This is a genomic window from Streptomyces sennicomposti (genome assembly GCF_019890635.1).
Classification (GTDB): domain Bacteria; phylum Actinomycetota; class Actinomycetes; order Streptomycetales; family Streptomycetaceae; genus Streptomyces; species Streptomyces sennicomposti.
The window spans coordinates 1-57,671 of the sequence record NZ_JAIOAB010000041.1 but is presented as its reverse complement, the minus strand read 5'-3'; the positions used below and the strand labels follow the sequence as shown (position 1 = coordinate 57,671).

General features: G+C 72.1%; 48 protein-coding genes, 1 pseudogene and 1 riboswitch (1 of these 50 running past the window's edge). Of the genes and pseudogenes, 23 read left to right on the top strand and 26 right to left on the bottom strand.

Annotation, left to right across the window (positions count from 1 at the left end; translation table 11 throughout):
* From K7787_RS21725 to K7787_RS21715, 3 genes are all read right to left on the bottom strand, one after another.
* On the bottom strand, positions 1-123 hold the 5' portion of the coding sequence (locus tag K7787_RS21725) for a C40 family peptidase (protein WP_009188161.1). Its footprint begins 930 nt before the window's first position; 123 of the gene's 1,053 nt are visible here — the first part of the coding sequence; its start codon is at positions 121-123; its stop codon lies beyond the left edge, outside the window.
* Between the two features lie 325 nt (positions 124-448).
* Entirely contained in the window at positions 449-1,798 is a 1,350-nt protein-coding gene (locus tag K7787_RS21720) for an NYN domain-containing protein (RefSeq protein WP_164392155.1), read from the bottom strand.
* 61 nt (positions 1,799-1,859) lie between these two features.
* On the bottom strand, positions 1,860-2,099 hold the full coding sequence (locus K7787_RS21715; protein WP_009188163.1) for a hypothetical protein: 240 nt from the start codon (positions 2,097-2,099) through the stop codon (positions 1,860-1,862).
* A 154-nt stretch (positions 2,100-2,253) separates the two neighbouring features.
* Here K7787_RS21715 and K7787_RS21710 point away from each other — a divergent pair, with 154 nt between their 5' ends.
* Complete coding sequence (locus K7787_RS21710) at positions 2,254-3,039, top strand: rhomboid family intramembrane serine protease (RefSeq protein WP_223002621.1); 786 nt, start codon at positions 2,254-2,256, stop codon at positions 3,037-3,039.
* A gap of 256 nt (positions 3,040-3,295) precedes the next feature.
* On the opposite strand, the gene K7787_RS21705 is transcribed toward K7787_RS21710, so the two are convergent.
* The gene (locus K7787_RS21705) at positions 3,296-4,447 is read right to left on the bottom strand and encodes an acyl-CoA dehydrogenase family protein (protein ID WP_223002627.1); all 1,152 of its coding nucleotides are present in this window, start codon (positions 4,445-4,447) and stop codon (positions 3,296-3,298) included.
* A 522-nt stretch (positions 4,448-4,969) separates the two neighbouring features.
* Here K7787_RS21705 and K7787_RS21700 point away from each other — a divergent pair.
* From K7787_RS21700 to K7787_RS21680, 5 genes are all read left to right on the top strand, one after another.
* Positions 4,970-5,923, top strand: a complete 954-nt coding sequence (locus K7787_RS21700) for a cytochrome P450 (RefSeq protein WP_223002620.1) — start codon at positions 4,970-4,972, stop codon at positions 5,921-5,923.
* A gap of 226 nt (positions 5,924-6,149) precedes the next feature.
* A complete protein-coding gene (locus tag K7787_RS21695) occupies positions 6,150-7,217 on the top strand; it encodes a polyprenyl synthetase family protein (RefSeq protein ID WP_223002619.1) in 1,068 nt (355 codons plus the stop codon).
* A complete protein-coding gene (locus K7787_RS21690; RefSeq protein ID WP_223002618.1) occupies positions 7,214-8,131 on the top strand; it encodes a terpene synthase family protein in 918 nt (305 codons plus the stop codon). Before K7787_RS21695 ends, K7787_RS21690 begins: the two co-directional genes overlap by 4 nt.
* 12 nt (positions 8,132-8,143) lie before the next feature.
* Positions 8,144-9,502: a cytochrome P450 gene (locus K7787_RS21685; RefSeq protein WP_009188169.1), complete on the top strand. Its 1,359-nt coding sequence runs from the start codon at positions 8,144-8,146 to the stop codon at positions 9,500-9,502.
* A gap of 59 nt (positions 9,503-9,561) precedes the next feature.
* Positions 9,562-10,914 carry a cytochrome P450 gene (locus K7787_RS21680; protein WP_223002617.1) on the top strand — a complete coding sequence of 451 codons (1,353 nt, stop codon included), beginning with the start codon at positions 9,562-9,564 and terminating at the stop codon, positions 10,912-10,914.
* A 45-nt stretch (positions 10,915-10,959) separates the two neighbouring features.
* Here K7787_RS21680 and K7787_RS21675 read toward each other — a convergent pair whose 3' ends face one another.
* The gene (locus tag K7787_RS21675; protein ID WP_009188171.1) at positions 10,960-12,177 is read right to left on the bottom strand and encodes a cytochrome P450 family protein; all 1,218 of its coding nucleotides are present in this window, start codon (positions 12,175-12,177) and stop codon (positions 10,960-10,962) included.
* A gap of 343 nt (positions 12,178-12,520) precedes the next feature.
* Here K7787_RS21675 and K7787_RS21670 point away from each other — a divergent pair, with 343 nt between their 5' ends.
* Both K7787_RS21670 and K7787_RS21665 read left to right on the top strand, forming a co-directional pair.
* The gene (locus K7787_RS21670) at positions 12,521-13,804 is read left to right on the top strand and encodes a phthiocerol/phthiodiolone dimycocerosyl transferase family protein (protein WP_223002616.1); all 1,284 of its coding nucleotides are present in this window, start codon (positions 12,521-12,523) and stop codon (positions 13,802-13,804) included.
* 100 nt (positions 13,805-13,904) lie between these two features.
* Entirely contained in the window at positions 13,905-14,186 is a 282-nt protein-coding gene (locus K7787_RS21665) for an Lrp/AsnC family transcriptional regulator (RefSeq protein WP_009188173.1), read from the top strand.
* Positions 14,187-14,221: 35 nt separating this feature from the next.
* Here the strand turns inward: K7787_RS21665 and K7787_RS21660 are convergent, their stop codons facing one another.
* From K7787_RS21660 to ctaE, 6 genes are all read right to left on the bottom strand, one after another.
* Positions 14,222-15,583: an aminotransferase class V-fold PLP-dependent enzyme gene (locus K7787_RS21660; protein WP_223002615.1), complete on the bottom strand. Its 1,362-nt coding sequence runs from the start codon at positions 15,581-15,583 to the stop codon at positions 14,222-14,224.
* 201 nt (positions 15,584-15,784) lie between these two features.
* Positions 15,785-15,901: riboswitch (SAM riboswitch) on the bottom strand.
* 102 nt (positions 15,902-16,003) lie between these two features.
* Complete coding sequence (trpD, locus tag K7787_RS21655) at positions 16,004-17,068, bottom strand: anthranilate phosphoribosyltransferase (protein WP_164392149.1); 1,065 nt, start codon at positions 17,066-17,068, stop codon at positions 16,004-16,006.
* Between the two features lie 148 nt (positions 17,069-17,216).
* Positions 17,217-18,854: a cytochrome bc1 complex cytochrome b subunit gene (gene qcrB, locus K7787_RS21650; protein WP_223002614.1), complete on the bottom strand. Its 1,638-nt coding sequence runs from the start codon at positions 18,852-18,854 to the stop codon at positions 17,217-17,219.
* Entirely contained in the window at positions 18,851-19,909 is a 1,059-nt protein-coding gene (gene qcrA / locus K7787_RS21645) for a cytochrome bc1 complex Rieske iron-sulfur subunit (RefSeq protein WP_009188178.1), read from the bottom strand. The genes qcrB and qcrA overlap by 4 nt, the downstream gene beginning before the upstream one ends.
* On the bottom strand, positions 19,906-20,715 hold the full coding sequence (gene qcrC, locus K7787_RS21640; protein ID WP_009188179.1) for a cytochrome bc1 complex diheme cytochrome c subunit: 810 nt from the start codon (positions 20,713-20,715) through the stop codon (positions 19,906-19,908). Before qcrC ends, qcrA begins: the two co-directional genes overlap by 4 nt.
* Positions 20,716-20,777: 62 nt before the next feature.
* Positions 20,778-21,398: an aa3-type cytochrome oxidase subunit III gene (gene ctaE, locus K7787_RS21635; protein ID WP_009188180.1), complete on the bottom strand. Its 621-nt coding sequence runs from the start codon at positions 21,396-21,398 to the stop codon at positions 20,778-20,780.
* Positions 21,399-21,601: 203 nt separating this feature from the next.
* Here ctaE and K7787_RS21630 point away from each other — a divergent pair, with 203 nt between their 5' ends.
* Entirely contained in the window at positions 21,602-22,003 is a 402-nt protein-coding gene (locus tag K7787_RS21630; RefSeq protein ID WP_009188181.1) for a response regulator, read from the top strand.
* 153 nt (positions 22,004-22,156) lie between these two features.
* Here the strand turns inward: K7787_RS21630 and K7787_RS21625 are convergent, their stop codons facing one another.
* From K7787_RS21625 to ctaC, 4 genes are all read right to left on the bottom strand, one after another.
* A complete protein-coding gene (locus tag K7787_RS21625) occupies positions 22,157-23,419 on the bottom strand; it encodes a L,D-transpeptidase (protein WP_164392145.1) in 1,263 nt (420 codons plus the stop codon).
* A gap of 222 nt (positions 23,420-23,641) precedes the next feature.
* Positions 23,642-24,040, bottom strand: a complete 399-nt coding sequence (locus K7787_RS21620) for a cytochrome c oxidase subunit 4 (RefSeq protein WP_009188183.1) — start codon at positions 24,038-24,040, stop codon at positions 23,642-23,644.
* Positions 24,037-25,776 carry an aa3-type cytochrome oxidase subunit I gene (ctaD, locus tag K7787_RS21615; protein ID WP_009188184.1) on the bottom strand — a complete coding sequence of 580 codons (1,740 nt, stop codon included), beginning with the start codon at positions 25,774-25,776 and terminating at the stop codon, positions 24,037-24,039. Before ctaD ends, K7787_RS21620 begins: the two co-directional genes overlap by 4 nt.
* Complete coding sequence (gene ctaC, locus K7787_RS21610) at positions 25,773-26,732, bottom strand: aa3-type cytochrome oxidase subunit II (RefSeq protein ID WP_009188185.1); 960 nt, start codon at positions 26,730-26,732, stop codon at positions 25,773-25,775. The genes ctaD and ctaC overlap by 4 nt, the downstream gene beginning before the upstream one ends.
* A gap of 321 nt (positions 26,733-27,053) precedes the next feature.
* Between ctaC and K7787_RS21605 the strand changes: the two genes are divergently transcribed.
* The gene (locus tag K7787_RS21605; RefSeq protein WP_223002613.1) at positions 27,054-28,439 is read left to right on the top strand and encodes a cysteine desulfurase/sulfurtransferase TusA family protein; all 1,386 of its coding nucleotides are present in this window, start codon (positions 27,054-27,056) and stop codon (positions 28,437-28,439) included.
* Between the two features lie 860 nt (positions 28,440-29,299).
* Here K7787_RS21605 and K7787_RS21600 read toward each other — a convergent pair.
* The gene (locus K7787_RS21600; RefSeq protein WP_009188187.1) at positions 29,300-30,274 is read right to left on the bottom strand and encodes a carbohydrate kinase family protein; all 975 of its coding nucleotides are present in this window, start codon (positions 30,272-30,274) and stop codon (positions 29,300-29,302) included.
* Positions 30,275-30,404: 130 nt separating this feature from the next.
* Between K7787_RS21600 and K7787_RS21595 the strand changes: the two genes are divergently transcribed.
* Together K7787_RS21595 and K7787_RS21590 are read left to right on the top strand one after the other, a co-directional pair.
* Complete coding sequence (locus K7787_RS21595) at positions 30,405-30,617, top strand: hypothetical protein (protein ID WP_019984470.1); 213 nt, start codon at positions 30,405-30,407, stop codon at positions 30,615-30,617.
* Between the two features lie 261 nt (positions 30,618-30,878).
* The gene (locus K7787_RS21590) at positions 30,879-32,546 is read left to right on the top strand and encodes a hypothetical protein (protein ID WP_223002612.1); all 1,668 of its coding nucleotides are present in this window, start codon (positions 30,879-30,881) and stop codon (positions 32,544-32,546) included.
* A 166-nt stretch (positions 32,547-32,712) separates the two neighbouring features.
* Here the strand turns inward: K7787_RS21590 and erpA are convergent, their stop codons facing one another.
* Positions 32,713-33,069 (bottom strand): iron-sulfur cluster insertion protein ErpA, encoded by a 357-nt coding sequence (gene erpA / locus K7787_RS21585; protein WP_019522019.1) that lies wholly within the window; start codon positions 33,067-33,069, stop codon positions 32,713-32,715.
* A gap of 317 nt (positions 33,070-33,386) precedes the next feature.
* Here erpA and nadA point away from each other — a divergent pair, with 317 nt between their 5' ends.
* Entirely contained in the window at positions 33,387-34,571 is a 1,185-nt protein-coding gene (gene nadA / locus K7787_RS21580; protein ID WP_223002611.1) for a quinolinate synthase NadA, read from the top strand.
* A 77-nt stretch (positions 34,572-34,648) separates the two neighbouring features.
* Here nadA and K7787_RS21575 read toward each other — a convergent pair whose 3' ends face one another.
* The 5 genes from K7787_RS21575 to K7787_RS21555 form a co-directional block, all read right to left on the bottom strand.
* Positions 34,649-37,753, bottom strand: coding sequence for an efflux RND transporter permease subunit (locus K7787_RS21575; protein WP_223002610.1), 3,105 nt, complete (start codon positions 37,751-37,753; stop codon positions 34,649-34,651).
* A gap of 203 nt (positions 37,754-37,956) precedes the next feature.
* Complete coding sequence (locus tag K7787_RS21570) at positions 37,957-38,637, bottom strand: response regulator (RefSeq protein WP_009188193.1); 681 nt, start codon at positions 38,635-38,637, stop codon at positions 37,957-37,959.
* A complete protein-coding gene (locus K7787_RS21565) occupies positions 38,634-39,992 on the bottom strand; it encodes a sensor histidine kinase (RefSeq protein ID WP_223002609.1) in 1,359 nt (452 codons plus the stop codon). The genes K7787_RS21570 and K7787_RS21565 overlap by 4 nt, the downstream gene beginning before the upstream one ends.
* Positions 39,993-40,189: 197 nt before the next feature.
* Entirely contained in the window at positions 40,190-40,468 is a 279-nt protein-coding gene (pspAA, locus tag K7787_RS21560; RefSeq protein ID WP_009188195.1) for a PspA-associated protein PspAA, read from the bottom strand.
* A gap of 67 nt (positions 40,469-40,535) precedes the next feature.
* A complete protein-coding gene (locus K7787_RS21555; protein ID WP_009188196.1) occupies positions 40,536-41,327 on the bottom strand; it encodes a PspA/IM30 family protein in 792 nt (263 codons plus the stop codon).
* A 253-nt stretch (positions 41,328-41,580) separates the two neighbouring features.
* Between K7787_RS21555 and K7787_RS21550 the strand changes: the two genes are divergently transcribed.
* The 3 genes from K7787_RS21550 (at position 41,581) to K7787_RS21540 (ending at position 44,374) form a co-directional block, all read left to right on the top strand.
* Positions 41,581-42,210 (top strand): DUF3043 domain-containing protein, encoded by a 630-nt coding sequence (locus K7787_RS21550; RefSeq protein WP_197073753.1) that lies wholly within the window; start codon positions 41,581-41,583, stop codon positions 42,208-42,210.
* An 80-nt stretch (positions 42,211-42,290) separates the two neighbouring features.
* Positions 42,291-43,031, top strand: coding sequence for a class I SAM-dependent methyltransferase (locus K7787_RS21545; protein ID WP_223002626.1), 741 nt, complete (start codon positions 42,291-42,293; stop codon positions 43,029-43,031).
* 221 nt (positions 43,032-43,252) lie between these two features.
* Positions 43,253-44,374, top strand: coding sequence for a S1C family serine protease (locus K7787_RS21540; protein ID WP_043260713.1), 1,122 nt, complete (start codon positions 43,253-43,255; stop codon positions 44,372-44,374).
* A gap of 240 nt (positions 44,375-44,614) precedes the next feature.
* On the opposite strand, the gene K7787_RS21535 is transcribed toward K7787_RS21540, so the two are convergent.
* Positions 44,615-44,833: a hypothetical protein gene (locus K7787_RS21535; protein WP_019984479.1), complete on the bottom strand. Its 219-nt coding sequence runs from the start codon at positions 44,831-44,833 to the stop codon at positions 44,615-44,617.
* Between the two features lie 114 nt (positions 44,834-44,947).
* Here K7787_RS21535 and K7787_RS21530 point away from each other — a divergent pair, with 114 nt between their 5' ends.
* Positions 44,948-46,150 (top strand): bifunctional adenosylcobinamide kinase/adenosylcobinamide-phosphate guanylyltransferase, encoded by a 1,203-nt coding sequence (locus tag K7787_RS21530; protein WP_223002608.1) that lies wholly within the window; start codon positions 44,948-44,950, stop codon positions 46,148-46,150.
* Positions 46,151-46,442: 292 nt separating this feature from the next.
* On the opposite strand, the gene K7787_RS21525 is transcribed toward K7787_RS21530, so the two are convergent.
* Entirely contained in the window at positions 46,443-47,525 is a 1,083-nt protein-coding gene (locus tag K7787_RS21525) for a class I SAM-dependent methyltransferase (RefSeq protein ID WP_199292807.1), read from the bottom strand.
* 214 nt (positions 47,526-47,739) lie between these two features.
* Between K7787_RS21525 and cobT the strand changes: the two genes are divergently transcribed.
* Entirely contained in the window at positions 47,740-48,852 is a 1,113-nt protein-coding gene (gene cobT / locus K7787_RS21520) for a nicotinate-nucleotide--dimethylbenzimidazole phosphoribosyltransferase (RefSeq protein WP_169435342.1), read from the top strand.
* 1,178 nt (positions 48,853-50,030) lie between these two features.
* Here cobT and K7787_RS21515 read toward each other — a convergent pair.
* A pseudogene (locus K7787_RS21515) lies at positions 50,031-50,765 on the bottom strand (hypothetical protein); the annotation flags it as partial.
* Between the two features lie 79 nt (positions 50,766-50,844).
* On the opposite strand from K7787_RS21515, the gene K7787_RS21510 reads away from it, so the two are divergent.
* Both K7787_RS21510 and K7787_RS21505 read left to right on the top strand, forming a co-directional pair.
* A complete protein-coding gene (locus K7787_RS21510; protein ID WP_223002607.1) occupies positions 50,845-51,648 on the top strand; it encodes an adenosylcobinamide-GDP ribazoletransferase in 804 nt (267 codons plus the stop codon).
* Positions 51,649-51,805: 157 nt separating this feature from the next.
* Positions 51,806-52,624, top strand: a complete 819-nt coding sequence (locus tag K7787_RS21505) for an RDD family protein (protein WP_223002606.1) — start codon at positions 51,806-51,808, stop codon at positions 52,622-52,624.
* Here the strand turns inward: K7787_RS21505 and K7787_RS21500 are convergent.
* Entirely contained in the window at positions 52,584-53,516 is a 933-nt protein-coding gene (locus K7787_RS21500) for an endo alpha-1,4 polygalactosaminidase (RefSeq protein WP_223002605.1), read from the bottom strand. The two genes, K7787_RS21505 and K7787_RS21500, sit on opposite strands and share 41 nt — an antisense overlap.
* Positions 53,517-53,793: 277 nt before the next feature.
* On the opposite strand from K7787_RS21500, the gene K7787_RS21495 reads away from it, so the two are divergent.
* The 3 genes from K7787_RS21495 to K7787_RS21485 form a co-directional block, all read left to right on the top strand.
* Positions 53,794-55,320 (top strand): leucyl aminopeptidase, encoded by a 1,527-nt coding sequence (locus tag K7787_RS21495; RefSeq protein WP_164388592.1) that lies wholly within the window; start codon positions 53,794-53,796, stop codon positions 55,318-55,320.
* A 353-nt stretch (positions 55,321-55,673) separates the two neighbouring features.
* Complete coding sequence (gene lpdA / locus K7787_RS21490; RefSeq protein ID WP_019984488.1) at positions 55,674-57,062, top strand: dihydrolipoyl dehydrogenase; 1,389 nt, start codon at positions 55,674-55,676, stop codon at positions 57,060-57,062.
* Positions 57,063-57,123: 61 nt separating this feature from the next.
* Positions 57,124-57,671, top strand: a 548-nt coding sequence (locus tag K7787_RS21485; protein ID WP_308036422.1) for a biotin/lipoyl-containing protein, incomplete at its 3' end; no start/stop codon positions are given.

The window sequence follows — 57,671 nt, the reverse complement described above, 5'->3', positions numbered from 1 at the left end:
CGGCTTCGCGCTGGGCGCCGCGTTGGCCGCCTGGGCGCTGATCGCGACGGCGGCCGCTGCGGTGGCGGTGAGCACGGTCACACGTGCGCGGCTGGGCTGTTTGGGTCGACGGTGGGACGCCACGGAAGCGATCTCCTTCTTTTGGGTGATCACCCGCTTGGAGGTTCGAAGGCAGACCCTAGTGACCTCATCGTGATGAATTCAAATCCCACAGCAGAAAATACCGCCCCTCGAGAGGTTTCTTTGCACTCAACTCACGAGAAGTGAACCCAGGTTGACGCAGGGTCGCGCGGCGCGCCCGCCAATTCGGACGTTAAACCCCTACGTTGGGATTGTGGCGTGAATTGCCTTATGCCCGTTTTCGGTTGCCCGCCCTGACACCGCGCACCACGGCACCGCCCACCGCGGCCGCACCCCGGGACATCGCACCCCGTGTCCCGCGCCCGCCTCAGCCGCCGGAGAAGCGCTTCAGGAGCATCGCCGAGGCCACCGGGCGGGCGCCCGCCTTCGCCACGCCGTCGGCGACCTCGCGGTCGGTGGAGGCGACGATGACCGGGCGGCCGGGGGGCTCGGCCCGCACCAGCTGGCGGATCAGCTCGTCGGCGGTCACCCCGGGCTTGGAGAACAGCACCCGCACCCCGCGCGGCGGCGCGAGCAGCACCGGCGCGACCAGCTCCGCCCCGTCGAAGACGCAGGTGACCTCCGCACCGGTCTGCGCGGCGAGCTGCGAGAGCTGCCCGAGCAGCCTGAGGCGCTGCTTCTCCAGCGGCATCTGCGGATAGCCGGTCTTGGTGACGTTGTAGCCGTCCACGACCAGATGCGCCTGCGGCAGCGCCAACAGCTGGTCCAGGATCGCCGGGTCGTGCTCGGACAGGGCGCGGGCGGCGATGTCCTTCGGGGTCATCCGCCCCGGCTCCACCGCGTCCACGGTCTCGGCCGGCCGCACCGACACCGGCGGCAGCGCCAGCTCCCGGCGCAGCCCCTGGGCCGCGTCGAGGACGGTGTCCAGCAGCAGCCGCACCCGCATGTCCTCCACGCTGCGCCCCTCGCGGGCCGCCCTGCGGGTGGCCTCCAGGGCGGACTCCGCCTCGGCGAGGCGCGCCTTGAGCCGCCGGGTCTCGCTCTCGGCGGCCGACACCTGCGTCTGCCCCTCGGCGCGCGCCGCCTCGGTCTCGGCCAGCGCCTTGCGCAGCGCCGCCTCGCCCCTCTTGACGTCGCTGTGCGCAGCGCGCAGCTTGCGGTGCAGCGCCTCGGCCTCCTTGCGGGCCGAGTCCAGCTCGGCGCGCAGCCGCTCGGTCTCCGTACGGGTCTGCTCGCGGGCCGCCGCGAGTTCGGCGCGCAGCCGCTCCAGCTCGGCCCGGCTCTCCTCCTCGACGCGTTCGGCGTGGGCCCGCTGGACCTCCTCGCCGGCGGCGGTCACCAGCTTGACCCAGCCCGGCGGGCGCAGCACATAGGCCGCGGCCGCCACGTCGAGCGGGTCCGCGGCCGGGGGCGGGGAGCCGGAGTCCAGGGCGCCGGACAGCTCCGGCTCGGCCTCTTTGAACTTCTCCCCCACGCGCTGGCGGAACAGCGTGTCGCCCTCCAGGGCCGCCGCCATCGCGTTGCCGGCGAACTTGGCCCGCCGGTTGGGCGCGAACCGGGCGTACTGGCGCAGCTGGGCCGGCAGCTCGGCGACGGTCAGCCGGCCGAAGGCGTCGGCCACGATCTGCACGACCCGGCGCCGCACGCCGTCGGGCAGGGGACGGTCGAGCACCTCAGCGGCGCCGTCGTCCGGCTCCCCGCCTCGTGTCTCCACCATCCTCACCCCAATGTCTTGCCGGACCCCCGTCCGGGGATCGCCTGTGCGGGGCCCGCTCCGCTCAGGAGCCGGCGCCCGGCCTGTCCACGAGTTCCACCTTGTCCACCGCGTTGCACCAGCGGCAGCGCACCGACTCGATGGTCTCACTGACCACTTCTCGCTCCTCGACGCTCGGCTCGCCGGCCAGGTCCAGATGGACGTACTCGACGACCTTCGACGAGCGCGTCACGTCGAAGCGGGTGAGGTTGCCGCAGAGGGCGCAGCGCCACCGCGTCGTGGCGGTCGGCAGGGGAACCGTCATCGTGGCTTCACTTTCGTTCTGGTCTCCGTGACGCGCCAGCTTCCCTGGAGCGCCGGCTCGTAACCCTACGGCCTGGCGGGCCCTCGCCGCCCGGGTGTCCACGGCGGCGAGGCGGTCTGTGCGGATGCGTCCCGTTACGCCATGCTCTGTGCACATGATCGGGTACAGGAACACGGTGGCCGTCCGGGCGGTCGGGGCCCTGCGGGCGGTGCGGACCACGCGGGCGCCGGTGACGAGGACGCTGATCGTCCTGTGCTGTCTGGTCTTCGCGATCGGCCCGGCCGGGGGCCTGAACCCGGCCCACGGCTCCGGGGACGCGCTGCTCGCCGCGCAGCAGGCCTACTTCCGGCGCTGGGGCGTGATCCCCGCCGAGCTGTTCACCGGCTCCGCCCGCGCCGCCCTCACCCCGGCGACGGCCCTGTTCGTGCACGGCAGCTGGGTGCACCTGCTCGGCAACATGCTGTTCCTGCACGTCTTCGGGGCGATGACCGAGGAGCGCATGGGCCGGGTCAGGTTCACGCTCTTCTACACCGGCTGCGGCTACCTCGCCCTGGTCGGCTACGCCCTCGCCCACTCCGCCTCGGACCAGAGCCTGGTGGGCGCCTCGGGGGCGATCTCGGCGGTCCTCGGCGCCTTCCTCTACCTGTTCCCCCGGGCCCGGGTGACCAGTGTGCTGCCGTTCCTGTTCTTCCTGCCGCTCAGGCTGCCCGCGTGGGTGGTGCTGCCGTTCTGGGCGGGCCTGCAGTGGCTGGCGGCGGGCCGGGCGGGCCAGGGGCCGGGGGTGGCGTACCTGGCGCACGTGGTGGGCTTCGGGCTCGGCTTCCTGTTCGCCTGGGTCCGCCACGGCGGCCCGGGGCGCCGCGGGCGGCGGCCCGGCGGGGCGGTGGTGGGCGCCGGGCTCAATGTCACGCACCGCTCGCGCAACGCCGACCGCGAGTGAGGCAGCCGGCGGGTTTGGCCGACACAGGGCCGACTTCGCCACGCCTCAGGGGGCAGTCGGCCGGGACGGGGACCGCGGACCGGGGGACAGACCGAGGAGGGGGAAGCAGTGAGGGGGATGAGTCCAGACGCCCGCACCCCGGCCCGGGCGGTCAGCGGCGCGGCCTCGGAACCACTCGGCCCACGCGTCCCCGGACTGTCCGGCACGGCGCGGCCAACCGGAGACCGCCCGTCACGCCGGGGCTGGAAAGACTCGTTCAGAGCCCTATGGACTTGGCCACGATGGTGCGCATGATCTCACTGGTACCGCCGAAGATCCGGCTGGCCCTGTTGTCGGCGTACAACCGGGCGATCGGGTGGTCCATGGTGAATCCCAGCCCGCCGTGCAACTGCAGGCACTTGTCGAGAATTCCCGAAGCGGTTTCGGTGCAGTACAGCTTGGTGGCCGCCGCTTCCTCCGCGGTCAGGCCACCGGCGTCGAATGCCTCCAGTGCCTGATCCACCACCGCCCGCAGGGCGCTCACCGTCGCGTGGCAGTCGGCGATCACGAACTTGGTGTTCTGGAAGGCGGCGACAGGCTTGCCGAAGGCCGTGCGTGTCCTGACGTGCTCGACGGTCAGACGAACGGCCGCTGCAGCGTGGGCGTAGGCGCCCACGGCTATGCCGAGCCGCTCCTGGGGAAAGATGTCGGCCAGACAGTCGAAGGCCTCTCCGGGACGGCCCATCACGTCCGTGACGGGAACCCGCACGTCGGTGAACGTCATGTGGACGATGTCGGACGACCGAAGGCCCAGCGTCGTCGGTTCGGAGTGGATCGACACGCCCGGGGCCGCGGTGTCAACGGCGAGCAGTGACATCCCGCCGCGTCGGTCGGTCTCGTCGGCGGAGGTGCGGCAGACGACGAGCACCAGATCCGCCTGAGCCCCACCGGAGACATAGGCCTTGACACCGTTGAGCACATAGTGCGTGCCGTCGGACGTGAGCCGGGCGGCTGACCGTATACCGGCGACGTCGGAGCCCGCCTCCGGCTCAGTGATCGCGATGGCTGTCATCAGATCGCCGGTGACGAAGCCCGGCAGCCAGCGCCGCCGCTGCTCCTCCGTCGTGTACTTCACGAACGTGGCCGGCAGTGCCAGGTGAGCGCTGGCGCCACCGAAGGTGACGCCAGCTCTTGCGCACTCCTCGGCGATCACGGCATTGAACTTGAAACTCGCCGCACCCGATCCGCCGAACTCCTCCGGCACACCGAAACCAAAAATGCCCAGCTTGCCCAGCTTGCGATAAAAATCGCGCGGTACCCGACCAGCGGCTTCCCATTCGGAGTAGACCGGTACGACCTCGGCCTCGATTAAGCCCCGCAGCACCGAACGGAAAGCTTCATGTTCCTCGTGAAATACAGCGCGCCGCACCGTGGTTTCCCCCATATGCTGGTCAGCATGCACCTCAACAAGCCTACCGTACGGTGCAGTTGGTGAGGGTGTCCAGGCAATCGAAGGATCTTTGCCCGGGCATGACCCATGGTCCGCGGGCGGCGGCCCTACCCACCCTCGGGGCCTGGCGGGTCTTGTCGCACTCGGTTCTTTTATGCCTACTATGCGATCAACGGGTTCGGTGCCGCTTCGGCGGACCCGTCACCCGCCCTGCCACTTTTCATGCATGGGGGCACTGGCATGGAAGCAACCAGCAACGGGGCCTTGTTCGATGCGCGGGACCCGCGGTTACATGAAGACCCGTACCCTCTTTACAAGCGACTGCGGGACGTCGAGCCGGTTCACCGGACACCTTATGGTCATTGGGTCGTTTCAGGGTATTCTGCGGCTGCCTCGCTCCTACGCCGTCCCCAATTGACGAGCGAATATCCCCAGGATCCCAAATGGGCCGCTCAGCGGGGTGGCCGGGACAGTCCCATCGTACGCGCCACGCGCAGTTGGATGCTGATGCGGGACGGCACGGCGCACCGCAGACTACGGGGCCTGGCCAACCCTCTCTTCGCGGCCGGGGCCATCCGCGAGATGGCCCCCCGGATCGACCGCATCGTTCGCAGAATCATGGACGACATGGGTGACGGCCGGGACATCGACCTCATAGGGTCGCTCGCCGCCCTCGTGCCGGTGACGATTTTCTGCGGTCTGGGCGGACTGCCCGTGGAGGACCGCGACCTGTGCCGCAAGTGGACCGACGCGCTGGGCCACGTCATCGACCCGGCCACCGACGAGGCCACCCTCCGGGCGATGAACGAGGCAGCCGAGGAGTTCGGCGCCTACATCGCCGAGCACCTGATCCAGCGGCGCACGGATCCTCAGGACGACATCATCTCCCGCTTGCTGCTGGCGGAATTCGACGGCGAGAAACTGAGCGACGAGGAGATCGTCGCCAACATCATGATGTTCTTCATGGGCGGCCACGAGACAACCGTCAATCTCATCGGCAACGGAATGCTCGGTCTTCTGCGCCACCCCGACCAACTGCGCGCCCTGCGTGACGATCCCGCTCTCATCGAAGCCGGCGTCGACGAACTACTCAGATATGACGCGCCCATTCAACTCGTCGCCCGCATCACCACGGACGACGTCGAACTCGAGGGTCACACCATCCCAGCCGGCTCCAAGGTGATGATCCTCCTCGGTGCCGCCAACCGGGACCCACTCCGCTATCCCAACCCCGACCGGCTCGTTCTCAAACGCTCCAACGTGCGCCCGCTGGCGTTCGGCGGCGGACCGCACCACTGCATCGGCGCCCTGCTGGCGAAGACGGAGGCGCGCGTGGTGTTCACCGAACTGATGCGCCGCCACCGCCACATCCGACTGAGCCGGGACGAGGTCGTCTGGCGCCCGCAGGTCAACATCCGCGGCCTCAGGGAACTGCGCGTCGACCTGGTTCCCTGACGCCATGCCACCTCGGCGGCGGGCAGTGCCGCACGGCCGCCGAACGCAGGAACGTCTTCGACGCGCGTTCCTGTCAGCCATCGCACCCACGGCCCACCTGTCACCGGTCTGCCTGTTCGGAACCGTTCCGGTTCGCAGTCATCACGGCTCGGCTGCGTTCCCGGGTCCCGACGTGCGCGCGGTCACCGGTCCCGACGGGTCCACGAGGGAGATCGAGCACAGGCATATGTCCATACAGACCATATCGCCCGCAACCCCCGACACAACCGCGGAGAGGCAGGCCATCGACGACGTACTCAAGGATTTTCTCGAGAAGCGCAGGAAGAACTGCGAGCCGTCACAAATGGGCGGTCTCATTGAGCTTCTCGCTGATTTCATGGTCGGTGGCAAGCGAATCCGCCCCATACTGACCATGCTCGGCTGGCAGGCGGTCACCGGGGAAGCCGCCGGTGACACCGTCGTGCAAGTGGCGGCATCGCTGGAGATGTTCCACGCGTTCGCCCTGATCCACGACGACATCATGGACGACAGCGACACCCGACGCGGGCGTCCGACCATTCATCGCGCACTCGCCGACAACTCCAGTGGGGACCGCACGCGACGCTTCGGACTAGGCGCCGCCGTACTCCTCGGCGATCTGGCCTTCACCTGGTCGGATCAGATCCTGCACACCGCAGGCCTGACTTCCGAGCAGACCGCGGCCGTGCTCCCGCTCGTCACGGAGATGCGAACCGAGGTGATGCTCGGCCAATATCTCGACCTCCAGGCCACCGGCGCGCTGACCGACGATGTCGACGCCACCCTGACCGTCAACCGCTACAAGACCGCCAAGTACACCATCGAGCGCCCTCTGCACATCGGCGCCGCACTCGCCGGCGCCGACCCGCGGGCCATGGCCGCCTGCACCGAGTACGCCCTCCCCCTGGGCGAGGCCTTCCAGTTACGCGACGACCTGCTGGGCGTCTACGGCGATGTCCAGGACACCGGCAAGTCACGCCTGGACGACCTGCGGGCCGGCAAGAACACGACCCTGGTCGCCCTGGCTCTGAGCAAGGGCGACACGGCACAGTCCGCCCGGCTGCACACTCTGCTCGGCGACCCCGCGCTGGTCGAGGCGGACGCGGACGAGATCCGACGGATCTTCGCGGCCACCGGCGCGCGCGACGCAGTCGAGCAAATGATCGAGGACCGCTATCGGCAGGCCCTGCGGGCACTGGACACCGCACCCTTCTCTCCCACCGCGATCACCGCGCTCAAGCAACTGGCCGTGACAGCCACGAGGAGGACCTCATGAGCACACACTTGACCGCCCCCGCCGACCCGACGGCCACCGGGACGGCACGCCACTGGCAGGAGTGCACCGATCGGTTCGCCGCACTGTTCGGCCGATATGTCGGCCGTGAGGCACAGAAGGTGCCCATGACCGACGCCGAACTGCGCGAGGTCATCGACGCCTGCAACCGCGCCGTGGCGCCGCTGGGCAAAGCGGTCTCCGACAAGCGGTGGATCTCTTACATGGACGTCGTGCGGTGGTCGCAGAGCGCTCGCCACATCAAGGACATGCAGGCGTTCAAAGCCGTCTGCGTGCTCAACTGCATCACCTTCGTCTGGGACGACATGGACCCGGCCCTGCACGACTTCGACAGCTTCCTGCCCGAGGTGCGTGCCGTGTGCGAGCGGTACTACACGCCGCAGGACGCCGAGTTCGCGTACGAAGGGGCCCGCGCCTTCGTCACCAGCGATCACATGTTCCGCGACTCACGGCTCAAACAGGTGCTCTGCGGCACCTCGCCGGAGCAGTACTTCCGTTTCCGCGTCACCGATGTCGGCGTGGACTTCTGGATGAAGATGTCCTACCCGATCTACCGCCACCGTGAGCTGACCGAGCACTCCAAGACGGGGCTGGCCGCGCGGATGGCCACTCGGGGGCTGGCGATCGTCAACGACTTCTACTCCTACGACCGTGAGCACGCACTCGGCCAGATCACCAACTGCTTCCGGCTGTGCGACCTCTCGGACGACGCGGAGTTCCGGGCCTTCTTCCAGGCCCGGCTGGACGACATGGCCGAAGACATGGAGTGCCTCAAGGCGTTCGACGATGTCAGCCGGGACGTGCTGTTCGACCTCATACAGGGCAACTTCACCTGGACCACGCGCGACCGCCGCTACCAGACAGCGGTGAACGAAGTCAACTCCCGGATACAGTGAGGAAGCTGTCGTATGAGCGGTATCCGACGTCCGGCGGACGGACTGACCTGGCGGACCGGCGTGGCCCCCGGAGCCCTGCCCCTGCTGGGCCACGTGCCCGCACTGTGGCGGTACCCTCTGGAGTTCCTCGCCTCGCTGCCGGCCCATGGCGACCTGGTCGAGCTACGTCTGGGACCGAACCGCGCCTATCTCGCCGCCCACCCCGAGCTGGTCCGTGAGGTCCTGCTCAATCCACGGGTCTACGACAAGGGCGGAGTGTTCGACAAGGCGCGGCAGTTGCTGGGCAACAGTCTGTCGGTGTCCCGGGGCGAGGAGCACCGATTCCAGCGACGGCTGATCCAGCCCGCCTTCCGCCCGGCGAAGATCGCCGCCTACACCACCGCCGTGGCCGCGGACACCCGTCGTGTCACCGACAGCTGGCGGTCCGGGGAGACCCAGGACATCAGCGACACCATGCACGCCCTGCTGATGCGGGTCGCGGCCCGCACACTGTTCTCCGCCGGGCTCGACGACGCCCTGATCGAAGAAGCCCGGCGATGCCTGCGTACGGTCTCGCACGGCATCTACAAGCGGACCATGGCACCCCTGGGGATCATGGAGAAACTGCCCACCCCCGCCAACCGCGCCTACGCCCGGGCCAACGGCAGACTGCGTCAGATCGTCGCGGATATGATCGCCCGCCGCGGGCGGTCCGAGACCGGGCAGGAGGACCTGCTGGCCACCCTGTTGCAGGCCGAGCACCCGGAGACCGGAGAGAAACTGGACGACCGGCAGGTGCTGGACCAGGTCATCACCTTCCTTGTCGCCGGCAGCGAGACGACCGCCTCCACGCTGGCCTTCGTCTTCCATCTGATGGGCACCCTGCCCGAGGTGGAGAAGCAGGTGCACGCGGAGGTGGACGAGGCGCTGCGGGACCGCACGCCCGGCTACGACGACCTGCCCGGCCTGCCTTACACCCGCAATGTGATCACCGAGGCGCTGCGCCTGTACCCGCCCTCGTGGATGGCGATGCGGGTCACAACGCAGGACGTCGGTCTGGGCGGCCGTACCGTGCCCGCCGGAACGATGATCCTTTACAGCGCGTACGCCCTGCACCATAACCCCGCGCTGTTCCCCGACCCGGAGCACTTCGACCCGGGACGCTGGGAAGGCGACCGGCTCGCCCAGGTGCCGCGTGGCGCGCTGCTGCCGTTCGGCGCGGGCACCCACAAGTGCATCGGCGACGTGCTCGCGCTCACCGAGACCGCCTTGATCGTCGCGACCGTCGCCGCGCGGTGGCGCCTGCGCCCGGTGCCCGGGACCCGGCTGCGCCTCGAGCCGAAGGCCACCCTGGAGGCAGGCCCGCTGCCCATGGTCCTCGAACGGCGCTGAGCCGTCCCGCCGCGTCACCCGTCCCCTCCGTACCCGTCGGCAAAGGACGTTCCACAGGCATGCAGATCTCATCCGAAACGGCCACGGCTGGCTGGCAGGTGGCCGAAGCACCGGGCCGCCTCCCGCTGGTGGGCCACGCTCTCGCCATGGCCCAGCGTCCTCTGGCCTTCCTGGCGTCACTGCCCGCCCTCGGTGACCTGGTCGAACTGCGCATCGGCACCAAGCGCGCCCACCTGCCCTGCCATCCCGAGCTGGTGCAGCAGGTGCTGCTCAACGCGCGGGTCTACGACACGGGTGGGCCGGTGAAGGACAAGGCTCGGCCCATCCTGGGCAACGGGCTGATCACTTCGGACTGGGCGGATCACCGCAGACAGCGCCGGATGGTCCAGCCCGCCTTCCACCCGACGCGGATCGCCGGGTACGCCGAGGTGATGCGGGAGGAGTGCGCGCGGCACGCGGAAGGCTGGCGTGCCGGGCAGCCGGTCAACGTGAGCGAGGAGATGCAGGCCCTCACCGCCCGAGTGACGGCCCGGGCGCTCTTCTCGACCGAGATGGCCCCGCACTCGGTGGCCGAGATCCAGCGCAGCCTGCCTGTCATGGTGCACGGCGCCTACCGCCGGGCTGTGGACCCCACAGGGCTGCTGGCCAGGCTGCCGCTGGCCGCCAACCGGGAGTTCGACGCGGCGCTCGGCCGACTGCACTCACTGATCGAGGGCATCGTGGGCGACTACCGGAACTCCCGGCAGGACCGCGGCGACCTGCTGTCGGCCTTGCTGGCCGTCCGCGACGACGACGGCGCCATGTCGGACCAAGAGGTCCACGACCAGATAATCACCCTGCTACTGGCCGGAGTCGAGACCACCGCGAGCGCGCTGACCTGGGCCTGGCACCTGCTCGCCACGCATCCCGAGGCAGAGGCGCGGCTGCACTCCGAGGTGGACTCGGTGCTGGGCGGCCGAGCCCCGACCTACGCCGACGTGCCAAAGCTCGTCCATACGCAGCGGATCTTCACCGAAACCCTGCGGCTCTACCCGCCGGCCTGGATGTTCACCCGCACGACCACCGAGCCCACCGAGCTGGCCGGCGTCCGGCTGCCCGCCGGAGCGGACATATTGATCAGCCCATACGTCATCCACCGCGTCCCGGGGCTCTTCGCGCGCCCGGAGAGGTTCGATCCCGACCGGTGGCTGCCGGAGCGGGCCAAGGACGTCACGCGCGGCTCGTACCTGCCGTTCGGCGGGGGTAGCCGCAAGTGCATCGGTGACGTCTTCGGCACGGTGGAGGCGACACTCGCCCTGGCCGCCATCGCCTCCCGCTGGAGGCTGCTGCCTCTCCGCGGCCACGTCGTACGTCCCCGGGCCGAGATGAGCTTGACCGCCGGGCCACTGCCGATGGTGCCGCAGCCCCGCTGACCAGGATTCGCAGGCCGCCTTCGCGCCCCTTCGGGAGGGCGGGGGTCAGCCGACGGTGACGGGCAGCTGGTGCAGACCCCTCAGCATCAGACTGGGCCGCCAGACCAGATCGGCCTCGTCGATGTCCAGAGCGAGGCGGGGGCAGCGCTCCAGCAGTGTGCGGAAGGCGATCGCACCCTGCATCCGGGCCAACGGTGCGCCCAGGCAGTGATGGACGCCGTAGCCGAATGCCATGTGCCCGCGGGCGTTGCGCCGGATGTCGAAGCGGTCGGGGTCGGCGAACCGCCCCGGGTCGCGCGAGGCCGCCGCCAGTACGACGGCGATGGACTCCCCCGGAGCGATGACGCTCCCGCCGATCCGCACCTCGTCCTTGGCGTAGCGGAACGCGGTGGTCTCCACGGGTCCGTCGTACCGGAGCATCTCCTCCACCGCGTTCCCCAGCAGCGACCAGTCGGCGCGCAACGCGGCCAGTTGGCCGGGATGGCGCAGGAGGGCGAGGGTCCCGCTGGAGAGCAAGTTCGCCGCCGTCTCGTACCCGGCCACCAGCAGGAGGAAGGCCATACCCAGCATCTCCTCACAGGAGAGCTTGTCCCCGCCCTCGTGCGGGCCGCCGACGAGGGCGCTCAGCAGGTCGTCGCCCGGCTCGTCCCGCTTGGCCGCGATGAGATCGGCGAAATACTGGGTCATGGCCTGCGCGGCGGCTCCCGCGATCTCCGGACGGGTGAAGTCGGTGCTGCTCAGATACCAGTCGTGGAAGGTCTTCCGATCGGAGGCGGGCACTCCGAGCAGCTCGCAGATCACCGCGAGCGGCACGGGCAACGCGAACGCTTCGACCAGATCTACCCTGCCCAACGGCAGCATCGCGTCGACCAGTTCGTCCACGACCCGGTGAATCCGGGGCCGCAGTGCCTCGACGCGCCCGGGTGTGAAGTCCTTGGCGACGAGCCGACGCAACAGGGTGTGGCGCGGTGGATCCGTCTGGACCATGTTCAGGCCGATCGAGTTCCCGCCGTCGTCCTGCCAGTTCGCCGAGTACCTGATGTCATTGGACAACCGGGAATCCGTGAGTGCCGCGCGCGCTTCCTCATGGCCGACGACGAGCCAGAAGTCATCCGACGCGGCCGTACGCACCCGATGCACCGGCCCTTGGGCGCGCATACGCTCGTAGACCGGAAAAGGATTGTCTGTGAAGCCCTGCCCCAGCGCTGACAGATCCTCGAAGGCATTCGGGAACAAGCGTTCCTCCGATCGAGCGGCCCGCAGGAACCGACCGGGGACCTCTCTTCGGTTGACGGCGTGACAGTACAGCCAAACGGGGGGCAGTCCACGTTCGATGCTAGGGTGCCGCCCATGGTCGGCCAGGAGGGTGTGCGAGCACCGCTTGGCCGCACTGGGACGGGCGGTGCCCGCCTCACGCGGTTCCTGACGGAGCTACCTCGCCCTGCTGCTGGACGGGCTGCCTCCCGCCGCGGCCCACTCACCGCCCGCATCGCCGATCAACCCGCGAGAGTTCGCGGCCGCCCTGCACGATCCCGGCCCCGCACCGCGGACGGCACCCGTGACGCGCTCGGCTCGACGGCCCAACGGCACCGGAGGACCCACCGAGATGACTTCTCAGCGTCCCGTATCCCCCTTCGAAAGCGTCTACTTCACCGACTCGGGAGCAGCGGGTCTGCCCCTGTTCGACATGCCGGCCTACGTTGAGTCCCAGGTGCGCGGCACTCTCGACCCCACACTGGTGACGCGCGCCCTGGGCATGCTCACCGAGCACCATCCGATGCTGAGGGCCGAGGTGACGGCCAGTGACACCGGGCCGCTGCTGCGCGTACGCGACCGAGTGCGGCCGCCGCTGACGGCGCGCGAGGGTGGGGCGGATGCCTTCTCCGAGGTGATCAACTCGCGGCCCGACTGGACGGAGAGCATGCTGCACGCCTGGCTGCTCACTGACGGAGAGGTCAGCCAGGTGGTGCTCGGCGTCCACCACGGGGTGGCGGACGGCCGGTCGCTCTTCCACCTGCTGCAAGAGTTCTGGGCGTCCTATACCGCGCTCGCGGCCGGCGCAGATCCCTCGCCGGGGCGACGCACCGCGCTGCCCGAGGCGATCGACACGCGTCTGGCGCGCGACTTCCCCGACGCCGAGATCGACGCCCTGGTCGACGTCCTCGCCGAGGGGCCGCCCCCCGAGACCAAGCCCGCCACGCTGCCCACCGAGGGAATAGGCCGTGCCGACCGCCCGCCCGTCTCCGGGCGGTTCGTCGTCGACCGGCTGGAGTTTGAGCCGGCCGTCACCGAAGCCGTGGTCGCCGCGGCCAGGGCTCGCGGTGTCACCGTGAACAGTCTCGTGACGGGTCTGGTGCTGACCGCCGTACGGACGCAGTTGGCGCCGGAGACCGGCCCGCTGCCGATGGTGTGCGGCCACGGCGTCGATCTGCGTACGCGGCTGGAGCCGGAACTGCCGCTGAGTACGGTCCTGAACTGCATCACCGGTCTGCAGACCGCGCTGGCCGTCTCGCCCGACGACCAGCCCCACGAGATCGGCCGACAGGCCGCGGTCCAGGTGGAGGCCGCCCTGGCCCGCCGCGACCCCGAGCGGTTCCTGCTCACCGCACTGCGCGCCGGGGCCCGGGGTATCGCCGCCCCCTCCCCCGTCGTCAGTTACGGCATCTCCAATGTCGGCCGGATTCCCGCGCACCCCGTTCCTCCCGGGACGGACCTCCTGCGCTTCGGGGGTACGGCCAATGCGCCCGGAATGCCGCCCAAGATCGGCGTGGCCAGCTTCGGGGGGCGCCTGCTGATCCAGAACGAGTACGACAGCTGGACCTACAGTCCGGAGCAGATGGCCCAGCTGCTCCATACTCTGCGGCTCTCCCTGGCCGACCTCGCCCGCTGACACGCGTCCTCCGGCGAGCGGGGCCCACTCTTCTTTTGGCGGGGTGTGGATCAGGTCCTAGAGTGAGGAATCCATCGCACATCGAGGGAGAGAACCAGCCGTGATCACCGCGATCGTCCTCATCAAGACCAGCGTGGACCGGATCCCCGAGATCGCCGAGCGGATCGCCTCGCTGGAGAGCGTGAGCGAGGTCTTCTCCGTCACCGGCACCTACGACCTGATCGCCATGGTGCGGGTGCGGCAGCACGAGGACCTGGCCGAGATCATCCCGGGCCGGATCAGCAAGATCCCCGGCGTGGAGGCGACGGACACGCACGTGGCGTTCCGTACGTACTCGCAGCACGACCTGGAGGCGGCGTTCGCCATCGGCCTGGACTCCTGACCGGGCGCACCGCCGCCTCCTGAGGGCCGTACGGATCACACCGCCGGGACGCAGCGGCCGTCCTCGGTGCGGTAGCGCCACTTCGCGCCGTCGCGGACCAGTTCCCGCACCGCCGTCACGAACCGCTCGACGTGCTCGTCGGGGGTGCCGGCGCCGAAGCTGACGCGGATGGCGTTGAGGGACTTCTCGCCGGGCGCGGCCTCGGGCGCGCCGCACTCGCCCTGGCTCTGCGGGTCGCTGCCGAGCAGGGTGCGCACCAGCGGGTGGGCGCAGAACAGTCCGTCGCGCACCCCGATGCCGTACTCCGCGGAGAGCGCCGCGGCGAAGTGGGAGCTGTTCCAGCCCTCGACGACGAACGAGATCACGCCGACCCGCGGGGCGTCGTCGCCGAACAGCGACAGCACCCTGACCTCGGGGACCTCGGCCAGCCCCGCGCGCACCTTGCCGATCAGATGCCGCTCGCGGGCCACCAGGGAGTCGAAGCCGGCCTCGGTGAGGGCCTTGCAGGCGGAGGCGATGGAGTAGGCGCCGATGACGTTCGGGGAGCCGGCCTCGTGGCGGGCGGCGCTGTCGTGCCACTCCACGTCCACGCCGCCGTCGGTGCGCCGGGTCACCCGGCGGCTCGCGCCGCCGCCCGCGAGATAGGGCTCGGCCTCGCGCAGCCAGTCCGCGCGGCCCGCCAGCACTCCGGCGCCGAACGGGGCGTAGAGCTTGTGGCCGGAGAAGGCGACCCAGTCGACGTCCAGGTCGGTCACGGAGACCGGGTGGTGCGGGGCGAGCTGGGCGGCGTCCAGGACGATCCGGGCGCCGTGCGCGTGGGCGGCGGCGGCCAGCTCGCGCACCGGCCACAGCTCGCCGGTGACGTTGGAGGCGCCGGTCACGCAGACCAGGGCGGGGCCGTGCGGGTCGCGGTCGGCCAGCGCCCGCTCCAGGGTCGCCACCGCCTGCTCGGGGGTGCGCGGGGCGTTCAGGTACGTCACCTGCGCGTCGCGCCAGGGCAGCAGCGAGGCGTGGTGCTCGGTCTCGAAGACGAACACGCGGCAGTCGGCGGGCAGGGCGCGGGCCAGCAGGTTGAGCGAGTCGGTGGTGGAGCGGGTGAACACCACCTGGTCGTCCGCGCGGCAGCCGAGGAACTCCGCGACCGTCCGGCGGGCGTTCTCGAACAGGTCGGTGGACAGCTGCGAGAGGTAGCCGGCGCCGCGGTGGACGCTGCCGTAGTAGGGCGCGTAGGCGGCCACGTCGTCCCAGACGCGCTGGAGGGCGGGCGCGCTGGCCGCGTAGTCGAGGGCGGCGTAGACGACCTCGCCGCCGGTCACCAGCGGCACGGTGACATCCCGTCCCAGAACGGGCAGTGGGGCGCAAACGGACCGGTCGGCGGCAAGGGTGGTGACAGACATGGCGAACTCCCGTGAAAGCAGGCTGAATTCACCGAACGAGCGGCCATGACGCGGCACACGGCATGACTCGGCTCAAGCACGGTGGAACAAAAGGGTTTACGCGGAGGCGGGGCTCTGCGGCCCTAGCGCATTCGCTTGCTCACGGAAGGCTCCCTCGTCACGACCAGGACCCCTGGCCCCACACTGGAGAAGTGTGCGAGGGGTCCGCGCTTGCCGTAGACCTCGCTGCCTACGGCCTGGTCTTCACCCGGGGCACCCCGCCACGGACGGAGGGTTGCCGGACAGCCGGCCGGGGCCATATGGCTGTCACTCATGACCTGGACAGGAAAGTACGCGAACTGATCGCGGTCCCGCAACCCCTGTCCGGATCGCGGGACCGCGACGGGTCCTGAGAGCCCACCGGGCGGGCCCTACGGGCCGTCAGGCGTTGCTCGCGGCCACCCAGCGCTCCAGCGTGCGCCGGGCCGCCCCCGAGTCGATCGACTCCGCCGCCCGCTCCATGCCGGCCCGGATCTGCTCCGCCAGCGTCCCGGAGCCGGGGCTGAGGGCCACCAGGGCCGCCGCCGAGTTCAGCAGCACCGCGTCCCGTACGGGGCCCCGCTCGCCGTCCAGCAGCCGGCGGGCCACCTCGGCGTTGTACGACGCGTCGGCGCCGCGCAGCGCCTCCACGGGCACCAGGTCCAGGCCCACGTCCCGCGGGTCGAAGGCCTCCTCGGTGACCTGCCCGTCGCGGACCACCCACACCCGGGAGGTGGCGGTCGTGGTCAGCTCGTCCAGGCCGTCGTCGCCCCGGAAGACCAGGGAGGAGTTACCGCGTTCGGCGAAGACGCCCGCGACGATCGGCGCCTCGTGGGCCACGGCGACGCCCACCGCCTGGGAGCGCACCTTGGCCGGGTTGGTCAGCGGGCCGAGCAGGTTGAACACCGTACGGATGCCCAACTGACCGCGCGCGGCGCCCACATGGCGCAGGGCCGGGTGGAACTTCACCGCGAAGCAGAAGGTGATCCCGGCCTCCTCGGCGACCTCGACCACCCGGCGCGGGGTGAGGTCGAGGTTGACGCCGAGCTTCTCCAGCACGTCGGAGGCGCCGGAGGCGGAGGACGCGGCCCGGTTGCCGTGCTTGACGACCTTGGCGCCGGCCCCGGCGACGACGATCGAGGACATGGTGGAGATGTTCACCGTCTTGGCGCCGTCGCCGCCGGTGCCGACGATGTCGACGGTGTCGCCCGGCACCTTGATCACGTTGGCGTGCTCGTACATCGTGCGCACCAGCCCGGTGATCTCCTCGACCGTGGCGCCCTTGGCGCGCAGCGCCACCGCGAAGCCGGCGATCTGCGCGTCCGTCGCCTCGCCGCCCATGATCCGGTCCATGGCCCAGGCGGTGTCGTCGGCCCTGAGGTCACGGCCCTCCAGCAGGCCGTTCAGTACAGCGGGCCAGGAACGGGCCGCCGCGGTGTCGCCTCCGGCGGGGGTCACAGCGCTCATAAGCCGCTCCTGGGTAGGCGCCCCGGGCTGGGGACGCGAGGTGTCACAACGCCTCCACCCTATCCAGCCCCGGACACCGCGAAGGGCCCCGTCCGGGGTTCGGACGGGGCCCTTCGACCGTGGCGTGGCGACGCTCAGGGGTCAGTGATCAGTGGTGGCCGTGGCCACTCGTGATCTCCTTGTACTCCTCGACAGTCGGCTTCGGGATCTGGTTGTCCTCGCCGTAGTAGGCCTTGCTGAGCTTGGCGCGCAGCTTGGCCGTACCCGACACCTTGCGCTCGACGCCGTTCTCGTCGACCGTCGGGCCGATCTCGACCGGCTCGTACTGCTGGTGGGCCGTGAGGGTGTACAGCTGCTCCTGGCTGAGCGGCTCGTGGACCTCGATGAACTCACCGTGCGGCAGGCGCTTGATGATGCCGGACTCGCGGCCGTGCAGCACCTTCTCCTTGTCCCGGCGCTGCAGGCCGAGGCAGATCCGCTTGGTGACGACGAAGGTGATGACCGGCACCACGAAGAACGCGACGCGGACGAACCAGGTAATCGCGTTGATCGACAGGTGGAAGTGGGTGGCCCACAGGTCGTTGCCACCGCCGATCAGCAGCACGAAGTACCAGGCGATCCACGCGGCGCCGAAGGCCGTGCGGGTCGGGACGTTGCGCGGGCGGTCCAGGATGTGGTGCTCGCGCTTGTCGCCGGTGACCCAGGACTCGATGAACGGGTACAGGGCGATCGCCGCGAGGACCACGCCGAACAGCACCAGCGGGATGAACACGCCGAGGACCAGGGTGTGGCCCCAGAAGTTGATCTCCCAGCCCGGCATCGCGCGGATGAGGCCCTCGGCCATGCCCATGTACCAGTCGGGCTGGGCGCCGGTGGACACCTGGTCCGGACGGTAGGGGCCGATGGCCCAGATCGGGTTGATCTGCGCGATCGCGGCGATGACCGCGATGGCGCCGAAGACCAGGAAGAAGAAGCCTCCGGCCTTGGCCATGTAGACCGGCAGCAGCGGCATGCCGACGACGTTGTTGTTCGTCTTGCCGGGACCCGCGAACTGCGTGTGCTTGTGGTAGAAGACCAGGATCAGGTGGCCGACCACCAGACCGAGCATGATGCCCGGCAGCAGCAGGATGTGGATCGAGTAGAACCGGGCCACGAAGTCGTGGCCGGGGAACTCGCCGCCGAAGAGGAAGTACGAGATGTACGTGCCGATGATCGGCACGGACAGGATCGCGCCCTCCATGAAGCGGACGCCGGTGCCGGAGAGCAGGTCGTCCGGGAGCGAGTAACCGGTGAAGCCGGTGAACATGCCGAGGACGAACAGCAGGAAGCCGAACAGCCAGTTGACCTCACGCGGCTTGCGGAACGCGCCGGTGAAGAACACGCGCATCATGTGCACGAACATGCCGGCGAGGAAGATCAGCGCGGCCCAGTGGTGGATCTGCCGGATGAGCAGACCACCGCGCACCTCGAAGGAGATGTGCAGGGTCGAGTTGAACGCCTCGCTCATCAGCTGTCCCTGGAGCGGGACGTAGCTGCCGTGGTACACCACCTCGTTCATCGAGGGGTGGAAGAACAGCGTCAGATACACACCCGTGAGGATGATGATCAGGAAGCTGTAGAGGCAGACCTCACCCAGCATGAACGACCAGTGGTCGGGGAAGATCTTGCGCATGTTGGCCTTGGCCAGGCTGTAGATGCCCAGCCGGCCGTCGGCCCAGTCGGCGATCTTCTCGCCGGCCGGCGCCTTCCCGCGCGAGCGGGACTCGTTGCTCGCTGTAGTACTCATCCGCGCTCCCAGAATGCAGGACCGACGGGCTCCTCGAAGTCGCCGAGCGCCTGGAGGTAACCCTCGCTGTCCACGCCGATGCGCAGCTGCGGCAGGGCGTGACCGGCCGGGCCGAAGATCACTCGGGCACCGTCGGAGAGGTCGAAGGTGGACTGGTGGCACGGGCACAGCACGTGGTGGGTCTGCTGCTCGTACAGGGAGATCGGGCAGCCCACGTGGGTGCAGATCTTCGAGTAGGCCACGACGCCCTCGTGCGACCACTCCAGCTCGCGCTTGTCCTTGATGTTGTCCGGCTGGAGCCGGACGATCATCAGCGCCGCCTTGGCGATCTCGGTCTGGAACTCCTCGTCCGTCTCCTTCAGCCCGTCGGGCATGGCGAAGGTGAGCGAACCGACGGCGACGTCCTCGGGACGCAGCGGCTGGTTGGTGTTCATGTTGACCAGGCGCTTGCCCTTGGCCCACAGGGTGTGCCGCAGCGTCTCCTTGGGCAGCGGGCCCAGGTCGCGCAGCAGGAACAGGCCGGACAGCGGCACCAGGGCGAGCGCGCCCAGCATGGTGTTGCGGATCAGCGGCCGGCGGCCGATCACCGACTCCTTGGCGCCCTGCTTGAAGTCCGCGTGGACCTTCGCGCGCACCTCGGGCGACGCCTCGATCGGGTGACGCTCGTCGGCGACCTCGGCGTCCGACATCAGGGTGCGGGCCCAGTGGACCGCGCCCGCGCCGATGCAGAACAGCGCCACGCCGAGCGTCAGGCCCAGCGCGAAGTTCATCGCGCTGAGGTGACCGATCGGGAAGACGTAGACCGACTTGTCGTTCGGGATCGTCACGTACGAGACGATGAAGCCGATGGTGGCCAGCATGGACACCGTGAACAGCAGGGCGACGACGCGCTCGGACCGCTTGGCGGCCCGCTCGTCGATGTCCTGGATCCGGTGCTCGTGCGGCGGCAGGCCCGGGTCGGCGAACGGGTTCTTCTCGTCCGCGACGCCTACGGCGCCGTGCGCCGTGCCCTGCTCGGCGGGCAGGTTCTCTTCTGGAATGTCTTGGCTACTCATGACTTCTTGGCCTTTGCGGTCCGAGCGGCGACCCACACGGCTACGGCGATCAGCGCGCCGAGGCCGAAGATCCACGCGAACAGACCCTCACTGACCGGCCCGAGGCCGCCCAGTTCGAGACCGCCGGGGTTGTCGGTCTTGTCGCTGTTGACCGCGTTCAGGTACGCGATGATGTCCTTCTTGTTCTTCTCCGACATCGTGGTGTCGGGGAAGGAGGGCATGTTCTGCGGGCCGGTCTGCATGGCCTCGTAGATGTGCTTCGGCTGGACGCCGTCGAGGTCCGGGGCGAACTTGCCGTGCGTGAGCGCACCGCCCTTGCCGGTGAAGTTGTGGCACTGGGCGCAGTTGGTGCGGAACAGCTCGCCACCCTTGGCGATGTCCGCGCCCTCCGGGCTGTACTGGTTCTTCGTCGGCACGACGGGGCCGGCGCCCAGGGAGGCGATGTACGCCGCCAGCTGGTCGATCTCGGCCTGGCTGTAGATGACCTTCTTGCGCGGGATCTGCGCGCCCGGCTGCTGGGCGGGCATACGGCCGGTGCCGACCTGGAAGTCGACCGCGGCGGCGCCCACGCCCACGAGGCTCGGGCCGTCAGTGGTGCCCTGACCGCCCGTGCCGTGGCAGCTTGCGCAGCCGACCGCGTAGAGCTTCTTGCCCTCCTCGATCGTGAGGGACTGGGCTGAGTCGTCGGCCTTCGCCTTGCTCGCGGGCGCGAACGCGGTGTACAGCCCCCCCGTGGCCGCCAGCGCGAGAAGTAGGACGACGACCGCCGCCAGCGGATGGCGTCGTCGTGCGGAGAGCTTTTTCACGGATTACCCCGGTGTCAGGATCTTCTGCGTCGATGCTTTGCGGACTGAGATCGGTTCGTCGGCTACTTGATCAGGTAGATCGTGGCGAAGAGGCCGATCCAGACGACATCGACGAAGTGCCAGTAGTAGGACACGACGATGGCCGCGGTCGCCTGCTCGTGGGTGAACCTCCGCGCCGCGTAGGTGCGGCCGAGGACCAGCAGGAAGGCGATGAGACCGCCCGTCACGTGCAGGCCGTGGAAGCCGGTGGTCAGGTAGAACACCGAGCCGTACGGGTCGGAGGACAGGGAGAGCCCGTCCTCCTTCACCAGGCTGGTGTACTCGTAGATCTGACCGCCGATGAAGATCGCACCCATGATGAAGGTGACGATGAACCAGCCCCGGAGCTTCTTCACGTCACCGCGCTCGGCGGCGAAGACGCCGAGCTGGCAGGTGAGCGAGGAGAGCACCAGGATCGTGGTGTTCGCCGACGAGAAGGGGACGTTGAGGTGGTCCGCCATCTCCTTCCAGTGCGCCGGACCCGTCACCGATCGCAGGGTGAAGTACATCGCGAAGAGGGCCGCGAAGAACATCAGCTCGGAACTCAGCCAGATGATGGTTCCGACGCTGGTGAGGTTCGGCCGGTTGACCGACGGGTGCGCGTGCCCGGTTTCTACTGTCGTTGCTGTCGCCACGACCGACATTATGTCGGTCGCTTATCCCGCCCTCACTCCGGGGGGTGCCGTTCGGAGTGTCTGGGGGGTGTGTCCAGCCCGTATGGCCCATCGAAGGCGTGTTCCAAGCGGTGTTGACCAGGGATGGGGAGGAGTAGCATCCGCCGCATCGGTACCCGGAAGTTCCCGATGAGTTCTCCGACCAAGGCTGTTCTGAGATGCGTGGAGGAACAATGCAGGCGACCGCCACGGTGCTGGTCTACAGCGACGACGCAGGCACCCGGGAGCAGGTGCGGCTTGCCACCGGCCGCAGGCCGGCCCAGGACGCCCCCTTGGTGGAGTTCCTGGAGTGCGCCACGCCCGCCGCGGTGCTCAAGGAGCTGGACAGGGGCGGGATCGACGTGTGCGTCCTGGACGGCGAGGCCGTGCCGATGGGCGGCATGGGGCTGTGCCGGCAGATCAAGGACGAGGTGTTCCGGTGCCCGCCGGTGCTGCTGCTGATCGGGCGGCCGCAGGACGCGTGGCTGGCCACCTGGAGCCGGGCGGACGCGGCGGTGACGCTGCCGGTGGAGCCGGTGGAGTTCGCGTCCGCGCTGGCGGCGTTGCTGCGGAAAAGCGTCCCGGTGACCGCGTGAGGGTGCGCTGCGGCGCGTGACGGCGTTCCACGGCGCCTGACAGCTCGGGACGGCCCGTAGTCTCGCGGCTGCGGGCCGTCCGTGGCGGGGCGCGCTCACGGGGCGGAGCCGCACCTCGGCACGGCCCCGCGCCCCCCGATGGTCGCCCCCGCTTCAGAGGCTCTGGGGGCGGAGCCTGGTCGTGTCGCCCTGGGGGGAGCCCTGGGCGCCGGTGAGGGCGCTGCCCTGGAGCCACTTGTCCCAGGACAGGTTCCAGTCGCCGAAGCCGTTGTCGAAGGTCTCCATCTGCTGGCCGGCCGAGTTCACCACCTGGACGATGTCGCCCTCGTGGATGTTGTCGAAGAACCACTTGGCGTTCGGCGTGCTCATGCCCGTGCAGCCGTGGCTGACGTTGGCGCTGCCCTGTGAGCCCACGGACCAGGGGGCCGCGTGGACGAACTCGCCGCTCCAGGTCACCCGGGTGGCGTAGTAGACGGGCAGGTCGTAGGAGTCCGAGGAGCCGGCGGCGATGCCGACGGTGGTGCTCTTCATCCGCACGAAGTACTGCTTGGCCAGTACGACCTTGACGCCGTTGCGGGTCTCGAAGCCGGGCTTGCCCGTGGTGACGGGGATCTCCTTGACCTTCTCGTCGTTGCGGTAGAGCGTCAGCCGGTGCGTGGCGGCGTCCGTGAGGGCGATGATCCGGTCGCCGGTGGTGATGGTCAGCGGCTTGGCCTCGCCGCCCCACAGCTCGTTGTTGATCCGGATGTTCTCGAGGTTGCTGTGCACCTCGACGGTGGCGTTGGCCGGCCAGTAGTCCCGGGGCCGGTAGTGCAGCTGCTTGTCGTCCACCCAGTACCAGGAGCCCTGCACGGCGGGCGTGGACTCGACCCTCAGGCCGCGCTCCACGATGGCGCGCTGCGCCTTGTCCTTGATGGGCTGGTCGAGTTGCGCCACGATGGGCTCGCCGACGCCGTAGGTGCCCGCCTCCGGCCCGAACTCCACGTTCAGGCGCTTGAGGGTGTCGGGCTTGCTGGTGTCGACGGTGAGGACCTTGCGGCCGGGTGCCCCGTCGCCGTCCTCCGTGCTCACCGTGACCGTGTAGTGGGCGCCGGCGGCCAGGGGCGAGGTGCTGTGCCAGCGGGCCCCGTCGGCGTCGAGTTCGCCGGAGACGTGGCGGCCCGTGGTGTCCACGGCCGTGACGTCCGTGATCCGGCCGTCCGAGCCCTCTGCGGTGACCACCAGGGGCTTGTCCGGGTCGGCCTGTTTCCCGGCTTCCGTGGGGCCGCTGACGGAGATCTGGTCCGCCGCGTCGTACGGGGCGGTGGCCAGGGGATTGCCGTCCGGGCCGCAAGCGGTGGCGCCCGCGCCGAGGGCGGCCACCAACAGGGCACGGCTGACGACGGTGCGGGTACGCGTGCGCGGAGTGGTGCTCATGGCAGCACGCTAGGTAGCTCCGTCAACTTCGGCGCGATAAGTCGTCCGTTCGGGCGACGCTCGTACGGCGGCCGTGCGGTCGCGGGCCGAAACCGGGGGGCCGGTCGCGGGCGGAGACCGGGATCCGGTCGCGGGACGCGGAGGCGGTGCGGTCGCGGGGCGAAAAGGCGGGAGCCCGGACCCTCCGTGCGGAGGATCCGGGCTCCCGGGGTCGAGCGGGTGTCACTGGGTGCGGTTCTCACCGCGGTAGTACTCGAACACCCAGCCCCACAGCCCGATCATGACGAGCGGGGCGCCGAAGTACAGCAGCCACCAGCCGAGCGCCACACCGAGGAAGGCCAGCGCGCCGCCGACGCCGAGGGCGAGCGGCTGCCAGCTGTGCGGGCTGAAGAAGCCCAGCTCACCGGCGTCGTCCGCGACGTCGGCCTCCTTGTTGTCCTGAGCGCCGGCGTCCACCCGCTTGGCCGTGAAGCCCAGGTAGAAGCCGACCATGATGCTCAGGCCGAACGACAGGAAGAGCGCCGTGGTGCCGGCCGGCTCCTTCGACCACACGCCGTAGACGATGGCCATGATGAGGAGGAAGACGCTCAGCCAGATGAACATCTTGCCCTGGATCTTCACTTGCCGGCCTCCTTGCCGCCAGCGAGGGCCGCCTTCTCGCCGTGACCGGCGTTCTCGAGCTGGTCGAGCGCGGCGATCTCCGGGTGGTGCAGGTCGAACGCCGGGGATTCACTGCGGATCCGCGGCAGGGTGAGGAAGTTGTGCCGCGGCGGCGGGCAGGAGGTCGCCCACTCCAGGGAGCGGCCGTAGCCCCACGGGTCGTCGACGCCGACCGGCTTGCCGTACTTGGCCGTCTTCCACACGTTGTAGAAGAACGGCAGGATCGACAGGCCGAGCAGGAAGGAGAAGATCGTCGAGATCGTGTTCAGCGCGGTGAAGCCGTCGGCCGCCAGGTAGTCGGCGTACCGGCGCGGCATGCCCTCGGCGCCCAGCCAGTGCTGGATGAGGAAGGTGCCGTGGAAGCCGATGAACAGCATCCAGAAGGTCATCTTGCCGAGCCGCTCGTCCAGCATCTTGCCGGTGAACTTCGGCCACCAGAAGTGGAAGCCGGAGAACATCGCGAAGACGACCGTGCCGAAGACGACGTAGTGGAAGTGGGCCACCACGAAGTACGAGTCGGAGATGTGGAAGTCCATCGGGGGCGAGGCCAGGATGACGCCGGTCAGACCACCGAAGGTGAAGGTGATCAGGAAGCCGGTCGCCCAGAGCATCGGCGTCTCGAAGGACAGCGAGCCCTTCCACATGGTGCCGATCCAGTTGAAGAACTTCACACCGGTCGGGACCGCGATCAGGAAGGTCATGAAGGAGAAGAACGGCAGGAGCACACCGCCGGTGACGTACATGTGGTGGGCCCACACGGTCACGGACAGACCCGCGATGGCGATGGTCGCGCCGATCAGACCCATGTAGCCGAACATCGGCTTGCGGGAGAAGACCGGGATGACCTCACTGATGATGCCGAAGAACGGCAGCGCGATGATGTACACCTCTGGGTGGCCGAAGAACCAGAAGAGGTGTTGCCACAGCAGGGCTCCGCCGTTGGCGGCGTCGAACACGTGGGCGCCGAACTTGCGGTCGGCCTCCAGCGCGAACAGGGCCGCGGCCAGCACGGGGAAGGCCAGCAGGACGAGCACCGCGGTGAGCAGCACGTTCCACACGAAGATCGGCATGCGGAACATGGTCATGCCCGGCGCGCGCATGCAGATGATCGTGGTGATGAAGTTGACCGAGCCGAGGATCGTGCCGAAGCCGGAGAAGGCCAGACCCATGATCCACATGTCGCCGCCGATGCCCGGCGAGTGCACCGCGTCGGAGAGCGGGGCGTAGGCGAACCAGCCGAAGTCGGCGGCGCCCTGCGGGGTGAGGAAGCCACCCACCGCGATCAGCGAGCCGAACAGGTACAGCCAGTAGGCGAACATGTTCAGCCGCGGGAAGGCCACGTCCGGCGCGCCGATCTGCAGCGGCATGATCCAGTTCGTGAAGCCGGCGAAGAGCGGCGTCGCGAACATCAGCAGCATGATCGTGCCGTGCATGGTGAACGCCTGGTTGAACTGCTCGTTCGACATGAACTGCAGACCGGGGCGGGCCAGCTCGGCGCGCATCAGCAGCGCCATCACGCCGCCGATGCAGAAGAACGCGAACGACGTGACGAGGTACAGCGTGCCGATCGTCTTGTGGTCGGTGGTCGTCAGCCACTTGATCACGACGTTGCCGGGTTGCTTGCGCCGCACCGGCTGCTCGCTCTCGTAAGAGCCCTCAGCCGCGGCGGCACCCTGAGGTTCGTTGAGGATGCTCACAGGTTGTTCGTCTCCCGGTTCTTCTCGTGGCTCGTCTGCGCGATGCCGGCGGGAACGTAACCGGTCTGCCCCTTCTTAGCGAGGTCCTTGAGGTGCTGCTCGTAACGCTCCGGCGAGACGACCTTCACGTTGAACAGCATCCGGGAGTGGTCCTGGCCGCAGAGCTCGGCGCACTTGCCCCGGAAGGTGCCCTCCTGGTTGGGGGTCACCTGGAAGGAGTTGGTGTGGCCCGGGATGACGTCCATCTTCATCAGGAACGGCAGCACCCAGAAGGAGTGGTTGACGTCCCGCGAGGTGAGGATGAAGCGGACGGTCTTGCCCTTGGGCAGCCACAGGGTCGGGCCGGGGTTCCCGTTCTGCGGGTTCCGCGTGCCCGGCGTGCCGTAGTCGTAGACGCCGCCGGCATTGGCCGGGAAGTCGTTCTTGAACCGGTCCGGAATGGCCGTCAGGTTCTTGTCGGTCTTCGCGTCACCCGTGGAACCCTGGACGGGCGCCACGTAGTTGAAGGCCCAGCTCCACTGGTAGCCGACGACGTTGACCGTGACGTCGGGCTTCTTGGATTCGTCGAGGAGCTTCGACTCGTCACGGGCCGTGAAGTAGAACAGCACCGAGACGATGATGAGCGGGACGACCGTGTACAGCGCCTCGATGGGCATGTTGTACCGGGTCTGCGGAGGGACCTCGACCTTGGTGCGGCTGCGCCGGTGGAAGAAAGCACTCCACAGGATCAGACCCCACACCAGCACGCCGACCGCGATCGCGGCGGCCCAGGAGCCCTGCCACAGGGAGAGGATCCGCGGAGCCTCTTCCGTCGCGGGGGTGGGCATACCCAGCCGGGGGAAGTCCTTGTATGTGCAACCGGTTGCGGTCGCCAGGACCAGGCCCGCAGTCAGTGCCTGCAGCAGCTTCCGCCGCATCGGGCGCCGCGGCGAGCGGTCGGAGCCGTTGGGACTCACGTAGCGCCTTCCCGAGAGTCTCGCCCGCGCGGTTGGCTGCGGCCTGCCTTCTCGCTGGTCGGTCGCCGCCCTGCGTCGGGCAGGGGTTTGGATGTTTATGCGGACCAAACCCTACTGGACGCCTTCCGGCGGGTCGCGGGGAGGGGTGCCCAACGCGCCGCGGGTCACGCTGGCGGGTGGGATGCCCCCCGGTGGCGTGGTTTGCGCAGGTGTGTTGGGGCCTCTGACGGTCCGGGAGCAGCGGGTTCGGCGGTCGGCGCGGGCCGGTGGCGGGCGCTCGTTCGGTTCCCCGCGCCGCCGCGGGGCGCTTAGCGTGGGCGTGTGGTCTATTTCGACGCCGCTTCCGGCGCTCCTCTGCATCCCGTCGCCCGGCAGGCGTTTCTCGCCTCCCTCGACGAGGGGTGGGCCGATCCCGCGCGGCTCTACAAGGAGGGGCGGCGGGCGCGGTTGCTGCTGGACGCGGCGCGGGAGGCGACCGCCGAGGCGGTGGGGTGCCGGGCCGACGAGCTGACGTTCACCGCCTCCGGGACGCGGGCCGTGCACTCCGGGATCGCGGGGGCGCTGGCCGGCCGGCGCCGGGTCGGGGATCACCTGATCGTGTCAGCCGTAGAACACTCCTCGGTGCTCCATTCGGCCGAGGCGCACGAGGCGGCGGGCGGTTCGGTCACCCGGGTCCCGGTGGACCGCGGGGGCGCGGTGGACGTCGCGGCGTACGCCGGGGCGCTGCGCGCGGACACCGCGCTGGCCTGTCTGCAGTCCGCCAACCACGAGGTGGGCACCGAGCAGCCGGTGGCCGAGGTGGCCGGGGCGTGCCGGGCGGCGGGGGTGCCGCTGCTGGTGGACGCGGCGCAGTCGCTGGGCTGGGGACCGGTGCCGGGCGACTGGTCGCTGCTGGCGGCGAGCGCGCACAAGTGGGGCGGGCCGCCCGGGGTCGGGCTGCTCGTGGTGCGCAAGGGGGTGCGGTTCGCGGTGCGGGGGCCGGTGGACGAGCGGGAGTCGGGGCGGGCGGCCGGGTTCGAGAACATCCCGGCGATCGTGGCGGCGGCGGCCTCGCTGCGGGCGGTGCGCGCGGAGGCGGCCGGGGAGGCGGCGCGGCTGCGGGAGTTGACGGAGCGGATCCGGGCGCGGGTGCCGCATCTGGTGCCGGACGTGGAGGTGGTGGGCGATCCGGAGCGGCGGCTGCCGGGGATCGTCACCTTCTCCTGTCTCTACGTCGACGGCGAGGCGTTGCTGCACGAGCTGGACCGGGAGGGCTTCGCGGTCTCCTCGGGCTCGTCCTGCACCAGCAGCACGCTGACGCCGAGCCATGTGCTGCGGGCGATGGGGGTGCTGAGCGAGGGCAACGTACGGGTGTCGCTGCCGGCGGGGACGCCGGCGGAGGACGTCGAGCGGTTCCTGACGGTGCTGCCCGGGGTGGTGGCGGGGGTGCGGGAGAAGCTGGGCGCCGGGGCGCCGCACGCGCCGCAGGCGGTCGCGGGCCGGGAGGAGCTGGTGCTGGACGCGCTCGGCAAGCGCTGCCCGATCCCGGTGATCGAGCTGGCCAAGGTCATCGGGGACGTCCCGGTCGGCGGCACGGTACGGGTCCTGGCGGACGACGCGGCGGCGCGGCTGGACATCCCGGCGTGGTGCGAGATGCGGGGCCAGGAGTACGCCGGCGAGGAACCGGCGGCCGAGGGCGCGGCGTACGTCGTGCGCCGGGTGGTCTGAGCGGGAGGCGTCCGTCCTCGCGGGGCGGCTCGCCGGGGGCGGCATCGCGGCCGACCTCCCGGGTGCCGGCCGGCCCGACCGGGCGCAGACGGCTGCCGACGTGCCGGCCCGGGAGGCCCTGCGGCACGGCCGGGCCGCAGCCCTTCGACACGGCCGGACCAAGGACCCGCGGCACGGCCGGACCGAATCGGCCGCCACTCCGTCGGGCCGAGGCGGCCCACAGCGCGGCCGGGCCTGACCGGCCCTCTCTCGACACGGCCCCGGCGACCGGCGGCACGACCGGGCGCAGACGGCAGCCGGACCGGGACGCCCTGCGGCACAGCCGGGCCGCGGCAACCGCCACTCGGTGGGACCGCCACGCCCTTCGGCACGCCCGGACCGAACCGGCCGCCACCCGGTCAGGCCGAGGCGGCCCCCAGGGCGGTCGGGCGGGGACGGCCATCACACGGAACGGCCGGACCAAGAGCCCACGGCACGCCCGGACCGAACCGGCCGCCACCCGGCCAGGCCGAGGCGGCCCGCAGCGCGGTCGGGCCTGACCGGCCCTCTCTCGACACGGCCCCGGCGACCGGCGGCACGACCGGGCGCAGACGGCAGCCGGACCGGGACGCCCTGCGGCACGGCCGGGGCACAGCCGCCGCCTCGCGGTCGGACCCGGGCGACCGCGGCGCGGTCGGGTCTGACCGGCCGTCACGTGGTCCTGCCCCCGCGACCGGCGGCGCGGCCGGACCGAGGCGGCCGTCTCGCAGTCGGGCCGGCACGGCCGGACCGAGGTGGCCGGCGGCGTGGCCGGACCGAGGCGGCCGCTGCGCGGTCGGGGCGGAGGCCGCCATCGCTCGGGCCGGCGGGCCTCGGCGGGGTCAGACCAGGTGGGCGCGGACCTCGCGGGCCGCGTCGTCGCCGTAGGCCTTGGTGAAGCGCTCCATGAAGTGGGCGCGGCGCAGCTGGTACTCCTGGGTGCCGACGGTCTCGATGACCAGGGTGGCGAGCATGCAGCCGACCTGGGCGGCGCGCTCGTGGTCCACGCCCCAGACCAGGCCGGAGAGGAAACCGGCGCGGAAGGCGTCGCCGACGCCCGTCGGGTCGGCCTTGCGCTCCTCGTCCGGGCAGCCGACCTCGATCGGCTCCTCGCCCACGCGCTCGATGCGGACGCCGCGGGCGCCGAGGGTGGTGACCCGGTGGCCGACCCGGTCGAGGATCTCGGCGTCGCTCCAGCCGGTCTTGGACTCGATGAGGCCCTTCTCGTACTCGTTGGAGAAGAGGTACGTCGCGCCGTCCAGCAGCGTGCGGATCTCCTCGCCGTCCATGCGGGCGATCTGCTGGGAGAAGTCGGCGGCGAAGGGGATGGAGCGCGAGCGGCACTCCTCGGTGTGCCGCAGCATCGCCTCCGGGTCGTCGGCGCCGATCAGCACCAGGTCGAGGCCGCCGACGCGGTCCGCGACGGTCTTCAGCTCGATGAGGCGGGCCTCGCTCATCGCGCCGGTGTAGAAGGAGCCGATCTGGTTGTGGTCGGCGTCCGTGGTGCACACGAAGCGGGCGGTGTGCAGGGTCTCGGAGATCCGCACCGAGGCGGTGTCGACGCCGTGCCGGTCCAGCCAGTCGCGGTACTCGCCGAAGTCGGGGCCCGCCGCGCCCACCAGGACGGGGGACGTGCCGAGCTGGCCCATGCCGAAGGCGATGTTGGCGCCGACGCCGCCGCGCCGGACGTCCAGCTGGTCGACCAGGAAGGAGAGCGAGACCGTGTGCAGCTGGTCCGCGACGAGCTGGTCGGCGAAGCGGCCGGGGAACGTCATGAGGTGGTCAGTGGCGATGGAGCCGGTGACAGCGATGCGCACGGCGTGGACTCTCCTGCCGGGAGGGGGATTGACGCTTCACGCTACCCGCTCGGCGCGGACCGCTGAAGCGGGCGAAACTACCCGATAGTAGGTCTTTCCCGGACGGTCGTGCCGTGCTTACGGTTCGCCCATGACGAACCTCGAGGCCCGCACCCGTCCCGTTCCGGCCGATCAGGACGCCGACCTGGCCACCCTGCGCGGGGACTGCGCCCGGATGGCGCCCCGCTGGTCGACGCCCGAGCGCCACGCCGCCCGCCCGGTCCCGCCGTCGCGCATCCACGGCGTGTCCGTGCCCGCGTCGGCCGCCCGGCTGCTGGACGCCATGGCGGAGTACGGCGACTGAGGGCGCGGTACGCCGACCGAGTGGCGTACGCCTGCTGAGTACGGATTGCTCCGGCTGAGCGTTCGGCTCGCTCCGGCGGGGCGTTCGGCGCGGGTGCGCCCGCCGGGCGGCCCGCGCGCGGCGGGAACCGTACGCTCCCCCGCCGCGTCCCATCGCCGTCCCCCGTTCGGGGGATGCGGGATACGACCCGCCGGCCGATCACTTCCACAGGGCCGGTCGGGCGCCGGCCCGGGGAAGTACGGCAGCCGAAGGAGCGATGCGGTGAACACCGAGCGACCCGACCACGACGACGCGGCCGAGGCCGCGGGGAACGGCGCAGCGGGCGGCGCCTCCGGGACCGCTCCCGGGTCCGGCACTTCCGGGTCCGGCACTTCCGGGTCCGGCGCCTCCGGGTCCGGGGAGGACACCTCGGGCGGGGACACGGCGCGTACGGAGAGCGGCGGCGGGCGGTCCCGGTGGGGGCGCGGGCCGCTGATGGCGGCGTCGGTGGCCGCGGCCGTGCTGCTGGTGGGCGGCGGCGGGGCGTATCTCGCGGCCGGCGCCTCGGACGGCCGTACGGAGTCGGCCGCGCCCGCCGGACAGGGCACTCCCCCGCCGCTGGTCCTCGACGGCTACTCCGCCCAGGGCACGGGCGGCTCCGGGACCGCCGGCATCGCGCCCGGCGAGCCCGACCCCTACGGCGCCGCCTACCGGGCGGCCGGCGCGCTGCCCGCCGGGCCGGGATCGGCGCCGGTCTACACGGCCCGGGGCGAGGTCACCCGTGCGGAGGCGGCCCGGCTGGCGAAGGCGTTCGGCGTCGAGGGCGCTCCGGTGGCCGAGGCGCGGGCGTGGCGGGTCGGGGCCGCGAAGGACGGGTCGGGGCCGGTGCTGCGGGTGGACCGGCAGGCGCCGGGCTCCTGGACGTTCAGCCGGTACACGCCGGGCACCGACGACTGCAAGGGCGCGACCTGCGGGCACGGCCCCATCGCTCCCGCCGATCGTCCGGTGAGCGTGGCGGCGGCCGAGAAGGCGGTGGCCCCGGTGCTGAAGGCGGTGGGCCAGGGCGACGCGGCGGTGGACGCGAGCCAGGTCATGGGCGCCCAGCGGGCGGTGACCGCCGAGCCGCGGGTGGGCGGCCTGCCCACGTACGGCTGGACGACCGATCTGGTCGTCGGCGTGCGGGGTGAACTGGTCGGCGGCAGCGGGCTGTTGAAGACGCCGGTGAAGGGGGACGCGTATCCGGTGCTGAGCGCGCGCAAGACGCTGGACCTGATGAACGCGGCGCCCCGGACCGACCACCGGATGGGCATCGGCGGCTGCGCGAGTCCGGTGCCGCAGAAGGACCGCCTGGAGGCGCCGTGCGGCTCCTCCGCGTCGGGCGGGAAGGCCGAGGGCGAGACGCTGACCGTGGACAAGGCGGTGTTCGGGCTGGCCTCGCGCACCTCCGAGGGGCGGCGGACGCTGGTGCCGTCGTGGCTGTTCCAGGTGCGCGGGGCGGCCGGGCAGGAGAGCTACACGGTGACGTACCCGGCCGTCGACCCCCGGTACCTGGCCTCGTCGGCCGGTGCGTCGGCGGCGCCGTCCGGGAGCCCGGAGCCGAGGCCGAGCGGTTCGGGCACCGCGGCCCCGGTCACCGAGGACGTGCCGGTGACGGCGTACGCGGTGCGGGGGGACGAACTGACGGTGACCTTCGAGGGCGGGGTGTGCTCGGACTACCAGGTGGCCGCGCGCGAGGCCGCCGACCGGGTGACGGTCACGGTGACCGAGAAGCGGTGGCCGGACCGGGTGTGCATCGCGATCGCCAGGATCTACCACCGGACGGTGCCGCTGGAGCGTCCGCTCGGTGAGCGGAAGGTGTTCGGGGCGGACGGTGACCCGGTCCCGCTGGAGCGGCCCGCCGCCCGGACGACCGACGCGCCGCACGCGAACCAGGGGCAGCCGGTGCGGTAGGCGGCGCGGGCGGCAGCGGACACCGCCCGCGGCGGGCGGTGCAGGCGGCGGACGAGACCGCGCACGCAAGACGGGCGCCGCATGCGGAAGGCGGCGGTCCCCCGGGTGGGGGGCCGCCGCCTTCCGTCAGATCCGTCCCGGTGGGACGCTCACGCGTCCGGCCGGGTCAGCTGAAGGAGTCGCCGCAGGCGCAGGAACCCGTCGCGTTCGGGTTGTCGATCGTGAAGCCCTGCTTCTCGATGGTGTCCACGAAGTCGATGGTGGCGCCGCCCAGGTACGGGGCGCTCATCCGGTCGGTCACGACCTTGACGCCGCCGAAGTCCTTGACGACGTCGCCGTCGAGGGAGCGCTCGTCGAAGAAGAGCTGGTAGCGCAGGCCGGAGCAGCCGCCGGGCTGGACGGCGACGCGCAGGGCGAGGTCGTCACGGCCTTCCTGGTCGAGCAGGGCCTTGACCTTGGACGCGGCGGCGTCGGTCAGAACGATGCCGTCGGTGACGGTGGTGGTCTCGTCCGATACGGACATCTACATCTCTCCCGGGTTGTACGGAGACTGCTTGCCGACGAGTGCAACCGGCGAGGCCGCGGATTCATTCCGGGCCGAGCACTTGCCTTCTCACGTGTCCATGCTCGTCCTCTTCATGCTCGCACACGCGCCGGGCCGCGGACAGGGCCGCACGGACCGGGCGCCCCGATGCGACGAAGGCGACAACGGGGGCAACGGCGGCGGACGGAGAGGTGTCGGGATTCACGTCACATCGACGCTATGGGCATCGTCAAAGTGACGTGAAGCGGTTATGATAGATAACGTCAATTAGACGAAAAGTAGAAAGGGTGCGTGTCGTGACCACCGCCCAGCCCCAGGAGCTCGACGTCCAGCCGACGCCGCTCGCCCTGCTGCTGCTCGGCCGCGAGGCCGACCCGAGGAGCGAGCGCGGCGTCGACTGCCCCGGCGAGCTGCCCTCCCCGTCCGACCCCGATCTGGTGGCGCGCGCCCGCGCGGCCAAGGAGAAGCTCGGGGACAAGGTCTTCGTCCTCGGCCACCACTACCAGCGTGACGAGGTCATCCAGTTCGCCGACGTCACGGGCGACTCCTTCAAGCTGGCCCGCGACGCCGCCGCGCGGCCGGACGCGGAGTACATCGTGTTCTGCGGTGTGCACTTCATGGCGGAGTCCGCCGACATCCTGACGAGCGACGAGCAGAAGGTCGTCCTGCCGGACCTGGCCGCCGGGTGCTCGATGGCCGACATGGCGACGGCCGAGCAGGTCGCCGAGTGCTGGGACGTGCTGACCGAGGCCGGCATCGCCGAGCAGGTCGTGCCGGTGTCGTACATGAACTCCTCGGCCGACATCAAGGCGTTCACCGGCAAGCACGGCGGCACCATCTGCACCTCGTCCAACGCGAAGCGCGCCCTGGACTGGGCGTTCGAGCAGGGCGAGAAGGTGCTGTTCCTGCCCGACCAGCACCTCGGCCGCAACACGGCGGTCAGGGACATGGGCATGTCCCTGGAGGACTGCGTCGTCTACAACCCGCACCGGCCGAACGGCGGCCTGACCGCCGAGGAGCTGCGCGCGGCGAAGATGATCCTGTGGCGCGGCCACTGCTCGGTGCACGGCCGCTTCAGCCTGGACTCGGTCGAGGACGTGCGCGCGCGCATCCCCGGCGTCAACGTCCTGGTGCACCCGGAGTGCAAGCACGAGGTGGTCGCCGCGGCGGACTACGTCGGCTCCACGGAGTACATCATCAAGGCGCTGGAGGCGGCCCCGGCCGGCTCCAAGTGGGCCATCGGCACCGAGCTGAACCTGGTCCGCCGCCTGGCGAACCGTTTCGCTCCCGAGGGCAAGGAGATCGTCTTCCTCGACCGGACGGTGTGCTTCTGCTCGACCATGAACCGCATCGACCTGCCCCACCTGGTGTGGACCCTGGAGTCCCTGGCCGAGGGCAACCTGGTCAACCGCATCGAGGTCGACAAGGAGACCGAGGCGTTCGCGAAGCTGGCCCTGGAACGGATGCTGGCGCTGCCGTAACCCCCGGCGCAAGAACGGCGACGGCCGGGCCCCCTCTGGAGGGAGCCCGGCCGTCTTCGTGCCCGTGCCGTGCGGCGTCAGACGCCCGCCGGTTCCAGGTCCTCGGTCTTCGTCGCCCGCTTCGCCTCGCGCTTCTTCGCGCGGCGCTCCTTGCGGAGTTCCAGCATGGCGTAGAGGGTCGGGACGAGGAGGAGGGTGAGCAGGGTCGAGGTGACCAGGCCGCCGATCACGACCACCGCCAGCGGCTGGGCGATGAAACCGCCCTCGCCGGTGACCCCGAGGGCCATCGGGAGCAGGGCGAAGATGGTCGCCAGCGCCGTCATCAGGATGGGCCGCAGCCGGTGCCGGCCGCCTTCCAGCACGGCCTCCACGACGCCGTAGCCCTGCTTCCGGTACTGGTTGATCAGGTCGATCAGCACGATCGCGTTCGTCACCACGATGCCGATGAGCATCAGCATGCCGATCATCGCGGGCACGCCCATCGGGGTGCCGGTGGCGATCAGCAGGCCGAGCGCGCCGGTGGCCGCGAACGGGATGGACACCAGCAGGATCAGCGGCTGGGCCAGCGACCGGAACGTGGCGACCAGCAGCAGGAAGACGATCGCGATCGCCGCGAGCATCGCCAGGCCGAGGTTCTTGAACGCGTCGTTCTGGTCGGAGGTGACGCCGCCGATCTCGGCCGTCGCGCCCGCCGGGAGCTTCAGCGCCTTGATCTTCGACTGGAGCTTGGTGCTGACCGCGCCGGTGTTGTCGCCGGTCGGCTTGGCGGTGACGGTCGCCGCGCGCCGGCCGTCGATCCGGGTCATCGACACCGGCCCGTCCACCAGCTTCACGGTGGCCACGTCGCTCAGCTTCACCGGCCCCAGGCGCAGGTTCTTCAGCTGCGCCAGCGTCTGGGCGGGCTCGGCCGACCGGATGACGACGTCGCGCTCGGTGTCGTCCAGGACCGCCTTGGCGGCGGTGGTGCCCCGCACCGACTGGGCGACGGCCAGGCCGAGGCTCTGGTCGTCGAAGCCGGCCGCGGCCGCCTTGGCGTTGGCGCGCACCGAGACGCGCGGCACGCTCTGCGAGAGGTCGCTGGTGACGTCGGTGACGTCGTCCAGGCCCGCGACGGTCTTGCGGACCTGCTCGGCGGCGGTGCGCAGCACGTTCGCGTCGGACGCCTTGACGACGACCTTCAGGTCCTGGTCGCCGAAGCCGTCGCCGGCGTTGACCGTGGTGGTGCCGATGCCGGACAGCTTGTGCAGGCCGTCCTCGAGGTCGGCGCGGACGTCGTCGGCGGAGGCCGAGTCCTCCAGCATCACCTGGTAGGAGGCGTGGTTGGAGTCGGTGGAGCCGCCGAAGGCCGCCATGAAGCCGGACGAGCCGACCGTGACCTGGTAGTCCTTGACGCCCTTCGTGCCGGCGAGCAGCTTCTCGACCTTGCGCGCCGCGGCGTCGGTGGCCGCCAGGCTGGCGCCGGGCCTGAGCTGCTGCTTGACGCTGAGCACCTTCTGGTCGCCGGAGTCGAAGAAGTTCGTCTTCAGCAGCGGGGTCATGCCGAACGTGCCGATCAGCACGACGACCGCGATCAGCACGCTGGTCAGCCGGCGCCGGGTGGCGAACCGCAGGACGGGGACGTAGAAGCGGGTCAGGCGGCTGTTCGCCTCCTTCTCCTCGGCCTGGCGGCGGGCCTGGCCGGCCTCGGCGGGCGTGCCCTTGGGCGCGCGCAGGAACCAGTACGACAGCACCGGCACCACCGTCAGCGACACCAGCAGCGAGGCCAGCAGCGCGGCGGTGACGGTGAGGCTGAAGGGCCCGAACAGCTCGCCCACCATGCCGCCGACCAGGCCGATCGGCAGGAACACGGCGACCGTGGTGAGCGTCGAGGAGGTCACCGCGCCGGCCACCTCGCGCACGGCGGCCAGGATGGCCTCGCGCCGCTCCTCGCCGTAGCCGAGGTGCCGCTTGATGTTCTCCAGGACCACGATCGAGTCGTCCACGACCCGGCCGATGGCGATGGTCAGCGCGCCCAGCGTCAGCATGTTCAGCGACAGGTCGCGCGTCCACAGCACGATCAGGGCCAGCACCACCGACAGCGGGATGGACACCGCCGTGACCAGCGTGGAGCGCACCGAGGCCAGGAAGACCAGGATGACCAGGACCGCGAAGAGCAGACCGAGCGCGCCCTCGGTGGTCAGGCCGTCGATGGACTTGGCGACGGCGGGGCCCTGGTCGCTGACCGTCGTGATCTTCGCGTCGCCGCCGAGGGACTTGCGCAGGCCGGGCAGCTTGTCCTCGACCGCGTTCGAGATGGCGACCGCGCTGCCGTCGTGGTCCATGGTGACCGCGACGGCCAGGCTCGGCCGGCCGTCGGTGCGGGTGATGGAGTCGGCCTTGGCCGGCTCCTGCTTCACCGTCGCCACGTCGCCGAGGCGGACGGGCTTCTTCGCCGCCTCGCCCTGGACGGTGACCATCAGGTCCCGGATCTGCCGCAGCGAGGTGAGGCCGCCGCCGACCTGGACGGTGCGGTTGGCGCCGCCCTCGTCGAAGGAGCCGGCCGGCACGGTGGCGCCGCCCGCCTGGAGCGCCTGGGCGAGCGCGGCGGAGGTGAGCCCGGCCGCGGCGAGCCTGCGGTCGTCCGGGGTGACGGTGACCTGGAGGTCGCGCACGCCGTCCACGGTGACCTGGCCGACGCCGTCGATGTTCTTCAGCTCCGGCACGACCGTCTTGTCCAGCTGGTCGGCCAGCGCCTGCTGGTCCTTGCCGGAGGTGACGGCCAGCACCACGGTCGGGATGTCGTCGGTCGAACCGGCGATGACCTGCGGGTCCACGTCGTCCGGCAGCTTCGGGCGGGCCCGGTTGACGGCCTGCTGGACATCGGCGACGAGCTGCTGGGTGTCGTTGCCGTAGTCGAAGGACGCCGTGATCACGGCGCTGCCCTCACTGGCCGTGGAGGTGACGCCGGTGATGCCGTCGACGGCCTTGAGGTTGTCTTCCAGCGGCTCGACAACCTGCTTCTCCACCACGTCCGGCGACGCCCCCTGGTAGGGCGCCAGCACGGACACGACGGGCAGCTCGATCGTGGGCAGCAGCTGCTGTTTGAGCTGGGGTATGGCGATCGCCCCGAACACGAGCGCCACCACGGACATCAGTCCGATCAGGGCCCGTTGGGCGAGGCTGAACCTGGACAGCCAGGACATCGGTCGGGGTCTCTCTTCTGTGAGCGGCGGTGAGCTGGGCAAGCGGCACGGGCGCGCAGCTGCGCCCCACCCCTACACCCTGGGTCATCGGCGGGGGGTGTCCCGTAGCCCCCTGGTCCCGTTCCTTACGGCGCTCATACTCCGGGCGCAGTACACCCGCGCCGAGGCCGCTCCACCCTCGGACGTAGCGAGGTGGAGAGGGGTCACTCCACCCGGGGGCGGACCAGTCCGGACTCGTAGGCGATGACCACCAGCTGGGCCCGGTCGCGGGCGCCGAGCTTGGCCATCGCCCGGTTCACATGCGTCTTGACGGTCAGCGGGCTGACCTCCAGGCGCTCGGCGATCTCGTCGTTGGAGTGGCCGCCGGCGACCTGGACCAGCACCTCGCGCTCGCGCACGGTCAGCGCCTCCAGCCGCCCGGAGCGGGCCGGGTCGCGGCCGTCGTCGGCGTCGCCCTGGGCGAGGAAGCGGGCGATCAGGCCTTTGGTGGCGACCGGGGACAGCAGGGCCTCGCCCTGGGCGGCGATCCGGATGGCGCTGAGCAGCTCCTCCGGTTCGCTGCCCTTGCCGAGGAAGCCGGAGGCTCCCGCACGCAGCGCCTGCACCACGTAGTCGTCCACCTCGAAGGTGGTCAGGATGACCACCCGCACGTGCGCGAGAGCGGGGTCGGCGCTGATCATCCGGGTGGCGGCGAGGCCGTCGGTGCCCGGCATCCGGATGTCCATCAGGACCACGTCGGCGCGCTGCTCCCGGGCCAGGCGCACCGCCGCGGCGCCCTCGGACGCCTCGCCGACCACCTCCATGTCGGGCTCGGAGTCGACGAGCACGCGGAAGGCGCTGCGCAGCAGGGCCTGGTCGTCGGCGAGCAGGACACGGATCGTCATGCGGCATCCCCCGGGGCGGGCGTACGGGCCTGGGCGTGGGGCTCAGTGCGGGGCGGGCTGTGGGGCTGGGTGCGGGGCGCGGTGCGGGGCGCGGTGTGGGTCGTCGCGGGCAGGATCGCATGGACCCGGAAGCCGCCGCCGTACCGGGGGCCGGTGGTGAGGGCCCCGCCGAGGGCGGTGACGCGCTCGCGCATGCCGAGCAGACCGTGGCCGCCGGCGGGGGCGGAGGCGTCGTCGTCGGGGGTGCCTTCGGGGGTTTCGAGGGCATCGAGGGTCTTGAGCGCCCCGGGGGCGGGGGCGGCGGCGCGTGCGCCGTCGTCCAGGACGGTGATCTCGATCCTGGGCCCGACGCGTACGACGCTGACCTCGGCCCGCGCGCCCGCGCCGGCGTGCTTGTGCACATTGGTCAGCGCCTCCTGGACGACGCGGAACGCGGCCAGATCGACGGCGGCGGGCAGGGTCGTGCCGTCGTCGGCGCGGGCCACCTCCACATGCAGCCCGGCGCTGCGGAAGGTGCCGACGAGTTCGTCCAGGCGGTCCAGGCCGGGAGCGGGTTCGGTGGGCGCCTCCGGGTCGTCGGACTGCCTGAGCAGCCCGACGGTGGCGCGCAGTTCGTTCAGCGCGGACCGGCCCGCCTCGCGGACGTGCGCCAGCGCCTCCTTCGCCTGGTCGGGACGCTTGTCCATGACGTGCGCGGCGACCCCGGCCTGCACGTTGACCAGCGCGATGTGGTGGGCGACGACGTCGTGCAGATCGCGGGCGATGCGCAGCCGCTCCTCGGCGACGCGGCGGCGGGCCTCCTCCTCGCGGGTGCGCTCGGCGCGTTCGGCGCGTTCGCGCATGGCCCGGACGAAGGCGCGGCGGCTGCGGACGGCGTCGCCGCCGGCGGCGGCCATGCCGGTCCAGGCGAAGATGCCGAGGTTCTCCTGCGCGTACCAGGGCAGGGGCCCGGCGAGCATCGCGGCGCCGGTCAGCACGACCATCGTGGACAGGCCGAGACGCCAGGTGGTGGTGCGGTCGGTGCTGGCGGCGACGGTGAACAGGGCCACGACGACCGACATGGCGACGGGGGCGCGCGGGTCTCCGGTGACGCACTCGATCAGGGAGACGGCGCCGGTGACGGCGAGGACCGTGCGCGGGGCGCGGCGGCGGAAGACCAGCGCGACGGCGCCGAGGGTCATCAGGACCAGGCTGAGGACTTCGGGTCTTCTCACGGCCCAGCTCACGCCGCCCGCTTCGTTCGGGTCCACGAAGGAGCCGGCCACCATGCACACCAGGACGCCGGCGGCGAGGGCCGCGTCCAGGGCGAAGGGGTGCGCGCGGAGGCCGCAGCGGGCGCGGTCGAGGGCAGTCACGGTCGCCAACGGTAACTTGGGCGGGGGCGCGCGGTGCGGTTACGTGAGACTCGGCGCCCTGGTGTGCGAAGGCGCCCGGAGGACGCCGGGCCCTTCGGGGGCTGCCGCCCCCGCATCCCCGCCGTCGGCCTGGACGGCCTCGTCCTCGAACGCCGGCCGGGCCGGATGTGCGGGCCGGGGCTCAGGGGCGCCCCGCCTCACCCCGGGATCAAGCCGTCGTCGCTGAGCAGTTCGCGGACTTCCTCCAAGGTGGCGTCCGGGGACGGCAGGATCAGGTCCGAGGGTTCCAGGGAGTCGTCCGGGAGCGGGTCGCCCAGGGCGCGGACCTTGTCGAGGAGGGCGATCAGGGTGCGGCGGAAGCCGGGGCCGTCGCCGTTCTCCATCTCGGACAGGAGTTCGTCGTCCAGCTTGTTGAGTTCGGCGAGGTGGCTGTCGGCCAGCCTCACCTGTCCCTCCCCCATGATCCGTACGATCATGTCGCCCTCCTCGGCGGCGTAGGACCCCGGCTGTCGGTGACGTGACGTGGCGTGCTCCGCGCCCGGCCTACTGCTTGTCGAAGCGGGGAGCGTCCTGCGGCTGCTGCTGGGGCTGCGCCTGGTTCTGGCCGCCCTCGATGGCCTGCTGCGGGGCGCCGCCGGCCAGCTCGGCCTTCATGCGCTGCAGCTCCAGCTCTACATCCGTACCACCGGAGAGGCGGTCCAGCTCGGCCGCGATGTCGTCCTTGGCCATCCCCGACGGGTCGTCGAGGGCGCCGGAGGCGAGCAGTTCGTCGATCGCGCCGGCCCGGGCCTGGAGCTGCTGGGTCTTGTCCTCGGCACGCTGGATGGCCAGGCCGACGTCGCCCATCTCCTCGGAGATGCCGGAGAACGCCTCGCCGATCCGGGTCTGCGCCTGGGCGGCGGTGTAGGTGGCCTTGATGGTCTCCTTCTTGGTCCGGAAGGCGTCCACCTTGGCCTGCAGGCGCTGGGCCGCCAGGGTGAGCTTCTCCTCCTCGCCCTGGAGGGTGGAGTGCTGCGTCTCCAGGTCGGTGACCTGCTGCTGCAGCGCGGCGCGGCGGGACAGGGCCTCGCGGGCCAGGTCCTCACGGCCGAGCGCCAGCGCCTTGCGGCCCTGGTCCTCCAGCTTGGAGGACTGCTGCTGCAGCTGGTTCAGCTGGAGTTCGAGGCGCTTGCGGCTGGTCGCCACGTCGGCGACGCCGCGGCGGACCTTCTGCAGCAGCTCCAGCTGCTTCTGGTACGAGTAATCGAGGGTCTCGCGCGGGTCCTCGGCCCGGTCAAGGGCCTTGTTCGCCTTCGCGCGGAAGATCATCCCCATACGCTTCATGACACCGCTCATGGGCTTCGCGCGCCCCCTTCTGACGGACTCCAGCTCACAGCTCTGCGACAGAACCCACAGTACGGGCCCTGCATCCATTACCGCACTGTTCGGTCGCGGATGCGGTCATCCCCAAGGACGACTGCGTACGCCACCGCTCCGGCCCAGGGAGTAGGTGATCCCCGGGAGCGCCGGACCGCCGCGGTCGTGCCGTCCCCCTGTTCTCCTTCAGACGTCCGGTGTTGCCGGATCGTTCCCGGCCGGGCTGTGGTCCATGCGGGTCAAGCCCTTACCCTTGGGATTTGTGTTCCGTAGCCGTGCCAAGGAAGAGAAGGCCCCGGCCGCCGACAAGGCCCCGGTGAGCATCTCCAAGCAGCCCCGTGACCCCCAGGCCCCCAAGGGCCGCCCGACGCCGAAGCGGAGTGAGGCCCAGTCCCAGCGACGCAGCGTCGCCACCACGCCCACGACGCGCAAGGACGCCGCCAAGCGGCAGCGCGAGGAGCGCCGTGTCGCGCTGGAGCGCCAGCGCCAGGCGCTGGCCAACGGCGACGAGCGCTACCTCCCGGCCCGCGACAAGGGCCCGGTGCGCCGCTTCGCGCGCGACTTCATCGACTCGCGGTTCAACATCGCGGAGTTCTTCCTGCCGATGGCCGTGGCCATCCTCGTGCTGTCCATGGTGCGGGTGGGCTACCTCCAGCAGGTGGCGCTGCTGCTGTGGCTCGTGGTGATCGTCCTGATCGTGCTGGACTCCGTCGTCAGCGGCTTCCGGCTCCGGAAGCGGCTCGCCGAGCGCTTCCCGGACCAGAACACCAAGGGCGCGGTCGCCTACGGTCTGATGCGCTCCCTGCAGATGCGCCGGCTGAGGCTGCCGAAGCCGCAGGTCAAGCGGGGCGAGCGGCCCTGAGTGCGACCGCTTTCTCCGGGGACGCGGCCGATTCCTGGCTGACCGAGCCGGGCGGGCTGCGCGATGTCGTACGGCAGGAACTGGTCGCCCGGCAGCTGGAGGAGCAGATCGCCGGGCGGTTCCCCGTCGGGCAGCGGCTGCGGGTGCTCGACGTCGGGATGGGCCAGGGCACGCAGGCGCTGCGCCTGGCGCGCGCCGGCCACCAGGTGACCGGCCTGGAGCGCGACGAGACGATGATCTCCGCGGCGCGCGCGGCGCTGGCCCGCGAGCCGGAGGGCATCCGGGCGCGGGTGCGGATCGTCGAGAGCGACGGCCGGGACACCGGGGTGCACTTCCTGCCCGGCAGTTTCGACGTGGTGCTGTGCCACGGCGTGCTGATGTACGTCGAGGAGCCGGACGCGCTGCTCGCCGGGCTGGCGCGGATGCTCGCACCGGGCGGCCTGCTGTCGCTGCTGGTGCGCAACGGCGACGCGCTGGCGCTGCGGCCGGGCCTGTCCGGCGACTGGGCGGGCGCGCTGGCGGCGTTCGACACGACCGCGTACCTCCCCCATTCTCGAACGGACCCGGACGGGGGGACCCCCGTCCGCCTCGGTCTGGACGTCCGCGCGGACCGGCTCGCCGATCTGACGGCGACGCTGGCCGGCATCGGGGCGCCGCTGCACTCCTGGTACGGCGTGCGGGTCTTCACGGACACGGCGGCGGACGGCACGGAGCCGCCGGCCGACCTGGAGACCCTGCTGGCCGCCGAGGACCGGGCCGGCCGCACCGACCCGTACCGCTCGGTGGCGGCGCTGCTGCACCTGTGCGGCGTACGGGGCTGAGCCTTCCCCGGCGAGCCTCCCTCGGCGTACGGGGCTGGAGGCCCCCGGCGTAGGGAGGCTGAGCCTCGCGGCGTACGGGGCTGGTCCTCCCCGGGTGTACCGGGTGTACGAGGCCGAGGCTCCCCGGAATCCGGGTCCGCCCCTGCCGGGACGTCCTCCCCCGCCGCACGTTCGGGTGAGCTGTGCGGGACGGGGCGCGGGGGCGGGGACAGACTCGGTTCATGGACGTCTTCCTCGGCCGGGACCGGTGCTTCAGGTGGGCCGGTCCGCTGCTCGCTCTGGTCTGCTGTGCCGCGCTGCTGTCCGGGTGCAGCGGCTCCTCGTCGCCGGGCGAGGCGGCGGCCTCCGCCAGCGGTGACGCCACGGCGGGCACCAAGGACGGTTCCGGGAACCGGCGGCAGGCGGTCGCCCCGCGCTCCGCGAACGACCTCCAGAACGACTACCTGCGGGTGATCCGGGACGTACTGCCCTCGGTGGTGCAGATCCAGGGCAGCAACGACCTCGGTTCCGGGGTCGTCTACGACGACAAGGGCCATATCGTCACCAACGCGCACGTCGTCGGGAACGAGAAGCGCTTCCGGGTGACCACGGCCGGCAGCGAGGGGACGTTCACCGCCACCCTCGTCTCCTCCTACCCGGACCAGGACCTGGCCGTGGTGAAGCTGGACAAGGTGCCGCAGGGTCTGAAGGCGGCGACCTTCGGCGACTCGGAGAAGGTCGAGGTCGGGCAGATCGTGCTGGCCATGGGCTCGCCGCTGGGCCTGTCCTCCAGCGTGACCCAGGGCATCGTCTCGGCGACCGGCCGCACGGTCAGCGAGGGCAGCAGCGGCGGCGGCACGGGGGCGACGATCGCCAACATGGTGCAGACCTCGGCCGCGATCAACCCGGGCAACAGCGGGGGCGCGCTGGTCAACCTGGACGGCCAGGTCATCGGCATCCCGACGCTCGCTGCCACCGACCCGCAGCTCGGCGGCAGCGCCGCGCCCGGCATCGGCTTCGCGATCCCGGCGTCGATGGTCAGCACGATCGCCGGGCAGATCGTGAAGTACGGCAAGGTCGTGGACTCCGGCCGGGCCGCGCTCGGCATCACCGGCCGCACGGTCGTCGACACCGACTACCAGCCCGCCGGGGTCGCCGTGGTCGAGGTCAAGGCGGGCGGCGCGGCGGCCAGGGCGGGGATGCGGCCCGGCGACATCATCACCCGTGTGGGCGACTCGCCGATCACGACGATCACCTCGCTGTCCGAGGCGCTGGCCGCGGACCGGCCCGGCGGGCGGACCAAGGTGACGTTCACCCGCGACGGCGAGGAGCACACGGTGGACGTGACGCTGGGCGAACAGTGAGGCGGGGCGGGCGCCGGTCTCCGGCGCCCGCCCCCACTCCGTCCGCTCCCACGCCCGGGCGCAGTCGGGCCCGGAACCCTGTCCGGGCCGGGCACCGTCCGGGCCGGGCGCTGTCCCGCCGGGTCCCGTCCAGGCCGCGTCCCGTCAGGGCCGGGCGCCGTCGCGTCCGGCCGCCGTCAGGGTCGGGCCCTGCCACGCACGAGCCGTGTCAGGGCCGCACCCTGTCGCGTCCGGCCGCCGTCACGCCTGTGCTTCGTCGGCGTGCAGGCTCATCGGGCCGTAGATCTCCGAAGCGTCCTCGAACAGCCGGACCTGGTCCGCGCCGCCGTCGGCCAGGGCCTTCCAGTTCTCGCCGATCCAGGACTCGGCGTCGCCCTGCGTGGTGAACTCCTCCGGCTGCACCGCGGGCTGGACCTCCGTCCCGTCGGCCGTCTCGAACCGCCACGTCCATGCCGCCATGTACGCCTCCCTGGTGTGAGCACACTGCACAGCGGAAGCCGGATCTTCATCCGGCTCCTGCCCGCAGCCTAGCCGGATGCGCAAGACCGGCGGCGACCCGCGAAAATCATGTCCGTGGACGTGACTCTGCTCGGCACCGGCGCCCCCGCGGGCCTGCCCCGCCCCCACTGCCCCTGCGCGGCCTGCGCCACGGCGCTCGGCGCCGACGCGCGGGCGGCGACCTCGTTGCTGGTGGACGGGGCGCTGCTGCTGGACCTGACCCCGGGCGCGGCCCTCGCGGCGGCGCGGGCCGGGGCCTCGCTGGGCCAGGTGGCGCAGGTGCTGCTGACCCATCCGCACGACGGGCCCGCCGTGGAGGTGCCGGCCGGGCTGCCGCAGCCGGGCCGGGTGCCGGACGGGCGGGAGCTGGCGCTGCTGTCGGGGCACCGGGTGCGGGCGGTGGCGATGGACGCGCCGGGCACCGGCTACGCGGTGACCGCGCCGGACGGGCTGCGGCTGCTGTACCTGCCGCCGGGCGGCGCGCCCGCGGGTCTGGAGGAGGACACGGCCGAGTCGTACGACATGGTGCTCGCCGACGTGGTGGGCCGGCCGGACGCGCTGGCCAAGCTGCGAGCGGTGGGCTCGGTGGGTCCGGCCACGGACGTCGTCGCGGTGCACCTGGATCACGACGTGCCGCCGGGTCCGGAGCTGCGCCGGCGGCTGGCGGCGGCGGGCGCGCGGGCCGTGCCGGACGGTACGACGCTGGCGGTCGGCGGGTACGAGGAGGTGCCGGACGTGCCCCGGCGCACGCTGGTGCTCGGCGGGGCGCGCTCGGGCAAGTCGGTGGAGGCGGAACGGCGGCTGGAGTCCTTCCCCGGCGTCCTGTACGTCGCGACGGGCGGGACCCGCGGCGGGGACACCGAGTGGGCGGGCCGGGTCGCCGCGCACCGGGAGCGGCGGCCGGGCTCGTGGCGCACGGCGGAGACCTGCGATCTGGTGCCCCTGCTGGCCGAGGACGGACCGCCGCTGCTCATGGACTGTCTGTCGCTGTGGCTGACGGACGCGATGGACGCGGTCGGCGCGTGGGACGACGCCGTGTGGGCGGACGGCGGCGAGCGCGCCCTGCGCGAGCGGGTGGCCGCGCTGACGGCCGCCGTCCGGGCCACCTCCCGGACCGTGGTCGCCGTCTCCAACGAGGTCGGCTCCGGGATCGTCCCGGCCACCGCCTCCGGCCGCCGCTACCGCGACGAACTCGGCCGGCTGAACGCCGCGTTCGCCGCCGAGTGCGAGCAGGTGCTGCTGGTGGTGGCGGGCCAGGCGCTGGTGCTGCGCGGCTGACGGCGCCGGCCGCGCGCCGGGGCCCGCGGGCCCGCCCGCCGGGACCGTCCGCCGGAACCGGTCGCCAGGGCCGGTCGCCGGGACCGGTCGCCAGGGCCGGTCGCCGGGACCGGTCGCCAGGGCCGCCCGCCGGGACCGGTCGCCGGAACCGGTCGCCAGGGCCGCCCGCCGGGACCGGCCGCCGGAACCGGAAGCCGGGGATCGGCGGCCGGGAATCGGAAGCCGGGGATCGGCGGCCGGGAATCGGAAGCCGGGACGGGAAGCCGGGGATCGGAAGCCGGGGATCGGCCGGTCAGGCGGCGTCCCTGCGGGCCACCACGCGGTAGGCGTTGGACAGGCCGGGGGTGCGGCGCAGCAGCGGGGACAGCAGCAGGTCGAGCACCGCGACCACGTCCACCAGTGGGCCCAGCGCGGTGGCCAGGACCGCGCGTGCGGCGCGCCGGACGGCGGAGGGCGGGGTGTGCCGCCAGGGCGCGTCGGGGGCGGGCAGCAGCCGGGCGAGGACCAGGGCGAGGGCGGCGGAGAGGTCGTTGGGGGTGTGCGGGGTGCGGCGGTCGACGACGAGGACCGTGCAGCCGGCCGCCTCCAGTTCCGCGCGGAGGTTGGCGAGCGGCAGCAGGTGCAGATGGCGCGGCTGGCCGTGCGGCAGCCACCACTTGCCGAGCAGCCGGGCGAACGCGCTGCGCGGGTCGGGCAGTTCGATCAGCAGATGGCCGCCGGGGCGCAACGCGGCGAGCGCGCCGCGCAGTTCGGCGCGCGGGTCGGGGGCGTGCGCGAGGTGGTGGAAGACGCTGACCACGTCGTAGCGGCCGCGCAGCCGTTCGGCGAGGTGCGGGTCGGCCAGGTGCCCGATGTGCGCCTCCTCGATCCGCCCGGCCTCCCGGGCCCGCTCCACGCGCGGGGTCGGGTCGAGGCCGTCGAAGGCGGTGTACGGGAACACCTCGCGCGCGGCGGCCGGGAAGTGGGCGTGGCCGGTGCCGACGTCGAGCCAGCTCTCCGGTTCGCCGACGTTCAGCATCAGCCGGGCGTCGCCGCGGTGCCGGCGGCGGCCGCGGCGGTCGGCGAGGACCGGGTCGGGCAGGCCGTCGGGGTCGGACTCGTCGTGGTCGCGGTGGTAGAAGGCCAGTCCCGCCGGGGTGAGCCGGGGGTTCTGAAAGGCGTGCCCGCAGTCCCGGCACTGGTCGAGGGCGAACACCCCCGGTTTGCGCTGGAGCAGGTCCGGTGCGCGCAGCCGGGTGCGCAGCCGCGCCGATCCGCACCAGGGGCAGTCCTCGCGGCGCGGTTCGCTGAACCGGTCCGTCCCCTGGGCGAGTTCGGCGGCGTACGCGATACGGCGCGGGTCGTAGATCCGCGGGGCGTACGGCAGGGGCGGCATGGGCGGCTCCCGGGGGCGTCGGGGTCGTACGACGGCAGGGACGGCGGCGGGGGACGGCGGCGGCCCGGACACGGCCGTCCCGCACCGCCCGCGCCGCCGACATTTCACGGCAAAGGGAACGTATGGGATCTCGCTCGCGAGGGGAAAGAGGCTGTCCGGGTGTGGCGGTGATGTGGCTCCGCCGTGTTCGACCGGGGCCGGTACTGTTCGGCGAATGAGCTCGCTGAATCTCGACGACTTCACCGATCTGATCGAGCGCCCCGACGGCGGTGTGCGCCGTGACGCCGAGGCGCGCCGGGAGCGTCAGGTCGTGCCGCCCGGCGCGCTGGGCCGCCTGGACGACCTGGGTGAGTGGCTGGCCGCGGCACAGGGCGCGGTGCCGGTGCGGCCGGTGGAACGGCCGCGGGTCGTGCTCTTCGCCGGTGACCACGGCGTGGCCGGACTGGGCGTGTCGAAGCGGCCCGCGGGCAGTGCCGAGCGGCTGGTGCGGGCGGTGCTGGAGGGCGGCCGGCCGGTGTCCGTGCTGGCCCGCCGGCTCGGGGTGCCGGTGCGTGTGGTCGACATGGCGCTGGACTGCGCGCCCGAGACGCTGCCCGCCGAGGTCGTACGGCACCGGGTGCGGCGCGGCAGCGGGCGCATCGACATCGAGGATGCGCTGACCCTCGAGGAGGCGGAGGCCGCCTTCCGGGCCGGGACGGCGGTGGCCGACGAGGAGGCCGACTCCGGTACGGACCTGGTCGTGCTCGGCGATGTCAGCGTGGGCGGGACGACGGCGGCGGCGGTGCTGGTGGCCGCGCTGTGCGGGACGGACGCGTCGGTGGTGACCGGGCGCGGCGGCGAGCCGATCGACGATCTGGCGTGGATGCGCAAGTGCGCCGCGATCCGGGACGCGCTGCGCCGGGCGCGGCCGGTGCTGGGCGACCAGTTGCAGCTGCTGGCGACCGTGGGCGGGGCGGACCTCGCGGCGGCGACCGGCTTCCTGCTCCAGTGCGCGGTGCGCAAGCTGCCGGTGGTCCTGGACGGCGTGGTCTCGGCCGCGTGCGCGCTGGTGGGCCAGCGGATCGCGTTCCGGGCGCCGGACTGGTGGCTGGCGGGGCAGGCGAGCGGGGAGCCGGGGCAGGCCAAGGCGCTGGACCGGATGGCGCTGGAGCCCCTGCTCGACCAGGGCCTGTCGGTCGGTGAGGGCGCGGGCGCGCTGCTGGCCCTGCCCCTGGTGCAGGCCGCGGCGGCACTGGCGGCGGAACTGCCGGAGCGCCCGGAGTCCCCGGAGGAACCCGCCGGAGACGGCGACGAGGAGAAGCCGACGGAGGCCGACGCGGGGGTCTGAGGGCACGCGCGGCGATCGCGCCGAGGCTACTGCCGGGGGGCGGGGGTCTGAGGACGGGCGCGGTGATCGCGCCGGGACTGCTGCCGGAGGCGGGGGTCTGAGGGCGCGCGCGGCGATCGCGCCGGGACTGCTGCCGGAGGCGGGGGTCTGAGGGCGCGCGCGGCGATCACGCCGGGACTGCTGCCGGAGGCGGGGGTCTGAGGGCGCGCGCGGCGATCACGCCGGGACTGCTGCCGGAGGCGCGGGTCTGAGGGCGGGCGCGGCGATCGCGCCGGGACTGCTGCCGGAGGCGCGGGTCTGAGGGCGGGCGCGGTGATCGCGCCGGGGCGGCTGCCGGGGGCGGGGGTCTGAGCCGATCGTCCTCCCGGGGCACGCTCGCGGTCCGGTCGGCTGTCGCGCTCGCCGTCCGACCCGCTCGCCGTCCGACCCGCTCGCCGTCCGGTCCGCTGTCCCGCTCGCGGTCCGGTCAGCTGTCGCGTTCGGAGTCCGGTCGGCTGTCCCGCTCACGGGCCGACCCGCTGTCGCGCTCGCCGTCCGACCCGCTCGCGGTCCGGTCGGCTGTCGCGTGCGGAGTCTGGTCCGCTGACGCGCTCGCCGTCCGATCAGCTGTCCCGCTCACGGTCCGACTCGCTGGTCCACTCGCGATCCGGTCGGCTGTCGCGTTCGCCGTCCGGTCTGCCGGTTCACTTGCGGGGCGGCCGTGACCGGGACGCCTTGTCGGGCGCGGAACCGGCCTGCGGGGCGGCACCGGAAGGCGGGGCCGAACCGGCGTCGGGGGTCGAACCGGGTTCCGGGCCGGGCAGCTCCGCCGGGGCGGCGTCCGGCGAACCGGCCGGGCCCGTGCCCAGCCGCTCGACCCGCCCCGTTGTGACCGGCGGCTCGGCCGGGACCGTGTCCGGCGGCTCGGCCGAGACCTCCGCCCCCTGCGACCCGGCCCGGGTTACGCCCGGCGACCCGGCCGAGACCGCCCCCGGCAGCCCGGGCGGGGTCGCCCCCGGCAGCTCAGCCGGAGGCCTGTCCGGCGACTCGGCCGCACCCGGCAGCCCGGCCGGAGGCCTGCCCGGCAACACAGCCGCAGTCGCCCCCGGCGACCCGGCCGGAGTCCCGTCCGGCGACCCGGCCGGAGTCCCGTCCGGCAACCCGGCCGGAGTCCCGTCCCGCAGCCCGGCCGGGGCCGGGGTGTCCGGTTTGCCGCCGATCCAGTCCTCGAAGGCCCGGCGCGGAGCGCCCCAGCGGCGGTCGTGGCGCTCGGCGCGGCGGTCCGCCCGGGCCTGGGCGCGCGGGCGGCGGGCGTAGAAGCGTCTGGCCCAGTACGAGTCGGGGCGGGCCAGGCGCACGGCGCCGATCAGGGCGAGCAGCGGGACGATCACGCCGAACACGGCCAGCCGCAGCTTGCCCTTGCCGAGCGCCACCAGGGAGAACAGGAAGTTCACGGCCACGGTGGACAGGACCGTGCCGCGGTCCTGCAACTCGTCCGGGGACACGTCGTTCACGCCGAACGGCGAGAAACCGGCCAGCACCAGGCCGACCAGGGCCGCGGTGAGGACCACGGCCTCGACGCTCTTGCGCCCGGCCTCGCTCCAGTAGACGTCGTCCAGGTGCAGGATGAGCGCGAACTCGTCCAGGACCAGACCCGCGCCCACCCCGAAGACCACCGCGAAGGCCGCCGCGCCGAACCCGTGCCGCCCGCTGGCCACCGCCCCGAAGCCGCCGAGGACGCTGAGGACCACGCCGGGCACCACATGGTGGATGTGCACCCCGCCCGCCCGCACGTTCCCGAACGGCCCTTTGCCGGCCCGGATCAGCCGGGTGATGACCCGGGTGACCAGGAAGGTCACGACGAAGGCGCCGAGGGCGAGGAGCAGCGGCAGTTTGCCCGGTTCCACGATGTTGCGGTACAGCCAGTGCCCCATGCAGTCAGTCTGCGCCGTCCGCCGCCGCCCCGCCCGCCCGGCCGCCGGGGGACGCGGGGGCCTCCCGTAGGCTGCCCGCGTGTCCGACCCCGCCCTCTCCCCCTCCCCCGCTCCCGCCCTGCCCGGCCTGCGCTTCGCGTTCGGGACGCTGACCGTCCTCCCGGTGCGGGTGAGCCGCTGGGACCGGGAGGCGGCCCGCGCGGGCATGCTGTGCGCGCCGCTGGCCGGGCTGGTGGTCGGCGCGGCGGCCGCCGCCGTGGGCGTGCTGCTGCTGTGGGGCGGCGCCGGTCCGCTGCTCGCGGCCGTCGGCAGTGCCGCCGTGCCCGCCGTGCTGACCCGCGGCCTGCATCTGGACGGGCTCGCCGACACCGCCGACGGGCTCGGCAGCGGCAAGCCCGCCGAGGACGCGCTGCGGATCATGAAGCAGTCGGACATCGGCCCGTTCGGCGTCATCGCCCTCGTCCTGGTGCTGTTCGCGCAGGTGGCCGCGCTGAGCCAGGCCTACGGCCACTCGTGGGCCCGGGGCGCGCTGGCCGCCGCGGTCTCGGCGACCGTGGCCCGGCTCGCGCTGACCCTGGCCGCGCGCACCGGGGTGCCGGCCGCGCGGCCCGAGGGTCTGGGGGCGGCGGTCGCGGGCGTGGTCCCGGCGGTCGGCGCGCTCGGCACGGCCCTGGCGCTCACCCTGGCGGCGGGCGTCGCGGGGGCGGGCCTCGGGACGCGTACCGCGCTGCTCGCCGCGGGCGCGGTGCTCGCCCCGCTCGGCGCCGCCGAACTCCTCCTGCGGCACTGCACGCGCCGCTTCGGCGGGGTCACCGGCGATGTCTTCGGCGCCCTCGCCGAGACGGCGGCCACCACGGCGCTGGTCGTCCTCGCCCTGGGCTGACCCGCCGCCCGCCGCGCGGCGGACGACAGTGAGCGCCCGTACCGTCACCGGGCTGAAACGATCCGCTCCGCGCCCTGGGCCGGTCCGCGCCGCCTCGCTAGAGTGAAGCGGACAGACACGCGATCGGGGGGCGTCCGTGCCGAAGCTACGCCGTGCCATGGCCTGGTTCATCGACTTCGCGCTGGTGGTCGCGGTCGCCTCGGCGCTCGCCGTGCTCACCTTCCACCGGATATCCCTGCTCGTCACCGACGTGCCCGAACTCGCCACCCGCAGCGGCTTCGACCTGCTCTCCTCGCGCGGCGACGTGCTCGGCTCCTCCGAGCACCTCGGCCTCTCGCTGTGGAACAAGGCGGTGCTGTACGTCGAGGAGGCGTTCGGGCTGCTGGTGCTGGTGGTCTTCCTCTACCAGTGGGCGTGTCTCGCCCTGCTGGGGCGGACGGTCGGCAAGGGGCTGCTGGGGCTGCGGGTGGGCCCGGCCGGGGCGGCGCCCTCCGGGCGGGCGCGCCGGGCCGCGCTGCGGGCCGCCGTCACCACCGCGGCCGACGTCGCCGTCTACGCCGTGGCCTGCGTGCTGCTGATCGAGGGCCACTTCGTGCTGTCGGTGCTGGTGTGGGCGGTGGCGGTGGCGGTCTTCCTGCTCAACGCCCTGCCGGTCCTGCTGCCCGCCCGGCGCTCGCTGGCCGACCGGCTCGCGGGCACGGCGGTCACGGGCCTCGGCCTGCGCCGGGCGTCCGACGCCCCGGAGTACGGCCCGCCCGCCACCCCGGCCGGCCAGGGCTACGGCGCCCCGGTCGCCCCGGAGTTCGGCGCCCCGGCCGGTCCGGGCTACGGCACTGCGGCAGGCCCGGGCTACGGCGGTGCTCCGGGCTACGCTCCGCCGGGCGCCCCCGGCTACGGCCCGCCCGGCTACGGCGCCGCCCCCGCGGCCCCCGGGTTCAGCACGCCTGACGCCACGCCCCCAACTCGTACTTCTTGAGCAGCGAGCTGAGCCGCAGCCGGCGCGAATCGGCGCAGAACTCGCCGGCGGGCAGCTCGTACTCGACGTGGAACACCGCTTTACCGGCCGCGACGAACGGCTTCAGCCGCGCGCACTCGCCGTACTGGGCGCACTGCTCGTTGACCGCGAAGTCGAAGTCCCCCACCAGCTGGGGGATCTGGTCCAGGTCGTTCTTCAGACCGACGGACATGCCCCGTTCGTGCGCCAGCCTCGCCACGAGGCGGTTGTAGCGGAGCTGGTCGGCGGCGGTGAGCGGGAAGCCGGTGCGGTTGCGGTAGCCGTCCATGTTGTCCGGCTCCACCGCGTCGAACCCCTTGGCCCGGCACATGTCGAGACGGGCCGCCATCAGCGGCTCCAGCACGTCGGTGCGGCGGATGTCGAACCAGCGCTCGCCCTTCCAGCCGTTGCCCTCGCCGAGCACGGCCTGCGGGAACTTCCCCGCGTCCGGGCGGAAGTCCTCCCAGGCGCCGGTGGAGACGTAGCAGATCACCTTGCGGCCCGCGCGGTGCAACCGCGCGACGGTCGCCGCCGGGTGGTCGAAGCCGTCGATGTCGTAGACCGCCGCGTCGACGGAGGTGTCGAGCCGGCCGCTGAGCTGCCACTGCCAGCTCACACCGGGGCGCGGCAGCCAGCGCCCGGCGGCGGACGGCCGCGCGGAGGCGGACGCGCCGCCGCGGGGAGCGTCGTCCCCGCCGGACCCGCCCGGCCCACCGGACTCGCCCGGCCCACCGGACTCGCCCGGCCCACCGGATCCGCCGGATCCGCCGGCGCAGCCGGTGAGCAGCAGGAGCAGGGCGGCGAGGAGGACCGCGGCGGACGGGGCCGGGCGGAGCGGACGGTCGGGGGCGCGGTGATGCGTGGGGGCGTACACCCGACGATCATCGCCGATCCCCGCCCCGCCGAGGCGAGTTGGCCCGGCCCGGACGCTCGCGGGGGCGGGGCGGAGGCCGCCGGACGACCGGGGAGCCTCGTGCGGGTGAACGACCACGGGGCCGCCGCGCCCGGCAACGCGCGTAGGCTCGTGCCGGGTGTTTGCCCGCCCGGGTGGAGACCGCACCGCAGGAGGGATCTAGGGTCGGTCGTCGGGCCCGGTCGACCCCACCCGCATTCGGCCACTCCATTTCACAGGGAAGCGAGATTTCACCACCGTGACTGCTCTCACTCTCAGCACCGCCGCGGTGCCCGGCCTGCGGGCCGACGCGATCGTCGTCGGTGTCGCCAAGGGCACCAACGGCCCGGTCGTCGCACCGGGCGCCGAGGCCGTCGACGCGGCGTACGACGGCGGGCTCGCCGACGTCCTGGAGACCCTCGGCGCCACCGGTGCCGAGGGCGAGGTGACGAAGCTGCCCGCGCCCGCCGGCTTCAAGGCCCCGCTCATCCTGGCGGTGGGCCTGGGCGCGGAGTCCGAGAAGGACGCCGGTTATGGCTCCGAGGCGCTGCGCCGGGCCGCCGGCGTGGCCGCCCGCGCCCTCTTCGGGGCGAAGAAGGCCGCCTTCGCGCTGCCGCTGACGGAGGCCGCCGACGCCGGCGCCGTCGGCGAGGGCGCGCTGCTCGGCGCGTACTCCTTCGACGCCTACAAGGAGAACGGCAAGGACGCCAAGGGCCGGGGCGGCAAGGCGCCGCTCGCCGACGTCGTGCTGCTCGGCGGCAAGCCCCGCGACCGCGCCTACAAGGCGGCCGTGGACCGCGCCGTGGCGGTCGGCGAGGAGCTGAACCGCGCCCGCGACCTGATCAACATGCCGCCCAACGACCTCAACCCGGCCGCCTTCGCCGCCATCGCGCAGGACGCGGCCAAGCTGCACGGCCTGAAGATCCAGGTGCTGGACGAGAAGGCGCTCACCAAGGGCGGCTACGGCGGCATCCTCGGCGTCGGCTCCGGCTCGGCGTCCGCCCCGCGGCTGGTCAAGCTGTCGTACACCAGCTCCAAGGCGAAGAAGCACCTGGCGCTCGTCGGCAAGGGCATCACCTACGACTCGGGCGGCATCTCGCTCAAGCCGGCCGGGCACAACGAGACGATGAAGTGCGACATGAGCGGCGCCGCCGCCGTGTTCGCGACCGTCGTCGCCGCCGCCCGCCTGGGCCTGGAGGTCAACGTCACCGGCTGGCTGGCGCTGGCCGAGAACATGCCCTCCGGTTCCGCCGTGCGCCCCGGTGACGTGCTGCGCATGTTCAGCGGCAAGACGGTGGAGGTGCTCAACACCGACGCCGAGGGCCGGCTGGTGCTGGCGGACGCGCTGTGGGCCGCCTCGCAGGAGAAGCCGGACGCGATCGTGGACGTCGCGACGCTGACCGGCGCGATGATGCTGGCGCTCGGCAACCGCACCTTCGGCATCATGGCCAACGACGACGCGTTCCGCGGCGCGGTCCACGAGGCCGCCACGGAGGTCGGCGAGGACTCCTGGCCGATGCCGCTGCCCGAGCACCTGCGCAAGGGCATGGACTCCCCCGTCGCCGACATCGCCAACATGGGCGAGCGGATGGGCGGCGGCCTGGTGGCCGGTCTGTTCCTGCGCGAGTTCGTCGGCGAGGGCATCACCTGGGCGCACCTGGACATCGCCGGGCCGGCGTTCAACGAGGGCGGGCCGTTCGGCTACACCCCCAAGGGCGGCACGGGGTCCGCGGTGCGGACGCTGGTGCGGCTGGCCGAGCTGGCGGCCTCGGGTGAGCTGAGCTAGTCCTCCTGGCTGACTCGGGTCCGTCCGTCGTAGGGCGGGTGCGGGGGCGTGGGGGCTGGTCGCGCCGTGCGGCGGAGCCGCACACCGGCACGGCCCCCGCGCCCCCTCGGCTCGTCGCGCCCGTGCGGCGCAGCCGCGCATCGGCACGGTCCCGCGCCCCTTTCGGGGCGCTTTCCGCGCGGAGTGGGGTGTCTCACACCCCGGCCCCGCGTCTCGTGGGCCTCCGACAAGTGCGAAGATGGGCGTCGGCAGGACAGGGCCCCACCTAAGGGCCGAAGAACGAGCGGCCGGACACCAGCCGCCTGTCGGTCAGTGAAGACCGGCGCACGGCGCACATGCATGGAGGACGTGACGTGGCGAACGACGCCAGCACCGTTTTCGACCTAGTGATCCTCGGCGGTGGTAGCGGTGGTTACGCCGCGGCCCTGCGCGGGGCGCAGCTGGGCCTGGACGTCGCCCTGATCGAGAAGGACAAGGTCGGCGGCACCTGCCTGCACAAGGGATGCATCCCCACCAAGGCCCTGCTGCACGCGGGCGAGATCGCCGACCAGGCCCGCGAGAGCGAGCAGTTCGGCGTCAAGGCCACCTTCGAGGGCATCGACGTGCCGGCCGTCCAGAAGTACAAGGACGACGTGATCTCGGGCCTGTACAAGGGCCTGCAGGGGCTCATCGCCTCCCGCAAGGTGACCTACATCGAGGGTGAGGGCCGGCTGTCCTCCCCGACCTCCGTCGACGTGAACGGGCAGCGGATCCAGGGCCGCCACGTCCTCCTGGCGACCGGTTCCGTGCCGAAGTCCCTGCCGGGCCTCCAGATCGACGGCAACCGCATCATCTCCTCGGACCACGCGCTGGTCCTGGACCGCGTGCCGCAGTCCGCGATCATCCTGGGCGGCGGCGTGATCGGCGTCGAGTTCGCCTCCGCCTGGAAGTCCTTCGGCGCCGACGTCACGGTCATCGAGGGCCTCAAGCACCTGGTCCCGGTGGAGGACGAGAACTCCTCGAAGCTGCTGGAGCGCGCCTTCCGCAAGCGCGGGATCAAGTTCAGCCTCGGCACCTTCTTCCAGAAGGCCGAGTACACGGAGAACGGCGTCAAGGTCACCCTCGCCGACGGCAAGGAGTTCGAGGCCGAGATCCTGCTCGTGGCCGTCGGCCGCGGCCCGGTCTCCCAGGGCCTGGGCTACGAGGAGGCCGGGGTCGCCATGGACCGCGGCTACGTCCTGGTCGACGAGTACATGCGCACCAACGTGCCGACCATCTCGGCCGTCGGCGACCTGGTCCCGACCCTCCAGCTCGCGCACGTCGGCTTCGCCGAGGGCATCCTGGTGGCGGAGCGTCTGGCCGGTCTGAAGGTCGTCCCGATCGACTACGACGGCGTCCCGCGCGTGACGTACTGCCACCCGGAGGTCGCCTCCGTCGGCATCACCGAGGCCAAGGCCAAGGAGATCTACGGCGCGGACAAGGTCGTCGCTCTGAAGTACAACCTCGCGGGCAACGGCAAGAGCAAGATCCTGAAGACCGCGGGCGAGATCAAGCTCGTCCAGGTCAAGGACGGTGCCGTGGTCGGCGTCCACATGGTGGGCGACCGGATGGGCGAGCAGGTCGGCGAGGCGCAGCTGATCTACAACTGGGAGGCGCTGCCGGCCGAGGTGGCCCAGCTCATCCACGCCCACCCGACGCAGAACGAGGCGCTCGGCGAGGCCCACCTGGCGCTGGCCGGCAAGCCGCTGCACTCCCACGACTGACGCCCTCAGTCATCGGGCGCGACGACACAGACTTCCGCACTTCTAAGGAGCAACCGAAACCATGGCGGTTTCCGTAACCCTTCCCGCGCTCGGCGAGAGCGTCACCGAGGGCACTGTCACCCGCTGGCTGAAGGCCGAGGGCGAGCGCGTCGAGGCCGACGAGCCGCTGCTCGAGGTCTCGACCGACAAGGTCGACACCGAGATCCCCTCGCCCGCCGCCGGCGTGCTGGCCTCCATCAAGGTCGCCGAGGACGAGACGGTGGAGGTCGGCGCCGAGCTGGCCGTCATCGACGACGGCACCGGCGCCCCCGCCGCGGCCCCGGCCGCCGAGCAGGCTCCGGCCGAGGCCGCCCCGGCCCCGACCGAGACGGCCGCCCCGGCCGCCCAGACCCCGGCCGCGCCCGCCACCGAGCAGGCCGCCCCCGCCCCGGCGCCGACCGCCGAGGCCGCTTCCGGCGGCGGCGGCGCCGAGGGCACGGACGTGGTCCTGCCCGCGCTCGGCGAGTCCGTCACCGAGGGCACCGTCACCCGCTGGCTGAAGTCGGTCGGCGACTCCGTCGAGGCCGACGAGCCGCTGCTCGAGGTCTCCACGGACAAGGTCGACACCGA

Bases quoted from the DNA above. Each gene is read 5' to 3' on its own strand.
- K7787_RS21550 (WP_197073753.1), top strand. From the start codon at position 41,581: ATGCGGGTCAAGCCCTTACCCTTGGGATTTGTGTTCCGTAGCCGTGCC.
- K7787_RS21695 (WP_223002619.1), top strand. From the start codon at position 6,150: ATGTCCATACAGACCATATCGCCCGCAACCCCCGACACAACCGCGGAG.
- K7787_RS21685 (WP_009188169.1), top strand. From the start codon at position 8,144: ATGAGCGGTATCCGACGTCCGGCGGACGGACTGACCTGGCGGACCGGC.
- K7787_RS21670 (WP_223002616.1), top strand. From the start codon at position 12,521: ATGACTTCTCAGCGTCCCGTATCCCCCTTCGAAAGCGTCTACTTCACC.
- K7787_RS21575 (WP_223002610.1), bottom strand. From the start codon at position 37,753: ATGTCCTGGCTGTCCAGGTTCAGCCTCGCCCAACGGGCCCTGATCGGA.
- erpA (WP_019522019.1), bottom strand. From the start codon at position 33,069: ATGTCCGTATCGGACGAGACCACCACCGTCACCGACGGCATCGTTCTG.
- K7787_RS21660 (WP_223002615.1), bottom strand. From the start codon at position 15,583: ATGTCTGTCACCACCCTTGCCGCCGACCGGTCCGTTTGCGCCCCACTG.
- K7787_RS21630 (WP_009188181.1), top strand. From the start codon at position 21,602: ATGCAGGCGACCGCCACGGTGCTGGTCTACAGCGACGACGCAGGCACC.
- K7787_RS21700 (WP_223002620.1), top strand. From the start codon at position 4,970: ATGCTGATGCGGGACGGCACGGCGCACCGCAGACTACGGGGCCTGGCC.
- ctaE (WP_009188180.1), bottom strand. From the start codon at position 21,398: ATGTCGGTCGTGGCGACAGCAACGACAGTAGAAACCGGGCACGCGCAC.
- K7787_RS21680 (WP_223002617.1), top strand. From the start codon at position 9,562: ATGCAGATCTCATCCGAAACGGCCACGGCTGGCTGGCAGGTGGCCGAA.
- qcrA (WP_009188178.1), bottom strand. From the start codon at position 19,909: ATGAGTAGCCAAGACATTCCAGAAGAGAACCTGCCCGCCGAGCAGGGC.
- K7787_RS21535 (WP_019984479.1), bottom strand. From the start codon at position 44,833: ATGGCGGCATGGACGTGGCGGTTCGAGACGGCCGACGGGACGGAGGTC.
- trpD (WP_164392149.1), bottom strand. From the start codon at position 17,068: ATGAGCGCTGTGACCCCCGCCGGAGGCGACACCGCGGCGGCCCGTTCC.
- K7787_RS21715 (WP_009188163.1), bottom strand. From the start codon at position 2,099: ATGACGGTTCCCCTGCCGACCGCCACGACGCGGTGGCGCTGCGCCCTC.
- cobT (WP_169435342.1), top strand. From the start codon at position 47,740: ATGAGCTCGCTGAATCTCGACGACTTCACCGATCTGATCGAGCGCCCC.
- K7787_RS21540 (WP_043260713.1), top strand. From the start codon at position 43,253: ATGGACGTCTTCCTCGGCCGGGACCGGTGCTTCAGGTGGGCCGGTCCG.
- K7787_RS21570 (WP_009188193.1), bottom strand. From the start codon at position 38,637: ATGACGATCCGTGTCCTGCTCGCCGACGACCAGGCCCTGCTGCGCAGC.
- K7787_RS21625 (WP_164392145.1), bottom strand. From the start codon at position 23,419: ATGAGCACCACTCCGCGCACGCGTACCCGCACCGTCGTCAGCCGTGCC.
- K7787_RS21720 (WP_164392155.1), bottom strand. From the start codon at position 1,798: ATGGTGGAGACACGAGGCGGGGAGCCGGACGACGGCGCCGCTGAGGTG.
- K7787_RS21525 (WP_199292807.1), bottom strand. From the start codon at position 47,525: ATGCCGCCCCTGCCGTACGCCCCGCGGATCTACGACCCGCGCCGTATC.
- K7787_RS21505 (WP_223002606.1), top strand. From the start codon at position 51,806: ATGGCCTGGTTCATCGACTTCGCGCTGGTGGTCGCGGTCGCCTCGGCG.
- K7787_RS21690 (WP_223002618.1), top strand. From the start codon at position 7,214: ATGAGCACACACTTGACCGCCCCCGCCGACCCGACGGCCACCGGGACG.
- K7787_RS21555 (WP_009188196.1), bottom strand. From the start codon at position 41,327: ATGAGCGGTGTCATGAAGCGTATGGGGATGATCTTCCGCGCGAAGGCG.
- K7787_RS21595 (WP_019984470.1), top strand. From the start codon at position 30,405: ATGACGAACCTCGAGGCCCGCACCCGTCCCGTTCCGGCCGATCAGGAC.
- pspAA (WP_009188195.1), bottom strand. From the start codon at position 40,468: ATGATCGTACGGATCATGGGGGAGGGACAGGTGAGGCTGGCCGACAGC.
- qcrB (WP_223002614.1), bottom strand. From the start codon at position 18,854: ATGAGTACTACAGCGAGCAACGAGTCCCGCTCGCGCGGGAAGGCGCCG.
- K7787_RS21710 (WP_223002621.1), top strand. From the start codon at position 2,254: ATGATCGGGTACAGGAACACGGTGGCCGTCCGGGCGGTCGGGGCCCTG.